This window comes from Bacillus sp. z14 (2026) (assembly GCF_058313575.1).
This window is the reverse complement of the sequence record NZ_JBZFQK010000002.1, coordinates 576223-633893: the sequence shown is the minus strand read 5'-3', so window position 1 is coordinate 633893 and position 57671 is coordinate 576223. Positions and strand designations below refer to the sequence as shown.

The window sequence follows — 57671 nt, the reverse complement described above, 5'->3', positions numbered from 1 at the left end:
TGTGTCAGCACAAGCTCCTTGTATCCACTCACGTTAAACACGTAATTATCGGATTTCTTTAATACGTGCTGCTTTACCGCGTAGGTTACGCAAGTAATAAAGCTTAGCACGACGTACTTTACCGCGACGGATAACTTCCAATTTAGCGATACGTGGTGTGTGCAATGGGAATGCACGTTCAACACCTACACCATAGGAAATTTTGCGGACTGTGAAAGTTTCACTGATTCCGCCTCCACGACGCTTGATTACTACGCCTTCGTATACCTGAATACGTTCACGAGTTCCCTCAACAACCTTAACGTGTACTCTTACAGTATCACCGGAACGGAAAGTAGGAAGATCAGTTCTTAATTGATCCTTCGTGATTTCTTCGATTAATTTATGCATCGTATTCAACTCCTTCCACCCAATGCTCTTGCCACCCCTTCTCGAGATAATGACAGCGGAACATTGTTATAAAAGCAAGGCTTTACAGCCTAACTCACAAAATGTATCTTATCATATAAAACACCTAAAGCGCAACTATCTATCTTCATTTTTTATTTCTTCGAGCCATTTTTTTTCTTCTTTGGTCAGATCATAATGATTCAATAAATCCGGACGCCTTTGCCAGGTTCTGCGCAAAGATTCTTTCTTTCTCCATTCCTCAATATATTTATGGTTTCCCGAAATGAGAACATCCGGGACCTTCATCCCGCGAAAATCAGCCGGACGCGTATAATGAGGGTGTTCCAAAAGACCTGAACTAAATGAATCCAGTACAGGTGAATCCTCATTCCCCAGCACCCCTGGCAATAGCCGCACTACACTATCGATGATCACCATTGCTCCAAGCTCTCCACCCGTTAATACGAAATCACCAATTGATATTTCGTCTGTTACCGCATGTTCGCGTATCCTTTCGTCATACCCTTCGTAATGCCCGCACACGAAAATAAGCTGATCTTCCTTTGCCAGTTCCTCTGCTTTAGCTTGGTTATAGCGTTCCCCCTGTGGACATAAAAGGATGACCCGAGGCTTTTTCTTCTGCTCTTTTGGAGTGATTTGCTCCAAGCAATCAAAAATCGGCTGAGGTTTCAGTACCATTCCTGCCCCACCGCCATATGGGTAATCATCAACAGATTGATGCTTGTTATCTGAATACTCCCGGAAATTATGGGTATGGTATTCAACTGCCTGTTTTTCAGCAGCCTTCTTAAGGATGGAGGATCCAAACACTCCGCTGAACATTTCAGGAAATAAGGTTAGGATATCGATTCTCATTAATCAAGCAGTCCTTCCATCGGATCAATCGAGATCATTTTTGCATCTACATCAATTTCTTTAACAACATCATCAATATAAGGAATCAATACTTCTTTACCGTTTTTCCCGCTGATGACCCATACATCATTTGCTCCAGGTGAAAGGATTTCTTTTACCACACCCAATTCGGCACCATCTGCAGTACGTACTGTGCATCCGATGATTTCATGGTAATAATATTCCCCTTCATCAAGGCTGCCCATTTGTTCCTCTGATATCTTTAATACGCCTTCTTTATAAGACTCCACTGATTCTATCGTGCCATGCCCTTCAAACGTCAATAAATAAAAGTTTTTGTGTTGTCTTGAAGATTGAACAGTGACTTCAATAGGCTCATTTGAGCTCTTTTTAAAGATATATAAAGTGCTCCCATTTTTATATCGTTCTTCCGGGAAATCAGTGCTTGAAATAACCCTGACCTCGCCTTTTATTCCGTGGGTATTAACAATTTTGCCAACTTTAAACCATTTTTGCATTTCTTTCTGTTCACCTCTATTTAAATTCATCAATGATTCCATCTTTAATAATGATGGTTTTAGTTTGTACAACTTCTTCCCAATTTTGCCCGACTTCAACATCAATTATTGCCTGAACTTCTCGTTCCTTTAATTCACTCCCATAGGGGAGAATATCAAGCTGTTGAATTTGAAAGTCCAGCAGCTTCACTTTTTCCTTACGCATATCGATTTCTTTCTCAAAATGCGTTTTTAAGCTTGCGGGTTGAAATTTCTTTGTTTTTTCCAGCTTCTTTAATTCAAAGCGCAATTGATCACATTCTTTATTCAAAACGCTTTTTTTATATTCAAACTGCTCCAACAGCTGTATTTTACTCTTCTCAGTTAATACCTGTTTCACTATAACATTTTGAAGTATTTTCATTATGGCACCTCTTTCATACATACCAATCCACCAATTGTATTACGGTACTGAAGAAATCCTGAAACTTATCAACTCATCATCATTATAGCTACTTTCAAATAACGGTACTATGTATGGATTATACACTTCACACTTTAACCAACCCAAAACCCTCATAATTCATAACTTAATACTATCCCGAACCACAATAAATGACAACCAAAAGCTGAGGCGACTGTTCAGACCCGACAAGCATAAGAGGAGGCACGTAGGGAGGCGTCCTTTCCTCCCGCAGTGGCTACACTTATGTCTCGAGGGTCTAGGAGCCGAAGCTAGATGACAACCAAAAGCTGAGACGGCTCGCCCAGAAGCGAGGAGCATAAGACAGGGGTTCGGAGGGAGGCGCTCTCCCCTCCCGAAGAGACCATGCTTATGTCCTGAGCTTCTAGCCGTCGAAGCTAGATGACAACCAAAAGCTGAAAGAGCTCGCCCAGGAGTGAGGAGCATAAGACAGAGGCTCGGAAGGGGGGGTAAGGTACAAAGACTAAGAACGCCACATCGTGTCGCAACGTCTTTGTGTCCAACATCCTGTTGCCCTCCTGTAGAGGCTATGCTTATGTCCCGAGCTCCTAGCTCATGAAGCTGGATGACAACCAAAAGCTGAAGGGCCTAATTCAAGGAACGAAGACTAAAAACGCCACATCCTGTGGCAACATCTTCGTTACCTCATCTCCTTGCCCTCTTGCTCAGCCCTTAGTGAGTATGCATGAATATATAAGAAAAAGGAGGGATTGCTCCCTCCTTTTTTCAATCGCGTATTTCCAGATAGACTTTTTTGTCATTCTTGGATGCAGCAGTATACACTACTGTTCGAATAGCTTTAGCTACACGCCCCTGTTTGCCGATTACCTTCCCCATGTCTTTCTTATTGACCGACAGGGTAAAAACAATCTTATTGGCTTGTTCATCCATTGCTACGGTCACGTCATCCGGATGATCGACAAGAGGCTTTACGATTGTTTCAATCAATTCTATCATAACGGACCTTTATATTACTTGCTTTGCTTCGCGTTGTGGAATTTTTCCATGATGCCTTCTTTTGACAACAAGTTACGAACTGTGTCAGATGGTTTAGCACCATTTTGAAGCCATTGTAAAGTAAGTTCCTCGTCAATTTTCACTTCAGCTGGGTTTGCAACTGGGTTGTAAGTTCCAACTGTCTCAATGAAACGACCGTCACGAGGAGAACGAGAATCTGCTACTACAATACGATAGAAAGGAGTCTTTTTAGCTCCCATACGTTTTAAACGAATTTTTACTGCCATTTTATACTTGCACCTCCGAATAGTATCACACAAGATAGTATATTACCAAATCAATATACCCTTGTAAAGTGTTTTTTCTTAACACCCATATTTTTTTACATAAAAGGTAGCTTAAAGCCGCCTTTTTTCTTACCTTTTTGCTGCATGCCAGTCATTTGCTTCATCAACTTCTTCATGTCTTCAAATTGCTTTAGAAGTCGGTTTACTTCCTGAATCGGTCTTCCGCTTCCTTTAGCAATCCGTTTACGTCTGCTGGCATTAATAATTTCAGGCTGATCCTTCTCTTTCTTCGTCATTGATTGAATGATTGCCTCAACATGAGCAATTTGCTTATCATCAATGGAAAGATTGTTCATCCCTTTAATTTTGTTTGCACCTGGAAGCATTTTTAAAATGTCATCCAGCGGTCCCATTTTTTTGACCTGTGCTAGCTGTTCGAGGAAATCATCAAATGTGAAAGAGTTTGTACGCATCTTCTTCTCGAGTTCGCGTGCTTTCTCCTCATCAACATCAGTTTGGGCCTTCTCAATCAGCGTGAGAACATCGCCCATCCCTAGAATCCTTGAAGCCATTCGTTCCGGGTGGAATGGCTCTAATGCATCCATCTTTTCACCCATACCGACAAACTTAATCGGTTTTTCAGCTACTGAACGAATTGATAATGCTGCACCACCACGTGTATCTCCATCCAATTTGGTTAAAATAACACCGGTGATTTCGAGTTGGTCGTTAAAGCTTTTAGCTACATTGACCGCATCCTGTCCTGTCATGGCATCTACAACTAAGAAAATCTCATCTGGTTTTACAGCTTCTTTAATTTCAGCCAATTCGCCCATCAGATTTTCATCAATATGCAAACGCCCTGCTGTATCGACTAAAACATAATCGCAATGCTCTTCTTTAGCTTTGGCAACCCCTTGCTTGGCAATTTCTACAGGACTCACTTGATCTCCCAAAGAAAAGACAGGCATAGAGAGCTGACCGCCTAAAGTTTCAAGCTGCTTAATTGCTGCGGGACGGTAAATATCGGCTGCAACTAGCATTGGTTTACGATTATATTTCTTGCGGAGCAGATTAGCCAGTTTACCTGTGGTTGTTGTTTTACCGGCACCCTGTAAACCAACCATAAGGATAACAGTTGGAGGACGATTTGAAACAGCAATCTTGCTTTGTTCGCCACCCATTAATTCCGTCAATTCTTCCTTAACGACCTTGATTACCTGTTGACCAGGTGTCAAGCTCTTTAAAACTTCTTGACCAATAGCCCTTTCATTGACACGTTTGATAAAATCCTTAACTACTTTAAAGTTAACGTCTGCTTCAAGAAGTGCGAGCTTTACTTCTCTCATCATTTCTTTTACATCAGCTTCCGTCACTTTACCCTTGCCTCGGATTCTTTGCAAAGTGCCCTGCAGTCGGTCGGCTAAACCTTCAAATGCCATTATGCCGCCTCCTAATCTAACTTTTCAAGAGATGCTATAATCTCAATCAGTTGTTCTTTAACATCATTTTCATTCATCTGTTCTGTTAAACTTCCTAACTTATTGAGCAAAAGGCTGCGTTCCTGTGATTTATAAAACAGTAAAAGCTTAGCCTCGTATTCTTCAAGCATCGCTTCTGTTCGCTTAATATTATCATAAACGGCCTGGCGGCTCACCTCATATTCATCGGCAATTTCACCCAGGGAATAATCGTCCAGATAATAAAGAGACATATAACTTTTTTGCTTTGGTGTCAGCAATGATTGATAGAAGTCATATAGGTAATTCATCCGCATTGTTTTCTCGAGCATTACTGACCCTCCAACTCTGTTAAGTGAAATACCTTTACAATATACAAGTTTAATCGGAAAATCAAAGAATGTCAAGAACCCTTTCCTGAAGAGGCAAGGCTTGTATTACCAATGCTTTACTGTCATATTTCAGTTTTAAAAACACATGCAAAAGAGCGCAGTTTTTATTTAAATAAATAGATTCTAAGGTGACACCAATGGTAAATCTCTTCTATCCTTGCTCCTTTCGAACCAACTGCCTTTTCCCGAATGATTATCCCTGTCTAAAAATCCTCTAAAATTACGACATAGACTCCATAAAAGAGAAAAGAGCCCGTATAAACACAGGCTCTCCCTTCAAAATAATGGTTTACTCTTCTGCTTCATCTACTAACTCGGCAAATAATCCATATACAAATTGTTCTGCATCGAATTCCTGCAAATCATCCATTTGCTCACCCAGGCCAGCGAATTTAACTGGAATGCCGAGCTCATTGCGAATGGCAATGACAATTCCGCCTTTCGCTGTTCCATCTAGCTTTGTTAATACAATCCCGGAAACATCTGTGGCTTCCTTAAATGTTTTGGTTTGAATTAACGCATTCTGTCCAGTGGTGGCATCGAGAACCAACAACACTTCATGCGGCGCACCCGGTACTTCCCGTTCAATAACCTTCTTAACCTTTTCAAGCTCTTTCATAAGGTTAACCTTGTTTTGAAGTCTTCCTGCTGTGTCACATAGAAGGATATCCGCTTTACGTGATTTAGCAGCCTGCACAGCATCAAACATAACAGCAGCTGGATCTGAACCTGCTCCCTGCTTAATGACCTCTACACCAACCCGATTGCCCCATACTTCTAATTGTTCAATCGCACCGGCACGGAAAGTATCTCCCGCTGCCAAAAGGACCTTCTTACCCTCACTCTTATATTTATGAGCAAGTTTTCCAATCGTTGTCGTTTTACCCACACCATTCACACCTACAAACAGAATAACTGTCAGTTGATCTTCCTGAATGTTTACAGCAGTGGATTTCTCCTCACCAGCCTGATAAATTTCAACAAGCTTCTCAGATATAACACTTCGTACATCTTTTGTATCTTTTATATTGCGGCGTTTCACTTCAAATTTCAGCTTATCAATCAATTCCATTACGGTTTCAACACCGATATCCGCCTGAATCATGACATCTTCAAGCTCTTCAAAAAAGTCTTCATCCACCTCTCTGTAGCGGGCAACTAAATCATTGACCTTTTCGGAAAATGAATTTCTTGTTTTAGTCAATCCCTGTTTAAACTTTTCAGATGTACTAGTTGTTTGTTCACTAAATTTTTCTTTTAGCTTCTTAAAAAAACTCATGTATTTACCACCTTTAAGTTGATTCAATTAATTCCTTTGATTCCTCTAACCTGACAGAAACAAGCTTCGAAACTCCTGATTCCTGCATGGTAACACCATACAGGACGTCCGCTTCTTCCATTGTTCCTTTGCGGTGCGTGATTACGATAAATTGCGTTTCTTTACTGAATTGCTTTAAGTATTGGCTGAAACGGTACACGTTCGCTTCATCAAGCGCTGCTTCCACTTCATCCAATATACAAAACGGAACAGGTCTTACGCGTAAAATAGCGAACAAAAGAGCGATGGCTGTCAGCGCACGTTCCCCGCCTGATAATAAACTGAGATTTTGCAGCTTTTTACCAGGAGGCTGTGCAATGATATCCACACCGGTATTTAGTATGTCCTCTGGATCTGTCAACTTGAGCTCTGCTCGACCTCCGCCAAACAGTGAAGGGAACACCAAATTGAATTCTTTCTTAATTGCATTGAAGGTAATCTCGAAACGGCGCTTCATTTCTTCATCCATTTCATCAATCACATCAAACAATGTATCTTTTGCTTCCTGCAAATCATCTCTTTGAGCTGTTAAAAATTCATATCGCTCTGAAACGCGATCATATTCTTCAATCGCTCCAATATTCACTGTACCAAGCTCTTCGATAGAAAGCTTAATTAATTTCACTTTCCGTTTTGCTTCTTCAGGTTCAACCGTAAGTGGATATTGTTCTTTAGCTGCTTCAAAGGTAAGTGCATATTCCTCCCGAAGCGTATCCAAACGGGTGTCCATTTCCACATCTAAACGATTGAGTTTAATCTCTTCGTCTTTTAATGTTTCTGATAGTCCTCTATGCTGGCGTTTCCACTCTTTTAGTTCCATTTCATTTTCTTCAACAAGCTCTAATAGTTCCTGTCGCTTTGCTCGTGAAGCTTCAATTTCACGAACCGCTTGTTCCTTTTGTTCCAGCTTCTCTGCTGCAGTTTGTTCCAGATTAGTTTCACCTGTGGAGCTTGATGACATTTCACCATTTAACAGAGAAAGGTCTTCTTCATTTTCACGAATGTTTTGTTTTACCTCATTTAATTCTGATGTCAACCGCTCTACTTCATTTTGCTGATGCTGAAGCTGTTCGGTTTTTGATGCTAATTGAATCTTTAATTCATTCAATTCCTCTACAAGGGAATCCTTGCTCGATTGATCCATCTGCTTTTGCTCGGTATACCTGCTAATATCAGCATCCATTTGTTTAATGGATTGTTCATAGGAGGAGAGACTGTTTACCAATTCCTTTATACGACTTTCTTTCATATGGCGTTCTTCATCAAGTGACGATTTTTCCATATCATAAATCGTTAATCGTTCATTGACATTGCGTTCTTCAAGCTGCAGCTCTCTTATTTGCCCTTTAATAGATTCTTCATTCAAACGAAGCGTTTCACCAGCTTCACGAAGACGGGTGACTTGTTTCTCAGAATCAGCCAAATCTGCTTTGATTTTCTTTACATGAGCTTCCAGCTTGGCTGTCTGCTCGTCCATTTGCGCGATTTTCTCGACAAGTTCCTCTTTTTCTCCCTTACGTGAAAGAATAGATGAACCCGACTGTCTGTTCGCTCCACCTGTCATTGCTCCACCTGGACTGACAATATCCCCTTCCAGGGTAACAATTCTATACCGATATCCTGTAAGCTTTGCAATTTCATTAGCTCCGATCAAATCCTGAACAATGAAAACATTGCCCAAAAGACTCGTCATAACTTCTTTATACTTCTCATCATACTGAACAAGATCAGCAGCAAGCCCAATAAAAGCTTGATGAGACCCAGCAGTCTGTAAAACCTGAGAAGGGACAGACTTACCTTTTATTGTGGATAAAGGCAAGAACGTAGCTCTTCCAAGTCGATTTCGTTTTAAGAAAGCAATCGCTGTACGTGCATGATGTTCTTCTTCCACTACAATATTTTGCAGGGCTCCACCCAGAGCAGTCTCAATGGCAACCGCATAATCCTTCGGCACATTAAGTAATTCAGCAATAGCGCCTTCAATTCCATGTAATTTTTTATTCTTTTCTTTAAGAATTTCTTTTACACCCTGGAAAAATCCGGAGTAATCCTCTTCCATTTCTTCAAGCATTTCTTTTCGTGATTTCGCTTTTTGCAAATATTGATATGCCTGATAAAGAGTTTTTTCCTGTTTTTCATATTGGGTTTTTAAATTTTCATGCGAATGCTGTAATTCACGATAACGATAAATTTGGTTCTCTAGATCCTGCTGAACGGCATGGAGTCGGATTTCCGTTTCTTTCAAGCGAGCCGTCACCTGTTCCCTAGAAGACAATAATTTGCCATTATCAAGGTCTAATTTTGCATGCTTACTTTGCTGTTGACTTAATTGCTGTTCTAAATAGGTCAGCTCATGTTTCGCCGCAGCCTGTTGGTTTAACTGTTCAATATACTCACTTTTCAGAGCATCAATTTTAGCTTCCAGGTCTCCCGCAAAGTTACTAAGCAAATTTTGTTTTTCCTGTAATTTTTGTTTAAAGTTTTTCGTTTCTGCCTGAAGAAGATGCAATGTACCCACTTTTTCATCTCGGATACGTGAGACCTGAATCAATTTATCTCGCCAGTTTTGCAGACTTTTTTCAAGATGCTGCTTGTTTTGGCTTGCATTCTTCATTCTTTCAATTAAAACTTGTTTACGGCCTTCTACCTTTTCAAGTTCTTCACTGACAGATAACAAAGTAGACTGTAAAGACTGAATACGATTATCTAGCTCAGTCAACTGCAAGCGAGTCGCTTCTACTGCGGATTCCTTTTTCTGAATTAATAAACTGAATTCAGAATCCTTTATTTGATGCTCTTCAAGCTGCTTTGATAATGAAGTCCATTTTTCGTGAAGGACTTCAATTTCATATACAAGCAAGGCAGCTTCAAATTCCTCAAGTTCCTCTTTTTGCTGAAGATAATCGCGGGCAATGGATGCCTGTATCTTGAGTGGCTCCACCTGTCCCTCCAGTTCATGTAAAATATCATGAACACGGTTCAGGTTAGCCCTTGTTTCCTCAAGCTTAACCTCCGCTTTCTTCTTCCTTGTTTTATATTTTAATACACCAGCTGCTTCTTCAAATATAGTGCGGCGTTCCTCCGCTTTACTGCTTAAAATCTCTTCTACTTTCCCTTGGCTTATAATTGAAAAAGCTTCCTTCCCAAGTCCTGAATCCATGAATAAATCAACGATGTCTTTCAAACGACATGGTTTTTTATTAATGAAAAAGTCACTGTCACCAGAACGGGTCACCCTTCTTGTGACACTAACTTCATGGAAATCAATCGGAAGGAACTGACTTTCATTATTTAATGTAAGTGTAACCTCTGCAAAGTTAAGAGCCTTTCTGGAGTCACTTCCAGCAAAAATAATATCCTCCATTTTGGAGCCCCTCAACGATTTTGCAGATTGTTCACCCAACACCCAACGGATTGAATCTGTGATATTGCTTTTTCCGCTTCCATTCGGACCTACTACAGCAGTTACACCCGAAACAAATTCAACGGAAATGCGTTCAGCAAAAGATTTGAAACCTACTATATCCAATCGTTTCAAAAACAATTGTTTATCTTCTGACATGGTACCCAACTGCCTTTTAATCATTTATTTACTGCTTTTCTGCAAGTGCATCAATGCTTGCTGCGCAGCATGTTGTTCTGCTTCTTTTTTCGATTTGCCCTTACCTGCTCCAAATTCCTTCCCATTCAAGGATACTCTGGCGATAAATTCTCTGTTGTGTGCAGGACCTTTTTCATTAAGAATTTTGTATTCCAATGTACCAATTCCGTCTTTCTGAACCAATTCCTGTAACTGGCTCTTAAAATCCATCACATGAGAAAAAGCACCGTTATCTATTTTTGGATAGACTGATTTTTTGAGGAACTCAATTACGACATCTAACCCCTGGTCTAAATATAATGCCCCGATAAAAGCCTCAAAGACATCTGCCAGAAGAGCCGGACGTTCCCTTCCTCCAGTCATTTCTTCCCCTTTTCCAAGTAATATTAAAGGACCAAAGGAATATTCAGTGGCAAACTTAACAAGTGAAGGCTCACAAACGATAGCAGCTCTAAGCTTTGTTAATTCTCCTTCACTCATCGTATTGAATTTTTTGTATAAAAATTGTGATACAGTCAATTCCAATACCGCATCCCCCAAAAATTCCAATCGTTCGTTATCTTCATATGGCTTGCGACGATGCTCATTCACATAGGATGAATGTGTAAATGCTTGTTTTAATAAATTGATGTTTTCAAATGAAACACCAAGCCGATCCTGAAATGCGATAAAATCTGCATCATTGTTTATCTTTCTTTTACTCTTCTGCATATTGACCCCCTGCTAAATCTGACTAAAAAGTTTCTCACATTTTAGTATATATAAATCCAAAGAATTGGAAAAGGTACAAATTGATAACGAAATTCTTTGATATATACAGACTTTTATTATAATAGCATGAAAAGCCCCGTATTTATACGGAGCTTTTCATAAGAACTAATTAGTTTTGGCTTTTTATGTAGTTCACAGCATCGCCAACTGTTGAAATTTTTTCAGCATCATCATCTGAAATTTCCATACCGAATTCATCTTCAAGTTCCATAACCAATTCCACAACATCAAGGGAATCAGCACCAAGATCATCTTTAAAAGAAGCTTCAAGTGTTACTTCGGATTCATCTACACCAAGGCGATCTACGATTATTTTAGATACTTTCTCTAATACGTCTGACACAACTTCACCTCCCTTCAAGATTGCATCTAGTATATTGTACAAGGGTTAATCGACATATTCAATCTTTGAGTTATTACATAACCATTCCGCCATCGACATGAATCGTTTGGCCAGTAATATATCCGGAATCTTCCGCAGCCAGGAAAACAGCTGTTTTAGCCACGTCCTCCGGCTTACCAAATCGGCCCAATGGTATTTGCTTCAACATTTGCTCTCCAACATTCTCCGTTAATGCATTGGTCATATCTGTTTCAATAAATCCAGGGGCAATCGCATTTACAGTAATCCCACGTGTTGCCAATTCTTTAGCCGATGTTTTGGTTAACCCTATGACTCCTGATTTAGCAGCTACATAATTGGCCTGACCGGCATTTCCGCTCACACCCACCACAGACGAAATATTAATAATCCGTCCCTGCCTTTGCTTCATCATTTGCCTGGATACAGCTTTTGTACAAAGGAAAACACCTTTTAAGTTTGTATTGATGACAGAATCCCAATCATCTTCCTTCATACGGATCAACAAATTGTCACGTGTGATTCCTGCATTATTTATCAAAATATCAATCTTGCCAAATTTTTCAGTTACAATTTTCACCATATCAGTAACAGACTCAGCATTTGTCACATCCCCCTGGATGGATATTGCTTCTCTGCCAATCTCCGTTATTTCTTTAACAACATTTTCAGCTTTTTCGCTGTTCCCGGCATAATTAACAGCAACTGAAGCCCCTTCTTTTGCCAGAGCAATAGCAATGGCACGACCGATTCCTCTAGATGCGCCCGTCACAAGCGCAATTTTCCCATCCAATTTACCCATTTGCTTTAACCTCCGCATCAAGTGAACTGACCACATTTTTACATGATTCAATATCTTTGACTGAGTATACTTTAACACCGCGGTTGATTTTCTTAACTAGGCCTGAAAGAACAGTTCCAGGACCAAATTCGATAAAGGTTGTCACACCTTCATGAATCATATACTCAACAGATTGCTGCCATTTCACTGGAGAATACAGCTGTTTGACCAGACTGTCTTTTATTTCATCACCTGTTCCAGCTAGGGTTCCCGTATAGTTCGATATGATTGGATAATCAGGAGTCCTAATTTCTATTGTATTGAGTGTATCCGCAAGCTTACTCGCTGCGGGTTTCATCAACGAAGAGTGAAAAGGACCGCTGACTTCCAGGGGAAGCACTCTCTTTGCTCCTTTTTCCTTTGCAAGCTCTCCTGCCAATCTTACCCCATCCATTGTTCCAGAGATAATAATTTGGCCTGGGGAATTTAAGTTTGCTAATTGTACAGGTTCACCTTGATTCGTTATCGTTTTCGTTACTTCTTCTAGACTTGACTCATCCATACCAAGAATAGCACTCATCGTGCCTATCCCAGATGGAACAGCCTGCTCCATATATAAGCCTCGATTTCGTACGAGTTTTACCGCATCCTCGTATTGAATGGACCCAGCTGCAGCATAAGCCGTATATTCACCCAGGCTGTGGCCTGCCATATAATCAGGTTTTAAATCAGACATTTCACGAAATACGCTAAGAAGCGCTAAACTTGTAATTAACAGACTCGGCTGAGCATTGTATGTACGTGTCAATTTCTCTTGCGGTCCTTCGAAAATAAGCTTACTGAACTCTTCAGCCAAGCATTCATCTGCTTTTAAAAAGAGATTTTTCACATTTTGATAATTGTCGTAAGCATCTTTTCCCATACCTACAGTTTGTGAGCCCTGACCCGGAAAAATAAAAGCAAATTTAGTCATCATATCCCCCTTACTATTCGTCCCCTTACATTCGTTCCCTTTTCTTCGTTTATTTTATTGCCTCATGAATCGTTTCTGCAACATGATGTTCTACCATAATTTTCGCCTGACGAATGGCATTATAGAATGCATTTGCATCTGAGGAACCATGTGCTTTTATGACAGGAGCTTTTAATCCAAATAGACCTGCACCACCGTATTCAGAGTAATCCAGCTTATTTTTCAGTTCTTTAAACCCTGGCTTTAAAACAGCTGCGGCCAGTTTGCTCTTTAGATCGACCATCATCGCTTCTTTTAACATTTTAAATAAAGCAGAAGCCGTACCTTCAGTTGTTTTTAAAACCATGTTTCCGGTAAACCCGTCGGTTACGACAACATCAGCTACTCCATTTAACAAATCCCGAGCTTCCACATTACCGATAAAATTAAAGTTAGCATCCTTCAATAAAGCAAATGCCTGCTTGGTAAGCTCATTTCCTTTTTTATCCTCGGTACCAATATTCAATAAACCAACTCGCGGTTTTTCAATATTGCGGACCTTCTCAGCATAAACAGACCCCATCAAGCCATATTGGTAAAGATGCTCCGGCTTCGCATCAGCATTGGCTCCCACATCCAACAGAACAAATCCTTTTCCATCAATTGTCGGTAATGTTGGGCTAAGTGCAGGTCGATCAATTCCATCAATTCTTCCAACCACAAAGAGACCTGCGGCCATTAGAGCTCCCGTATTTCCTGCTGAGATGCACGCATCGGCCTGTCCATCTTTTACATACTGAGCAGCAAGTACCATAGAGGCATTTTTCTTTCTTCGCACTGCTCTTACCGGTTCATCATCACCAGTTATAACCTCATTCGTATGGATAATGGTTATCCGTTCATCTGAAGTTAAATGCTTTTTAATTTCAGCTTCATCGCCAATAAGCATAATTTCTAGTTCCGGGAAAGATTTAATCGCTTTTTCTGCGCCTTTCACAGACTCTTTTGGTCCGTGGTCTCCACCCATAGCATCTAATGCAATTTTCATTCTTGTTCATCCTTTTTCTCTGTAGTCGTTCGGTACATGGAAAACTCCCCTTTAAATACAAGCTCCTTACCTACATAGCTATGCACAGTAATCAGGGATCTTCCTTTATCGTTATCCACTTCAATAACCTTGGCTTTGGCAATCACACGATCGCCTTCATACACAGATTTTGTGAAGTGGATGGCAGCTTTTGCTGTTAACGCCAGTTCCTCATTAGTTACCGCAACGGCCAATGAATTGGCTTGTGCGAATAAATGATGCCCTCTGGCTATTTTATTTCTCTTAAATACATGTTCAGGTTTTATATCCAACAAGGAAATAGCACTGTTATCTAAATCAAGATCAATAATATCCCCGATTATTTCATCAACAGGTAAAGATTTAATCTCGTCTGTCATTCTTTTCTCGGCGACAGACTTTATTCTTTCTCTCAATTCCGGGATGGATAGTTCGAGGCGATCCAGACGAATCGTTTGGATACTAACCTTTAATTGTTCAGCCAATTCCTCATCGGTAATAAAAGGATTATCCTGTATCATATCCTTTAATATAGCTTGTCTATCCTTCTTGTTTCTTTTCAAAAACCTTCACCTTCCGAAGTATTATGACTAGGTACTAATAGTAGTATATAATTTAAAAAACCAGATTGCAAGAATTTTTCGGGTTATCATGCAATCTGTTAATCAATCTAATTTCTCTCCCTCTAGAACCCCAGAGCCAGCCAGATAATCTCTTAGATATTTATACTTTTCGTCAGTCCAGAATTCATTTCCGGAAATTAATTCTTCAGCATCCTTCCTGGCCGTTTCAAGCGCGCGGTAGTCATGCACCATGTCTGCTATCTTAAATTCAGGTACCCCACTCTGCTTTCTGCCAAAAAAGTCCCCTGGTCCTCTTAACTCTAAATCCTTCTCACTCAATGCGAAACCATCAGTTGTATCGCACATTGCATTCAACCGTTCAATTCCCACCTCTGTTTTTGGGTCTGCTATTAAGATACAATAGGATTGTTCTGCACCCCGTCCTACACGGCCTCTTAATTGATGAAGCTGCGACAAACCAAATCTTTCGGCATCATAAATCACCATCACAGTCGCATTAGGCACATTCACCCCCACTTCCACGACGGTCGTTGATACGAGGACTTGAATATCATTATTTCCGAAACCGCGCATGATTTCATCCTTTTCATCTGAATGGAGCTTACCATGCATAAGCCCAACAGAATATTTCGGGCTAAAATACTGTGTCATAGCCGTATGAACATCCAATACATTTTGCAAATCCAGCTTTTCTGATTCCTCAATCAGTGGACAAATCACATATGCCTGCCGTCCATTGTCCAATTCCTTGCTCATAAATGCCAGAATTCTGTCTAACATATTATGCTTGGCCCAATACGTTTCTATCTTTTTCCTTCCAGATGGCATTTGATCAATGATTGATACATCCATTTCACCAAACACCGTTATCGCAAGAGTTCTGGGAATAGGCGTAGCGGTCATGAATAATACATCGGGACTCTCCCCTTTTTCCCTCAATATACGACGTTGCTCCACACCAAACCGATGTTGTTCATCTGTAATGACAAGGCCGAGGTTTTTGAAATTAACATCCTTTTGTATTAAAGCATGTGTTCCTATTAATATATCGATTTCACCTTGTTCAAGCATCTCCATCATTTCTCTCCGGCGTTTTCCCTTCACACTCGATGTTAGCAGAGCTACATTTACACCAAAGGGCTGCAGAAGTTCAAACAGGGAATTGGCATGCTGCTCTGCCAAAATTTCAGTCGGTACCATTAAGGCGCCTTGATACCCGGCAGTCACTACAGCATAAAGAAGGATTGCTGCCACTACCGTTTTTCCAGAACCAACATCCCCCTGGAGCAGTCGATTCATACGATAAGGAGACCGTAAATCCTGCGCAATTTCATTTACGACTTTTTTTTGAGCATCTGTCAGCTCAAATGGTAAAGAAGCGATAAACTTCTTCAATTTCGTATTATCGTACATATGAGACTGTCCATTTGAATTTTCCCTTTTAACTTTCCTAAGGGCCTGCATTTTAATTTGAAACAATAAAAATTCCTCGTAGACAAATCTCCTGTGTGCATGCTTTACTTCAGCGGCGTTCTGAGGAAAATGCAAGTAACGTAAAGCAAGACCTCTTTCCGGTAATTTATATTGGGTAAGATAATGTTCAGGTAAAATTTCTACAAGATCTTCTCTATGAGCAAGATACGCATTTTTAATCCATTTGCGCAGTGATTTGACAGAGATATCACCTTTTGTATGATAAACTGGTTCAAATTCCTGTTCCCTCGCCTCTGAACCCAGTTTATATTCAGATGCCGTCAGGGTTAAACGGTTTTTATCCCATTTCCCTGTTACCGTTATCGTTTCATTCAGTTTTAATTTGTTTTTCATATAGGGTTGATTGAAGAATGTAACAGTAATAATGTGGCGTCCCGTTAAAAGTTTAACATTTAAGCGGGATTTTTTTCGTCCGAAATAGGTTAAATTTGGGGCTGATTGAATAACACCCTCAATCGTTAGACGTTCATCATGGGCTGCTTCCACGATATCTTTAATTCGAAAATCTTCATAGCGATACGGAAAATATTCAAGCAAATCCGCAACTGTATAAATGCCAAGATTATTAAGCTGCAGAGCGGATTCAGGTCCTATCCCCTTTACTGTATCTACTGATAAATCATTTAGTCTACTCATTTTATATCCTTTGAAATCCTAAGTATTTTTCATTTATTTCTTTGCCCGTTGGTGTAGCAGCTAATCCACCTTGAGCTGTTTCATGCAATGATATCGGCAACATTTGTATGATGTTAACCATTGCTTTAATTCTTTCATCACAGAGGATGCTAAACCGTATATGAGAACGAATGTCATCCCATCCTCTTTCGATAGCTTGTTCCAAAACGGCTAGAATTTGATTCATCTGCCTGATAAGCGTTTCCTTTGATATGACGATGCACTTCATTCCCTGCTGAATCATGTCAAATATCTTCTCACCTTTATTTTCAGCAAGTTTAACTAATTCGGCAACATTGCGAAACATACAGTAACCTCCTAATAAAGGGTAGTCTGCTTTTAATCTGAAACTTTTGTAACTTGTGTCACATGATTCAGCAATGAAATTTCCTCTACTATATCATCACCGATATTTTGATCGACCTCAATTGTCATTAGAGCCATTTTTCCTACATCTTTTCGCGATACTTCCATATGACCAATATTAATTTCATGCTTGGCTAGGACATTAGAAACACTTGCTATAGCTCCGAAACGATCGTCGTGTACAACTAAAATGGCCGGGTGATGGCCTGATAAACGTAATTCAAACCCATTCAGTTCAAGTATTTCTATTTTTCCACCGCCTATCGAAATGCCGACTAATTCCATTTCTCCGGTATCATCGCCCATTCTAATTCTGGCTGTATTTGGATGATCAGTTACAGCATCTTCTTCTACAAATGTGATTTCTATGTTCTGCTCTTTTGCTATGTCAAGAGATTGAATAAGACGTGTATCCGAAGTATCGAAATCTAATAACCCAGCCACAATGGCGACATCGGTTCCATGTCCCTTGTACGTTTTGGCAAATGATCCATAAAATGAAATAATCGCCCATTTAGGCTTTCTATTAAACAGGCTTCTCGCCACCCGTCCTATTCGTGCAGCCCCAGCCGTATGAGAACTGGAAGGACCAACCATTATTGGGCCGATTATATCAAATCCACTTTTATATTTCATTTCTTATCCTCTCCCAGTAAAATCAAAAAAAATCTTTACATACTGAAATAGAAGGGGTATCCCCCTTCTATTAATGTGATGATTTATATATGCTTTTTATTCAGCAGCAAAAATATAGGAGTACAACGGCTGTTTTCCGTTATGCACTTCAACTTCTACTTCTGGGTAGCTATCCGCACAGTATTGAACTAGACGGTCCACTTCATCCTGTGAGCTCTCTTCACCATAAAGAATCGTTAAGATTTCAGCATCATCCAGAATGTTTTCAAGCACCTGTTTAGCCGCTTCCACTCTATCCTTGTTTTTCACTTTTATCTTACCATCAATTAGGCCCATATAGTCGTTTTTCTCGATTTCAAGACCTTCAATGTTTGTGTCACGTACCGCAAACGTAACTTGTCCTGTTATAACACTCTCCAGCGCGTCTTTCATTATACCTTCATTCTCGCTTGCTGAAGCAGCAGGATTAAAGGACAACAAGGCAGTTAACCCTTGAGGTATCGTCTTACTTGGAATCACTGTAACAGCCTTTTCCATTACATCGGAAGCCTGTTCAGCTGCCATAATAATATTTTTATTATTTGGAAGGATGTATACATGATCTGCATTAACAGATTCAATTGCTTTTACGATATCTTCAGTTGAAGGGTTCATAGTTTGTCCGCCTTCAATCACCACATCTGCACCGATGCTTCTGAACAAATCAGCAATTCCTTCGCCCATAGCAATCGCTACTACACCAAAATCTTTCTTCTCTGTTTTTACAGGTGCAGTTTCTCGTAAGTCATTCGCAGTTTCATTTAAAATCGTTGAATGCTGTTCACGCATATTCTCGATTTTGATTTTAATCAAGCTGCCGTATTGTTGAGCGTAATTTAAACAGTTCCCAGGATTTTCTGCATGAACATGGACTTTTACGATATCATCATCTGCAATGACAAGCAGGGAATCACCGTACTGGCTCAAGTCATTTCTGAACTGCTCTTCATTGAAAGGATTCTCAGCAATCTTTTCAGGTTCAAAACGGACCATGAACTCTGTGCAATATCCAAATTCGATATCTTCTGTTTTCATATGTCCCTGAACATTGATATGATGCTCTGCTTTTACAAGCTCATCCATCTTAGGCATGGATTCAGGTGTTTCAGCAAGCTTTTCACCTTTTAATTCAGCCAGAAATCCTTCATAAACGAAAACTAATCCCTGACCACCACTATCTACTACGCCTACTTCTTTAAGCACTGGCAATAAATCTGGAGTACGTTTTAATGAAGCTTTAGCTTCTTTCAAAATAGCTTCCATAATTGCAATGATATTTGTTTCCGTTTCAGAAGCTGCAAGGCCTGCTTTTGATGCTTCTCTAGCAACCGTCAGGATCGTTCCTTCAACAGGTTTCATAACCGCTTTGTAGGCAGTTTCTACACCAGCTTCAAATGCCAAAGCAAATTCTTTACCATCAATGGTCGCTTTTGGCTCAATATTTTTTGCAAATCCCCTGAATAATTGGGATAAAATAACGCCTGAGTTTCCACGCGCTCCCATCAACAATCCTTTAGCTAAAGAAGAACCAACCTTACCAATATGGTCCTGTACATTATTTTTCACTTCTTTAGCACCTGATGTCATGGAAAGATTCATATTTGTTCCTGTATCACCATCAGGCACAGGAAATACGTTTAATGAATCAACTAATTTAGCGTTGGCAGACAGCCTGTTCGCACCCTGTATGACCATTTCGGCGAATCTTTTGCCGTCAATAGATGTTATAGCCACTCAAATTTCCTCCTTAAATTACGGATTCGTAACACGAACCCCTTGAACAAAGATATTAACGGATTCTACCGAAAGTCCAACAGTTTGGCTTAATGTATATTTAACCTTAGATTGAACATTATGAGCTATTTCGGAAATTTTTGTTCCGTAGCTTACAATGATATACATATCAATATGTAATTCATCTTCAACCTGTCTGACTACGACTCCTTTGGAAAAGTTCTCTTTACGCAGTATCTCACTGATTCCGTCTTTAATCTGATGTTTTGAAGCCATACCGACGATCCCGTAACAATCTACGGCTGCTCCACCAGCAATGATTGCTAATACATCATTAGAAATATCTATTTGTCCGTATTTTGTACTCATTTCAATGGACATGTTTGTTCCCCCTTTATAGTAACCATAGCTAGAATCCATTTTACTATAATCACTTTTGAATGGAAAGCCTTTATCCTTTTCCAATTAATCAAAGATAAAATAGTATGTCAAGGTTTTTTTCTTGAAAGACCATTTCAATTGTATTGCATTATAGCGATAGGTATGTTAAATTATTAAAGTATCTTTTGAAGAGACCGACTAAAAAAGAAATGATTAATATAGGCAGTAAGGAGGGAATTGGGCTATGTCACGCAAATGTGTTATTACCGGCAGAAAAACAACTTCCGGAAACCATCGTTCTCATGCCATGAACGCTAACAAACGTACATGGAAAGCTAACGTTCAAAAAGTTCGTATTCTTGTTAACGGAAAACCGAAAAGAGTATACGTTTCTACAAGAGCGTTAAAATCTGGTAAAGTTGAACGCGTATAATAAACGAAAACAAGCATCCTTTTAAAGGATGCTTGTTTATTTTTCCCATCATAACCCCTGTTTAGTCTTGTGTTCTTGAATATTTTTATGAAAATAAAACCACCGAAGGAAAATTTTTATAATTTCCAGGACTTAGCCTAAGACAAGAAATTTTATAAAGAATTAAATTAAACATAAGAAAAACACCCTTTTACAGGGTGCCATATATTTAATTATCCTTTCTTAAAAGCTCCCAACATCGCCTTGACGATTCCTCCCAAAAAGCGGGGCAATTTAATTGTATAAAATTTCATTGTGTCCCTCCTTAGCTCTGCCCGGTTCTCATTATACATTTTCATTTATATAGTAAAAATTCCAACACATAAATTAATCTCTGCTTCTTACCACCAATAATATGCCTTTCAAAAACGAAAAAGTACCAGTTTTAAAATTTAATTCATTGCTAACCGATAATGTCCGGCCACGGTAAAGAGTGACATTTGATAATGGATATTTAAAGTTTACAAGGGTGATTCCCTCTATTTCTTCTGTTATTGGTATAAACGATATGTATTTAAACTCAGTCTCATCCAATACATAGGAACCAGGTTTAAAAAGTCTGATCTCATTGTTACGATCCACTATTCTTGTAGGAATTCCTTCTTTCATATGCTTCTCATCTGCAAGCATCATGATATTGGCCAATGTATGGTCCATTCTGCCGCCCGTTGCCCCATAAATCGTGATTCTGTCCGGCACTTGCTTATAAGCCCATTCAAGAGCTAATTCCAGGTCGGTAGCATCTTTTTCAGGAGGATACTCATAAAAGTGTTCACTGTGCTCTCGTACACGGTTGAGCTCATCCTTAGAGATTGAATCGAAATCACCAAACACACTATGTAGATGAATACCCGCCTCTAAAATTTGTAGCGAGCCCCGATCAACACCAACCCAAATCATCTCTTTGCTATTTAACTTCCTTAAATCCGGAATATATATATCAGGACCGCCTGCGACGATATTTATTTCCATAAAGTCAGCTCCTTTACTTATTTTCACAAAAAAAGGGTTATCCTCTTTTAGCGAATGGACAACCCTTTACTTTTTTATTATATGATTCTTTACTAATTCAGATACCAGATCGGTTTCCCCCTGGTATACAAATCCTGCTCACTTCTTTTATACTTACAATGATCTGGCTAATAGACTTAGAATCATTTATAGACCACATAAACTGCTCTTCTAACTGAATTTATAACAGGGAAAAAACTCACACAAAATTATTCCCCACGAATGGCAGCGATTGCTTTCTTTCTATCATCCTTATTATATATAGCCGAACCTGCCACAAGAACTGTTGCACCTTTTTCAATGCACAACTTGGCAGTTTCCTCATTTACACCGCCATCAATCTCAATTTCGATAGACAAGCCTTTTTCTTTGATCATTTTATCCACCTGCTCGATTTTATCAAGGACACTTGGAATAAAGGCTTGTCCACCAAAGCCAGGATTGACCGACATTAAGAGGACCATATCAAGATCATCCAAAATATATTCCAAAACGGCAGGTGACGTCCCTGGATTTAATACTACCCCTGCCTTAACCCCATAGGATTTAATTAATTGGATCGTACGATGCAAGTGTGTACAGGCTTCCGCATGAACTGTTATATAGTCAGCACCGGCCTTTGCAAATGCTTCAATATATTGGTCAGGATTTTCAATCATGAGATGAACATCAAGCGTTAATTTAGTGATGGGGCGTACAGAATCAACAATAAGTGGACCAATCGTTATATTAGGAACAAAATGACCATCCATAACATCGATATGAATCCAATCTGCTCCCCCTCTTTCTACATCCCGTATTTCCTCTCCCAATTTCGAAAAATCAGCTGATAATATGGATGGAGCAATTTTAACCATCGTTAATACCTCGGCTTTCTATCTTTGATTTCCTCCAGAAACTGCAAATAATGCTCGTATCTATATTTCTGGATTTCCCCAATTTCAACACCATGCTTTACAGCACATTTTGGCTCTTTTACATGCAAGCAGCCTCTAAATTTGCATTCTGAGCTTCTTTCCCTGATTTCAGGGAAACAGCCTGGCAGCTCCTCTGCTTCAATTTCAGTAAATTCAAGCGAACTAAAACCAGGTGTGTCAGCTAATAACCCATCACCAAGGTCAATAAGCTCCACATGTCTTGTTGTATGCTTCCCCCTGCCCAAATGGGAGGAAATGATATTAGTTTTCAAATTAAGAGAAGGATCAAGCACATTCAACAAAGAAGACTTGCCTACTCCGGATTGTCCTGCAAATACTGAGATTTTCCCCCTCAAGAAAGGCATTAACTCTGATACTCCTGCTTCTTCCAAGGAAGACGTTAATATAACATCATAGCCAATTGCCCTGTACTGATCGGCATATTCATGAATCCTTTTTTCATCTTCAGTTTCCAGTAAATCCATTTTACTGATACAAATAATTGGAGCAATATTCTTCGATTCAACCAAAACTAAAAATCGATCCAATAAACTCGTACTGAAATCCGGTTCTGCAGCGGAAAATACGAGAATCGCTTGATCCACATTTGAAATAGGAGGACGTACCAATTCATTTTGGCGTTCTTTAATTTCCATTATATATCCATCTGTTGGATTTTCCGCTTGATAAATAACTGTATCTCCAACAAGCGGAGTTACCTTTTGTTTTCTGAAAACACCTCGGCCTCTGCATTGAATGATTTGACCTTCATCCGCTACATAATAAAAGCCGCTCAGTGCTTTAATAATTTTTCCTTCAGGCATATATTCCCTCCTTCAAAGTTAACTATCCGAATAACTAATAACGCCCTCATCATAAACACTGTTATCCTTTATAATCTTATACCCTGCTTTTCCATCATGCGGGATAGTAAATTGCAACTTTTTTTTGACAGTTGAAGTCATTTCAAACGTTTCAACAGGTTCTGTCATATTGTTATTTAAGTCCTCAATTAGGATGGTCACGGTTTGTGGCACACCGGCTAATTCTTCATCATACGTTATGGTAACCTCTTTACTCATAACCTTAGGAGGAATTTCTTCTTCTCCTTTTGAAACTGTTACTTTGACTTCCGACCCAATCTCAACAGCAGTGCCGGCAGCCGGTTCCTGGGAAATGACTTGTCCCTCTTTAATTTTCGAACTGTACTCCTCTTTTGCGATTGTAATCTTTAACCCGGTATCAGCCTCATAATCATCCAGTGCTCTCTGGTTGTAATCCGTTAAATCTTTCAGGGTGATTTTGGCTGGGCCGCTGCTTAGCGTTAATTTCAAAATGGTTTCCGATGGGATGACCTCATCCCCTTGCCTAGGATCCTGTTCAAGTACAGTCCCTACTTCTGAATCATCATTTACCCGCTCTATCTCAATATCTTTGAATCCGAAACCCTCAATGAGTGATTTAATATCTTCATAATTCCGATCCTCATAATCGAGAACTTCTACCTGCTCTTTGCCACTGCTGAAAAATACATTAATAACTGAACCTTCCTTAACGGTATCACCTGCTTCAGGATCAGTGTTTATAACATTTCCCGCGGCGATTTCTTCATCAGGCTTTTCAACCGTCTCACCGATTTCAAAACCTTGCTCAATTAGAGTCGACAGAGCGTTTTCCAATTGTTCATCCCTTACATCAGGTACTTTAACATCCTTTGCTGCGAGCATTCCCGGCAAAAACAAGACAGCCAGAACAGCAATCAAAATTAGACTGGCTAAAATAACCCCAATTATTTTAGGCCATTTTTTCTTTTTCTTAGGCTGTTGCTTTTGCTTTTTTGTTTTATCTTTCTTTTGCTTTTGTTTTTGCTTTTTGTTTTTTAACAATCCCTTTTTACCGCTTGATTGTTCCGCTGGTTCCATCATCACGGTATCTTCGTCCAGAGTCAGGATTTTCGTCTCATCATGATTTCCAAACATTTCATCGTTTGTAATAATCGGAATCGCTTTTGTCGCGTCATCATCACTTGGGATGATAAATTTGCTTTCATTTAATCTGTCTGGATTCAAGGCCGTTTCTATGTCTTGTTCCATTTCCTCCACACTCGAATATCGGTGAAATGAATCCTTTGCGGTTGCCTTTAGGATAATATTTTCCACACTTTGAGGTATAGCTGGATTCCATCGTCTTGGAGACGGTGTCTCTGATTGCAGATGCTTCAGGGCAATCGAAACAGCAGACTCACCGGAAAAAGGCAATCGGCCTGTAAGTAATTCAAACATCACTATCCCCAAAGAATAGATATCGGACTTTTTATTCGCCATACCGCCTCTTGCTTGTTCAGGAGACAAATAATGAACCGACCCAAGAACAGAGTTCGTTTGAGTTATGGACGTTGCACTAAGAGCCATTGCAATCCCAAAGTCAGTGATTTTCACATTGCCGTCATGATCAATTAATACATTATGCGGCTTAATGTCTCTATGTACAATATGGTTCTGATGGGCATGTGTGACCGCTGATGTAATTTGTTTCATAATATCCAAGGCTTTCTCAACCGGAATTGGCGAATAGGCTTGGATATATTGCTTTAAGGTCATACCATCGACAAATTCCATCACAATATAATATATATCGCCTTCTTCTCCAACATCATAAATACTAACAATGTTTGGGTGAGTCAAGCTTGTGGCTGATTGTGCCTCCCTATGAAAGCGCCTGATAAATTCCTCATCGTTGGAAAAGTCCATACGAAGAATTTTTAATGCTACATCACGATCAAGAATCATATCTCTTGCCAGATAAACATTAGCCATACCGCCTCCGCCAATCATACGGAGGATTTTATATCTATCGCTAATTCGTTTGCCGGTCAACATATAACTCACCCTCTTTCACTTTCAAAGCTGTGCAGAAGGATTACTAGAGTTATATTATCTTCTCCTCCGTTTTCATTAGCTTTTTGAATAAATGTATCTGCAATATGGTCTAAAGAATCATTGCCTGTAATAATGGTTTCTATTTCAGTTTCAGATAGTTTATCAGAGAGGCCGTCTGAGCATAATAACAGACGGTCCCCTTCCTCAAAACTGATTGTTTTAATATCTACATCCACACTATTTTCTGTTCCAAGAGCGCGAAGGATGACATTTTTTCTAGGATGATGTGCGGCGTCTTCTTTAGATATTTGACCGGAACGGACAAGCTCATTAACCAGGGAATGGTCTTCAGTTACTTGTTTAAACCCACTATCATTCAGCAGATAACATCTCGAATCTCCAACATTCACAATGGTGGCTGATTTGTCTGTACAAACTACGCCAACTATTGTTGTCCCCATTCCTTCACATTCCTCGTGTGCCATGGAGTGCTCAAAAATTTCATGGTTAACCCTTTTAACCTGCTCCTCCAAAAACAATTCGATTGAACTTGGTGAATCAGACTGCAACTCGGTTTCCCATGCTTCTTTTAGTTTGGAAACAGCCATTTCACTTGCTACATCACCAGCTTTGTGACCACCCATTCCATCGGCAATGACAGCAAAAACCATTTGAGAATTTTCCTTGTAAAATATACCGCCCTGATCCTCATTATGGATTCTCACCTTGCCCCGGTCTGTCCTAAAAACTGCCTTCATCCCATCACCTCGTCTCTTCTTTCCTCTCTTTTGCTCTTAGTTGTCCGCAAGCCGCATCAATATCATGCCCTTGCTCTCTTCTCGTAGTAACATTAATGCCTTGATCCTTCAATGTTTTTTCAAACAGATCGATTTGCTCTCTTGGTGTCCGGACATAATCCCGTTCTGGAACATAGTTGACCGGTATTAAATTCACATGGCATTTTATATCCTTGATAAGTGCCGCAAGTTCAAGCGCATGCTCTACTTGGTCATTTTCACCACCAAAGAGACCATATTCAAATGTAATCCTTCTGCCCGTTTTTTCAACATAATACTTAACAGCTTCCATTAACTGCGGAAGCTTGTAGGCTCTGTTAATAGGCATAAGCTTACTGCGAAGCTCAGTGTTTGACGCATGTAGGGAAATCGCAAAATTAATTTGTAATTTTTCATCTGCAAATTTATATATTTTAGGAATGATTCCGCTAGTTGAAACCGTTATATGACGCGCTCCGATATTTAACCCTTTATCATGGTTAATGATTCGTAAGAATCCCATCATATTATCATAGTTATCGAATGGTTCCCCGATACCCATGATTACTACGGAACTAACACGCTCATTAGTTTCATCAAGGGCCTGCTGCACTTTTACAACCTGTGCAACAATTTCACCTGCTTCAAGATTTCGCTTTAACCCGCCCAGAGTGGATGCACAGAATGTACAGCCTATTCTGCAGCCAACCTGTGTGGTTACACAGACTGAGTTTCCATAATCATGGCGCATTAATACGGTCTCGATTGAATAACCATCCTTCAATTCAAATAAGAATTTAATCGTGCCGTCTTTTGATGTTTGCTTGATTAGTGTATTTAAAGTGGTTAATGTAAATGATTCTTCCAATTTTGTACGTAAATTTTTGGAAAGGTTCGTCATATCTTCATAAGTAGAAACCCTTTTTTCATATAACCATTCAAAAATTTGTGTTGCCCGGAATGCTTTTTCTCCGTTTTCTTCAAGCCATTCTTTCAGTTGATCTAATTGTAAGGAATATATAGATGGGAGTTGCTCCTGTTTCTTTACTTCCTTAGCTGTTGTTTGTTCCATTCCTTATGCCTTCTTTCGAATAGAAGCAATAAAAAATCCGTCGCTTCCAAAATATTGAGGTAGTACTTGCAAACTATTATCCATTATATAAGGTCTTACCGGTTCCGGCATTCTTTCCTTTAGGGTAAGATCCTTTTCAAACTCAGGATGCGCCTGTATAAACGCATCAATCACATCATTATTTTCATCATTGCCAACAGTACAAGTACTATAAACTATTGTACCGCCTTTTTTTACCAATTGGGATACTTGATGTAAAATATCAAATTGAATTTTCGCAAGCGCGCTCAAATCGTTCTCGCTTTTTGTATACTTGGCATCCGGTTTACGCTTTAACACTCCTAGTCCTGAACAAGGAGCATCCACAAGGACTTTATCAAACATCTCTGTTTCAAAAAATTCTTGAGTTTTTCTGGCATCCATTTGTTTGGTTACAATATTCGATAAACCAAGACGTTTTGCCTGCATATCAATTAATTTAGTTTTATGTGCATGAAGGTCAAGTGCGTAAATTTGCCCGGTATCGTTCATCTTTTCTGCCATATGCATGGTTTTCCCGCCTGGAGCCGCACAGCTATCAAGAATCGTATCATTTTCTTTCGGTGCTAAAGCATAAGCCACAAGCATGGAGCTCTCATCCTGAATACTAAAAAGCCCTTCTTTAAAGCTTGCTGACAAAGCCATATTACCTTTGAGGCAGCGAATTCCTTCTTCTATTAAAAGACTTGGTTCAACCATGTATCCTTCGCTTTTCAGCTTTTCCATCAATTCTTCCCTGCTGATTTTCGTCAGGTTTACTCTGCCGGTTTGAACAGGAGCGTGCAAGTTCTCCTCACACATTTCCTTGGTTTTAGCCACTCCAAATTCCTCTGCCCACTTTCTTACAAGCCATAATGGATGGCTTGTTGAGACTGAGATTTTTTCCAGGGGATCTTTTATGTCATCCAATGATGGAACTCCTTCACGTTGGATAGACCTCAGTACACCATTAACCAATGAGGCAATTCCGCGATGGCCGCGTTTTTTTGCAATTTCCACTGCTTCATGGATAGCAGCCCGATCAGGAACCCGATCAAGATAAAACATTTGAAAAACTGTCATTTCAATGAGCAATAACACCCAGGATTGAAGCTTTTTAGGGTTTTTGATAAACGGTTTAACATAGTATTCCAATGTCATTTTCCGTTGTATCGTTCCATACGTCAGCTCGGTCAACAACCCTACATCCTGTGGGGAGAGTTCATTTTCTTTTATGGCATGGTTTAATGATAGATTACTGTATGCCTGGCTTTTTTCGACAGACACCAGAATATCAAGCGCAACTTCTCTTACATTCTTTTTTTGTGGCATTCTTTATTCTCCCAATTTCATTCCTGTTGATATGATTGCAGTACCTCGGAGCATCTGTTCAGCAGTCATTCTCTTTTTACCAGCTAGTTGTAAATCAGTAATTTTGATTGCTGTATCATTTCCTGTCTTCACAACGAAACCATCTTTTTCGATATCAAGCACTTCACCGGCACTACCTTGCTTGGCGGTCTTCACTTTTTCGCCCCACCAAACCTTTAAAACTGTTCCATTTAACAAAGTATAGGCTACAGGCCATGGATGTAAACCGCGGATATGGTTATAAACCTCTTCTCCGCCTTGTGCCCAATCGATTAATTCCTGTTCTCTTTTAATATTGAAAGCGAAGGTAGCATCTTCCTCATTTTGTTTAATTGGAGTGATTTCTCCATTCAATAATTTTGGAATGGTCTCAGAAACCAGTTGTGCACCAGCTTTACTCAATTTATCATGTAAACTGCCTGTATGGTCAGTTTCCTCAATTGGAACTTCTACTTTTGACAGCATGTCACCTGCATCCAGCTTTTCCACCATGTACATAATGGTTACACCTGTTTTTTCTTTCCCTTGCATGATTGCATAGTGAATAGGTGCACCACCACGTAATTCAGGCAGTAAGGAGGCATGAACGTTTATACAACCATACTTTGGAGCCTCTAATAAACGATTCGGCAGGATTTGTCCAAATGCCGCGGTAACAATTAAGTCTGGATTTAAAGCAAGTACCTTGTCAACTTCTGAATCCACACGAATTTTTTCTGGCTGGAGAACTGGAATACCATGTTTCTCGGCTGTCACCTTTACAGGAGGTGGTGTCAAAATGCGTTTCCGTCCAACCGGACGGTCAGGCTGGGTTACGACACCAACGATTTCATATCCATCATTTATTAAACGTTCTAATACACCGACAGAAAAATCAGGTGTTCCCATAAATATTATTCTAGTCATTCTACTTCATACCCTTCTAACTCTTCTTCACTTATATAACGCACAACTTTTGAAGTAAATAAGATTCCTTCCAAATGATCCATTTCATGTTGAATAGCTCTGGCCAAGTAATCCTCAGCTTCTAAAATATACGTTCGTCCCTGACGATCCTGTGCTTGTATCTTAACATATGCAGGTCGTTCAACCTCTCCATACAAATTGGGAAAACTTAAACAGCCCTCCACATCACGATCCTTACCCTTCGTGGAAAGAATTGTCGGATTAATTAATTCAAATGTTCCAGACTCATCATCTACATCAACAATCGCTACTCTAATATTTTTGCCGATTTGCGGCGCAGCCAATCCCACGCCATCCGCGTCTATCATTGTGTCGTACATATCATCAAGTAACTTCGCTAATTTACGATCAAAAACTTCAACCTTTTTACAGGGAGTTTCAAGAATTTTATCCGGATGTTTTACTATAGGTAATACTGCCACTTATTCTTTTCCGCCTTTCTATTTACATCATAATGAACGGATTGACATCAATCGATAATTGTAACCCTGATTGGGTGGCATTACGTCCATATGTTTCATTCAATTTTTTTAAAATTGTACTTAGATTAGGTTCCCGCTTGTATTTTATCAGACATTGGTACCTATATCTATTGTTGATTCGAGACATTGGGGAAGCAGATGGTCCAAATACAACCGTTTCCGGCCCTACCTGCCGCTTAATAAATGCTGCTATTTTCTCGGCTGCTTCCACCGTTTTCATCACATCTTCATGAGAAATTGTTAAAAGCGCGATATAATAATAGGGAGGATAGTCATTTTGTTTCCGTAAGAACATCTCTCTCATAAAGAAACCGTCATAATCCTGCTCTGATGCCAGTTGAATGCTGTAATGTTCAGGAGTATAGGTTTGAATTACCACTTCGCCTGGCAATTCATGTCTTCCGGCACGCCCACTGACCTGCGTTAGTAGCTGAAAGGTACGTTCTGATGAGCGGAAGTCAGGTAAGTGCAGCATTGTATCTGCAGTAAGAACCCCTACCAAAGTCACTCTTGGAAAGTCGAGGCCTTTGGCAATCATCTGCGTACCAAGAAGAATATCTGCTTGTCCATCTTCGAATTTTTTCAGCAACGCTTCATGTGCTCCTTTGCGTCTGGTTGTATCCACATCCATTCGAATGACTCTGGCATGCGGCAGCAATTTCCCCAGCTCTTCCTCAACCTTTTGAGTTCCTGTACCAAAAAAACGGATATGGTCACTGCCGCAGTCAGGACAAACCTCTGGAACCCGTTCTTCAAGACCGCAATAATGGCATTTCATAAGCGCTTGAACACGATGATATGTCATTGATATATCACAATTTGGACATGTAACTACTAGTCCGCAGTTTCGGCACATCACAAAGGATGAATGTCCTCTTTTATTTAACAAGAGAACAGTCTGTTCCCCTTTGTCTACACGATCCTTCAGCTTTTCAAATAATAGGCCGGAGAACATCGAGCGGTTTCCCCCTCTCATTTCATCCCTCATATCAACGACTGAAACAGCTGGTAAAGCCTGATCGTTTACTCTGCTATTTAATGTTAACAACGTATATACACCTTTTTTCGCTCTTGCAAAACTCTCCAGAGACGGTGTAGCACTGCCGAGGACAACCGGACAATTGTGATAGGCCGCCCGTTTAAGTGCTACATCGCGTGCATGATAACGAGGTGTTTCTTCCTGTTTATAACTACCCTCATGCTCCTCATCAATAATAATCAGACCTAAATTAGTAAACGGTGCAAATACAGCGGAACGGGCACCAACTACAACCTTAACTTCTCCGCGTTGTATTTTGCGCCATTCATCATATTTTTCACCATGAGACAGGCCGCTATGTAATACGGCTACCAAATCTCCAAATCGTCGCTTAAATCTAGTCACCATCATGGGTGTTAAAGAAATTTCGGGCACCAAAACAATGGCTTCCTTCCCTTTATCTACGATTTGCTTGATGGATTGTAAATAGATTTCCGTTTTGCCGCTTCCCGTTACACCATACAATAGGAAATTTTCATTTCGATTTTCCTTTATAGCTAACTTAATCGGATTAATAGCTGCCTGTTGGTTATCTGTTAACTTCAGGCATTGATCCTTTGTAAATTGGCCTTCCGCATATGGATTACGATATTCCTCTTTCTCAGTAATCTGAACGATTCCTTTTGAAACAAGAGGTTTGATGGCAGAGGAACTGTTAATATTCGTTTCTTCCAGCACTTTTGCCAGCAATTGCTCTCCAGGATGTTCTACAAGATAGGATACTAGTTTTTTCTGATTGCTGGCATTCGCATTTAAGTGGTCTAATTGTTCAAGCAACTCGTTCCTTGTTAGCAATGACGCTATATATTTTTGCTTTTTTATTTTTGTTTTATCAGAAACCTGAACGGTAATTTCAAGATTTCCATTGTCAATTTCAGTCTTTATACAGGACAAAAGCTCTTCATTTTGAATCTTAATCCAGCTGACGGCTTCCGCTTTACTGAACAAATACTGGATTTGTATTGGGAGATCATTTGTCTGCTTACCTGGAGCAAGCCGGATTTGTTTTTCATACTTTGCTTTCAATGCTGCTGGAAGCATTGCCTGGAATGCTGATATTTTAAAACACATCGTCTCATCCGCGAGCCAATGTCCTACATCCAATAATTCGTTATTTAGCGCTGGTTCAATATCTAATAAACTGCTGATTGATTTTAAGCCCTTTACTTCTGTATGCTCCTTTATTCTTACGACGAAGCCAAGCAACTTCCTTGGGCCAAAAGGAACTGTCACTCGCATTCCCTCACGAATAATGCCGGCCCATTTTTCCGGGATTTTATAATCGAATGGACGGTCCGTTTGCTGGGCCGGTACATCTACGATTACTTCTGCTATCATAAAGAGTGATCCTCATTTACTTGCAGTGATTCTATTTCTTTCAATATTTCTTTGGCAACTTCAGCTTTACTTAGTAAAGGAAGTTCTCTGAAACTGCCATCCTTTTTATATAAGGTAACAATATTGGTATCCGTTCCGAACCCGGCACCTTCATGGGTCACATTATTAGCGACAATCATATCAGCATTTTTCTTAACCAGCTTTTTCTTTGCATACTCATCCAAATCATTCGTTTCAGCTGCAAAACCTATCAAGATTTGGTTTGTTTTTCTCTTACCAACCTCTCGGAGAATATCCTTTGTACGAGTCAGTTCAAGCGTACTGTCGCCTGCTTGTTTCTTCACCTTTTGATTCTCATAAACAGCTGGTTTATAATCAGCTACAGCAGCTGTACCAATAATAATATGCTGCTCATCCATTACATCCATTACCGCTTCATACATTTCGGAAGCACTTTCTACTTTAATTACTTTGACACCTGCAGGAGCGTCCAATGACACCGGGCCTGACACCAATGTAACCTCAGCTCCCATGCTTCTTGCCACCTCCGCTAAAGCATATCCCATTTTACCGCTCGAAAAATTGGATATATAACGTACCGGGTCGATTCGTTCACGGGTTGGACCAGCTGTAATCAGGACTTTTCTGCCACTTAATGATTTCTTTTCTTCAGCAAAAAAATCTTCTAAATTAGCAACAATTGTTTCGGGTTCTTCCAGCCTTCCCTTACCAACATACCCACAGGCTAAATAGCCTTCTGAAGGCTCCATAAATAAATAGTCATCTTCCCGTAGCTGCGCCATATTTCGCTGTACAGCTTTATGGTGATACATATGGACATTCATAGCCGGGGCAATCATAACAGGCGCCGTTGCTGCCAGCAAGGTAGTTGAAATCATATCATCGGCAATTCCATTTGCCAATTTCCCTATAATATTGGCTGTAGCAGGTGCAACCAGAATGACATCCGCCCAGTCAGCGAGCTCAATATGTGCGATTTTACCAGGGATTTTCTCGTCGAATGTATCTATATAAACATCGTTTTTGGATAAAGCCTGAAAAGTTAACGGCATCACGAATTTAGTTGCTGATTCACTCATTATTACCTTTACTTGCGCACCGGCCTGAACAAGTTTACTTGTTAAGGCGGCCGATTTGTATACAGCAATACCTCCTGTTACACAAACAAGTATCTTCTTATTATCAAGCATCTAATCACTCCATAACTGGTATTCTTGAGAATTCCTTTATATACATCTTTTATATCATATATTATCTATTAAATTTGCACTAATATGTTTTACTATAATTCGAAAACATATCATCAGCCAGCAAAAAAAAACAACCTTATTATCAATCGTAAGGTTGTTTTTTCGAAAGCATTGCCTATTAAAAGTCTTGACGACCTTCAGTTACCACTCGATACGTTAAGTCACCAGAATGGATTTCCTCAAGCGCTTTTCCAACATATTTATGAGATACCGGCTTTGCAATTTTTGTGCTTTCTCCAGATTCCTGCATATAACGTGCACGTTTAGCTGCAACGGATACCAAAGAATATTTAGAATCAATTTTTGTCAATAGTGAGTCAATAGATGGGTATAACATATTATTTATCATCCTCCAATAATTTTTTGTATCTTTTTTCTACTCGTTCACGGCGTAGATGTTCAGCCACCACGATTGCATTGATGCGCTCGCACGCATGCTCTACACGATCATTTTCAACTACATAATCGTAAAGATTCATCATTTCGATTTCTTCCCGAGCCGCTTTCATTCGGTTACGGATTAACTCATCTGTTTCCGTGCCTCTTGTTACGATTCGATTTTCAAGCTCCTTAAGGCTTGGCGGAGCAAGGAAAATAAATAAACCGTCAGGAAACTTCTCACGAACCTGACGCGCTCCTTGTACTTCTATTTCAAGAAATACATCCTTGCCTTCATTTAACGTTTGGCGAACGTATTCAATTGGTGTGCCATAATAATTTCCCACATATTCAGCATGCTCCAAAAGTTCATCATTGGCAATCATATCTTCAAATTGTTCCTTTGATTTAAAGAAATAATCCACCCCATCAACTTCTCCCTCACGAGGTTTTCTGGAAGTTGCTGAAATTGAATATTGAAAATCAACATCCGGCTGAGAAAAAATCGCCTTTCTGACTGTACCTTTCCCCACTCCAGATGGACCTGATAAAACTATTAATAACCCTTTTTCCTCCAAAACAATCACCTATCCTTCCAACACGCTCTCATCACGGTCATGTAACCTCGCAGCCACGGTCTCCGGCTGTACCGCTGAAAGAACCACATGGTCACTATCGGTTATAATCACTGCGCGTGTTCTTCTTCCATATGTAGCATCTATAAGCGAACCCTTGTCCCTGGCATCCTGAATAATCCTTTTAATAGGTGCAGATTCAGGACTTACAATGGTAACAATGCGATTAGCAGAAACTATATTCCCAAATCCAATATTAATCAACTTTATGGACATTGAAGCAGCCTCCATCCCTCTTACCTAGTGTATGCTTGTATGTACTGTCATAAACTGTATTATTCTACATTTTGAACCTGTTCCTTCATTTTCTCAAGAATTGTTTTCATCTCGACAACTTTTCTTGCAATTATTGCATCGTTTGCTTTAGAGCCGATTGTATTTGTTTCCCGATTCATCTCCTGGATGAGAAAATCAAGCTTTCTTCCAATCGGACCGCTTGCCTCCAATGATTCTAGAAATTGTGCAATATGGCTTTTCAACCTTGAAACTTCTTCATGTATGTCTGCTTTATCTGTAAATAAAGCTACTTCTGTTAACAGCCTGTTTGGATCAAAGATATCTCCAACTGCTTCTTCAAGCTTTTGTTTGAGACGGCTGCTATATTGCTTAACAACTTCCGGTGCACGCTCCCTGACATCCTCAACCTCTGCATCAAATTTTTTAATATGCTCAGTTAAATCGCTCTTTAGGAACTCACCTTCTGTTTCCCGCATATTTGACAAGCGAGAAGCAGCTTTTTCTACCGTACCAAGCAGCATTTTCTCAAGATCGGCATTAACTTCTTCCTTCTCATCAATAGAGATAATATGTTCGAGATGAAGCAAATCAGTCATCTCCGGTTCTGCAAACGCACTGTACTTATTATTGAATTCAGTAGATATATTCATGAATTGGTCAATTAAATCCCAATTAGGTGTCATCGTTCTTTTAACGGTTCCTTCACCCTGAAGGCTGATAAATACTTCTATTCTACCTCTATGCAGCTTTTGCTGAATAATCTTTTTAATCCTGTCTTCATACATGAGCAGTTGACGAGGTGATCGGATACTGCATTCAAAAAAACGATGATTCACACTTTTCATCTCAATGGTTATGGATAAAGAATCGTTTTCTGTCTTCGCTCTTCCATACCCTGTCATGCTTAAAATCATCCGGCCCCAGCTCCAATCAGTAACATTATACACGCTAATATAAAATAAAAAGGTAATAGAGCTCACTCTACTACCTTAAAAATTATATCACAATTTATTTAGATTTACTTACATAAAATGTACCCGCCAATAAAAAAGTTGGAATAGACGCCATTCCGACAATTAATAGCCAATCACGAGGGGCAATCGGCACCGTATGGAAAACGGTTTGTAAAGGTGGATAGTACAAGGCAATCAGCATAAGAATTAAAGAAGAAACGACTGCCCATACAAGATACATATTGCCAAATGGGTTTCTTGAAAAGATTGATTTTTCACTTCTGCAGTCAAATACATGGATTAATTGTGCAAGAACCAAAGTTACAAAGGCTACGGTCTGAGCATATTGTAAATTATCAGGGTTTGATTTATATACAGTTATAAACGCGAGCAATGTGGCGATACCAATCAAGAATCCTCTTGATATGATTTTCCACCCCAATCCCCTAGCGAATACGCCTTCTTTTGGATGACGCGGACCCCGCTTCATCACATTTTCTTCAGGTTGATCGAGTCCCAGTGCCATAGCCGGCAATCCATCGGTAACCAGGTTTACCCATAAAATCTGGATTGGCAATAAAGGCAAGGGCAATCCTATGACCATCGCAAATAGCATAACTAAAATCTCTCCTACATTTGATGCTAATAAATAGCGTACGAATTTACGAATATTTTCGTAAATATTTCTGCCTTCTCTTATGGCCGATTTTATGGTTGCAAAATTATCGTCCAATAAAATTAAAGAAGATGTTTCTTTGGCCACATCTGTACCGGATATACCCATCGCTATTCCAATATCTGCAGCCTTTATAGCAGGTGCATCATTCACTCCGTCTCCTGTCATAGCCACTATATGTCCTACTCGTTGAAAGGCACTGACTATTTTTAATTTATGCTCTGGTGAAACACGGGCAAAAACAGTCGTCTCATCAACGATATTTTCCAAATCATCCACAGACATCGCATCTAAATCTTTACCGGTCAGCACACGGTCTCCTTCGCGGAATATCTCCAATTGTTTACCGATAGCCTTTGCTGTTATTAAGTGATCGCCGGTTATCATCACCGTTTTAATACCGGCATCGCGACATTCCAGCACCGCTTTCCTTACTTCTGGACGCGGTGGATCCATCATTCCTTCAAGGCCAAGGAATATCAATTCATTTTCAGCATCCGTTTGGTCAAGAATTGCTTGATTGGCTGGTACACTTTTGTAGGCAACCGCAATTGTCCTTAATGCTTGTTCAGCCATATGTTCAGTTGTATTCCCTATGGACTCACGAAGTTGCTCGTCCATATGCTGCACTCTTCCATTGGACATAACCGTTGTACATTTCCCAAGTAAAACATCAGGTGCCCCTTTAGTAATGACAAATTGCCTTCCGTTATGATCCTTTACCAATACACTCATTAATTTACGTTCTGATTCAAAAGGAAACTCCTTTAAAATCTTATACTTTTCGAATAAAAGCTGGCGGTCAATTCCCTTCTTCATAGCGGCAACAAGCATAGCTCCTTCAGTCGGATCCCCATCTATATAATACTTTTTCTTTTTAAGCTTAAGCTCAGAGTTGTTACAGAGGATACCATAGGTTAGCAATTGCTTCAGCTCTGTATCATCCTGATGACCGCTCACACATTCAAACTTACCGGTTGGATCAAACCCCTTCCCAGACACTGACCACTGCTGCCCTGAAACCCAAACCTTAGTCACCATCATCTTATTCTCAGTCATCGTCCCTGTTTTATCAGAACAAATGACTGATGCACAGCCCAATGTTTCTACAGCAGGCAGTTTCCTTACGATTGCTTTCTGTCGAATCATTCGCTGGACTCCCAGGGATAAGGCTACCGTAACAATAGCCGGTAAACCTTCCGGAATAGCAGCTACGGCTAAAGATACTCCCGCAAGAACCATGGTGTATAAGTTATTTCCTTGTAAAACACCAATTCCTACAACCAATAAAGTCAGCAGTAATGCAACAACAATGAGTATCTTTCCCAGTTGTTCCAGGCGAAGCTGCAAAGGTGTCTGTTGCGTATTGGCATTTTGCAGCAGATCTGCGATTTGGCCCATTGCCGTTTTCATTCCTGTCGCAACAACTATACCCTCACCTGACCCACGTGTTACCATCGTTCCCATAAATGCCATATTAACCTGATCGCCGATTCCGTCTTGCCCATCTCTTTTTGGTTCTTCCGTTTTAGCAACAGGGAGCGATTCACCTGTCAATGCAGATTCTTCTATTTCAAGATTATACTGCTGGAAAATCCTCATATCTGCACCAATACGGTCGCCACTTGAAAACTTTACTATATCTCCCGGAACACATTCTTTAGCCGGAATTTTCGACCATAACCCATCACGTAATACAATCATTTGAGGTGCAGCCATTTCCTTTAAAGCCGACAGCGATTTTTCTGCTTTCCTTTCCTGAAAGAACCCTAATAAACCATTAATCAATACGATCATGATAATGGCAATTGCATCAATATACTCTCCCAGCAAACCTGAAACGAGAGTAGCCGCAAGCAGGATAAGGACCATAAAATCTTTAAACTGCTGAAAAAACAGAATTAAAGCAGATTGCTTTTCTCCTTCTGCTAATTCATTTTCTCCGTATTGGTTTAACCTTTTTTTTGCTTCCTGATGACTTAACCCTTTTTTTGTATGTACTCCAAAAGCGGATTGTAGCTTTTCTTTGTCCATTTCTGCAAGTTTCATGTGACGGATACAACCTCCTTAACAATCCGAATAACTTTCTTTGGTACATGTTTATTCAGAGTTGTCCTAAAAAATGCTATACTTGTTTGAATGGAGATTTATAATTCGAATACTTACTAAAGAAGGTGTCACATATATGTCCTTTGACGGTTTTTTTACAAGAGCAATGACCGAAGAATTATCAGAGACGTTAACTGGTGGACGAATAACAAAAATTCATCAGCCCTATAAAAATGAATTACTACTAGTCATTCGCGCAGGCAGAACCAATCATAAGCTTCTGTTGTCTGCACATCCCAGCTATGCTCGTGTACAACTAACAGAAGAAAACACGGATAACCCTTCAGAAGCACCCATGTTTTGCATGCTGCTTCGTAAACATTTGGAAGGCTATTTTATAGAGAAAATCGAACAGCCTGAATTGGAAAGAATCATTAAATTTGAGATTAGAGGGCGCAATGAAATCGGCGACATAACTCAAAAATTATTAATCATAGAGATAATGGGCAAACACAGCAATATTATTCTTGTTGATAAAGAAAGAAATATGATCATAGACTGTATCAAGCATGTACCGCCTGCTTTAAACAGCTACAGGACATTATTGCCAGGTCATTCCTACGTTTTGCCGCCAGCTCAGAATAAAATCAATCCGCTATCAGATATAGATAAAGGCTTGACACATATTGATTATTTTGCTGGCAAAATTGATAAACAATTGGTCACACAGTTTGCTGGTATCTCTCCTCTTCTTGCGAAAGAAATAACATACAGGGCTGGACTCGTAAACAGGGAGACCGTTCCAGAGAGCTTCAATATAATAATGGAGCAATTAAAATCACATAATTATCAGCCAACATTGGTTACAGGTGATAAGGAAGCTTTTTACCTCATCCCCCTTCAGCATTTGAAAGGTGATAAGAAGGAATTCCCTTCGCTAAGCTTATTGTTAGATCGCTTTTATTATCAAAAAGCGGATCGGGATCGCGTCAAGCAGCAAGCGCATGACCTGGAGAGAATTCTCTCAAATGAAAAAGAAAAAAATGAAAAGAAACTAATAAAATTAGAAGAGACTCTGCAGGATTCAGAGAAGGCAGAAATATTCAAGAAATACGGGGAACTGATAACCGGTCATATTTACGCTTTGAACAAAGGAATGAAGAGTGCTGAAGTAATTGATTATTATGATGAAAATCAACCTACTCTTTTGATTGAGCTCGATGTCCGAAAAACCCCTTCTGAAAATGCTCAATGGTATTTTTCTAAATACCAAAAGGCAAAGAACGCCAAATCCTTTGTAATCGATCAAATCGAAAAAACAAATGAGGAAATTCAATATCTCGATAATTTAATCCACCAAATGAACACTGCCTCACCAAGAGATTTGCAGGAAATCCGTGAAGAGCTTGAAGAAGGCGGATATGTGAAAAAAAGATATACCAAAAAGCAAGGTAAGAAAAAAGATTTAAAACCTGTCCTTGATTCCTATTTGTCCAGTGATGGCATTGAAATTTTGGTAGGTAAAAACAATAAGCAGAATGAATATTTAACCAATCGCCTAGCGGCTAAAAATCAGCTTTGGTTCCATACAAAGGATATTCCGGGATCCCATGTTGTCATCCGCGATGCAAACCCTACCGAACAAACGATAAAAGAAGCCGCCATTCTGGCTGCCTATTTCAGTAAAGCCAGGCAGTCGAGCCAAGTTCCGGTAGACTCTACACTAATCAGGCATGTCAAAAAACCAGCTGGAGCAAAACCGGGCTTTGTAACCTATGATAATCAAACAACCTACTATGTTACCCCGGATGAAGAAGTGGTTTTATCCTTAAAAGCATAGAAAAAACGCAGCGGACTAAATCTTCCGCTGCGTTTTCATTATATCATTCTTTTGTTATTGCTCTAAATAGAAAATATGAATAGCCTGTTGGCACAATCACTATAATGGCAGTTACACCCATGATCATATAATACTCCCAATCTGCAGGCATGAAAATCGTAAGGAAAATGAGTAGGCCCCCACCCATAAATAACTTGCCGCCTAAACGATGCGTCTTTCTCCAAACTTCATCATTGCTGAGTGTCCAGGGCGTTCGTATACCAACAAAAAAATTAGTTCTTGCTTGCTGAATATAATTTCCAAGAATCATAAATAGCAGACCTACAATAGGCCCAGCCAAACGTTCCATTGGGATATCAATTCCCAGACATATGAGTAATGTAATCATATTGATAACAAAAAACAATGTAATAAGTGCATAATTAATGATCAGATAACCTTTTGAAAAATAATTAAAATTTTTCTTTTTCGGATCAATTTTAGGAATTACCATCATGAGAACATAAGTAAAAATCATAATGGAATGCAAGGTAAAAAAAGCAGCTCCCTTCGATTGAAATCCATCTGCTCCATCTTTACCCCAATGAATCGGCACCTCTGCAGGTAAGGATGGGAAAAAGGCCAGCCAGCTAATGATTGATATGGCAATTAAAGTAATTGGAAAAATATTCCTTTTCATAATTTTCCCCTCTTTCTTTATCTGTTTTAATCTTTTTGGGGCTGAGTAATCCCATATGCCCAACTGATCAGATCCTGCAGAACAGTTGTATTTAAAGAATAATACACATATTGCCCCTTTTTGATATGATGGACTAAGCCTGCGCTTTTCAAGATTTTTAAATGCTGAGATATGCTTGGCTTGGACATATCAAAATGTTCATGTATCTCCCCGGCTGTTAAATCACCATCTTTTAATAAATCAAGAATTTTTCTGCGTGTGGGGTCCGATAAAGCTTTAAAAGTCTCATTCATTTTCAATAACCCCCATAAATATTTGATGATGTATAAGTAATTAAGTAATTACTTAAATAATAAACGGTAAAGATAGCCTTGTAAATAGGTAGCAACCTAAGAATTAAAAAATTTAATTATGAACAGGATCAAAGTATATCCACAGTTATATTAACCTGTTTTGTTATCTTCTTAAATTTCCTCCTTATACACACTTGCTAAAGTGGGGGGAGAAAAAGACTGCCAATAAAAAATATCAGGGATCTTCCCTGATATTTTTTTGAGCCTCTGAAGACGGCCAGTCGGTTGATTTTCACCTGTCCCCGATTGAGCTATCTAGCTAATAGTCCCCCATCCACGACATATTCCGCTCCCGTTATATAGGAGGCGTCGTCCGAGGCTAAAAACAAGACTGGTTTAGAGATTTCTTGTGGGTCTGATAATCGCCCTATCGGAGATGTAGCATACATATCCAGTTGTTCTTGCGTATAGGTTTCTTTTAGCAGTGGGGTTAATACACCCCCTGGACATATCACATTGATTCGAATATTCTTGTCGGCGTATTCTACGGCTGCTGCTTTCGTCAAACCGTTAACCGCATGTTTGGCTGCCGTATACGCCACATTGGGGGTTCCATTGACATGTCTTAATCCTGCGGTAGATGAAATATTCACAATTGAGCCTCCCCCCGCCTCAATCATATGCGGAATTAACGCTTTCATCCCATAGAAGGTTCCATGTTGGTCTATACTTATGATTTTGAGGTAGTCTTCATCTGCCAAATCGGTCAGCGAAGACACAGGGCCAGCATATCCAGCATTATTCACCAAAACCGTAACAGGGCCAAAGGCTTCAACCGCTTGGTTTATGACATGTTTCCAATCGTCTGGATTGGTAACATCGTGTTTCACAAATAGTGTGTTCTCCCCGAGCTCTTTCGATAACGTCCTTCCTTCCGCTTCGAGTATATCCGTAATCACTACTTTAGCTCCTTCTTTGACAAACTCTCTAACGTGTTCAGAACCCATTCCTCGTGATGCACCCGTGATAATTGCCACTTTTCCATCCAGTCTCCCCATGATCTTTCCTCCTTTTTATTCACATTCACACTCACACCTTTACCCAATTTTGGTATTTCCAAGCATTTTCAAGTGGGATTGTCTAACTAAAACGGATGTTCCCTGGATGAATACGATCAAGAAAAAGACAGAATATTTCATTCCGTCTTTGATAACCTCTGACACGCAGGGCAAATGTATGAAGTGGTGCTCCCTGTTTTGATTGATTGAATGGTCTCCCCGCATCTAGGGCAAGGTTCCCCTTTTTTATACGCAATTTGAAAATCACTCGTCAAGTACTCACCGTTATGTCCGTAAAAATCCTTTTCAAGAGAAAAACTCCCCTTGGATAAAGAATGATGCAATTGTTTATGCATATTGTTATAGAGGTTTTTGACCTCTTCTTCCGATAGGTCGGATACTTTCTTCTGAGGATGGATTCCGCTTTCAAACAAGATATCGTGAATATACATATTGCCGATTCCGCCGACGTTTTTTTGATTCAACAAGAAGGATTTAATTCCCGCTTTTTTTCCCGTTAACCAACTGTCTGAAATAGTCATAGGTAAATTCCTTATCGAATGGGGTGAAAGCAATAGCTTTAATTATTTTTTCTTCTTTGATTTCTTGATCATTGGCGATATACACTTTTCCAAACCACCAAAATCGGATGGAAAACCCTGTCCCATCTTGAAATTGGATGAGGAATTGATATTTTTCCTGAACGGGATTGGATGAAATAGGTTCAAAATAAAGCAAATCCCCTCCCATCCCGAGCGAAATTAACATGTTTTCTCCATTCGATAGGGAAACGATGATCCATTTCCCTTTATTTTGAACCGCTTTAACCGTTGATCCTATTACTCGTGATGAAAATACCAACCCCGAAACATTGCAGCACTTTTCCTGCTTTATTTCCACCCGTTCGATTTGTTTGCCCGAGAGAGAGTCATTCATCTGGGTACTTAATTGATAGATTTCGGGTAACTCTGCCATTCTCCATTCCCCCTTTTATGCAAATTTACCTCATCGGAGACTATTCCGAAGAACCGAACGAACAAAAAGGCTGAATATAACCACTCAGTCTTTTTCATTATGATATTTCTTGTTGGCAGCTTGCTGCATACTCTTTCTCTAATTCTAGCAATCGGTCAATCAGATTATATATTTATCAACATCTAAGTTTAACAGACACAAATAAAAAGAGATAAAATCCAACTATTTCAGATTTTATCCCACTGATTCTTTATGTTTTTAGTTAACCCAGCTCTCATCATAAGGGTTTTGCTTCCATTTGCGGAGCTTATTCAGCTCCTCCTTTGTCACGTACTGATGTTCTTCCGCAACTTCGATAAGAGTTGAATAATCGCTTAAGGAGTAGTATGGAACCTCGCTATCAGCAAATGCAATTCTTGCTTTATCCATTTCATATGTAAAGATTGATACAACCCCTAGTACATCACAACCGACTTCACGTAATGCCTTGGCACATGTGATCGAACTTCCTCCTGTTGAAATCAAATCCTCCACGATGACTACTTTATCATTCTTTTCCGCTTTCCCTTCAATTTGATTTCCTTTTCCATGCCCTTTTGAACTGGAACGAACATAAATCATCGGCAAATCTAGCTGTTCACTTACCCAGGCAGCATGCGGAATGCCTGCTGTAGCTGTTCCTGCAATAATCTCAGCTTCAGGAAATTTTTCTTTTATTAATTGAGCTAGGCCTCTCGCTACATCCCGCCGTACCTCCGGGTAAGACATCGTTAATCGATTATCACAATAAATCGGGGATTTGATACCTGATGACCAAGTAAATGGATTGCTTGGCTGTAAGGCTACAGCTTGAATAGATAATAAATGCTCTGCTATTTTTCTTTTCATATCGGTCTCTCCCATTCTTCAACTATCTTATAATAGGCCTCTATTGGATTCTCTGCCGTTGTAATACTTCTTCCCACAACGATAAAATCACTGCCCTGCCTACTAGCCATAAACGGTGTAGCCACCCTTTGTTGGTCTCCTGCTGCATCACTGGCCAGACGAATTCCCGGAGTAACTGTTACGAAATTTCGACCAACCTGATTTTTAATTTGCTGTACTTCATGTACGGAGCAAACTACTCCATCAAGACCTGATTCTTTTGCTAATTGACTATAATGAATGACACTTTCAGCCAGGGTTGTCTGAATGAATTGCTCTCTTTGCATCTGCTCTTCACTTGTGCTTGTCAATTGCGTAACCGCTATACATAGCGGTCTTTTTTCTCCAGGAGGGGTACCCTTTTCAAGACCATCAAGCGCATATTCCATCATCTTTCTTCCGCCTGCTGCATGAACATTAACCATATCGACTCCCAGTCTTGCCACTGTCTCCATTGCTTTTCCAACCGTATTAGGAATATCGTGCAATTTCAAGTCCAAAAAAATGTCATGTCCCAATCCTTTAATTGCAGTGATGATAGAAGGACCTTCTCCGTAATAAAGCTCCATACCTACTTTAACAGCCAATTTTTCCTCATTAAATTTATGTAAAAATCGCAAGGTTAGCTCTCTATTAGGAAAATCAAGTGCGATGACCGGTGTATTCCGCATTCCTATTCCAGCTCCTTCCAACACATTCTGATATATGATCAAACCCGAGTGATAAAATTAGGTCTGGCAGAGCGTCAATAATCTCAGGCATAACAAACGGATTAATAAAATTGGCTGTTCCAACCGCAACCGCACTCGCACCTGCATAAAGGAATTCAATAACATCCTCTGCTGTTTCAATGCCGCCCATGCCAATGATAGGAATCGAAACCTGCGAGCTAACATCATGAATCATTCGAATCGCAACCGGTTTAATGGCCGGCCCTGATAAACCGCCTGTCCGATTAGCTAAAATCGGCTGGGCTGTTTTGAGATCAATACGCATTCCTATTAGTGTATTAATCATCGTCAGTCCATCAGCACCACCATCTTCAACTGCCTTCGCAATGGATACTATATCGCTGACATTCGGAGACAATTTAACATAGACTGGCACTGAAGATACTTCTTTTACCGCTTTAGTTAATTCTTTAGCCACAGACGGATCGGTACCAAATTGAATACCTCCGCATTTTACATTCGGACAGGAAATATTCAGTTCAAGAGCATGCACATTCGGAGCTGTACTGATCCGTTTCGCCGTCTCCACGTAATCCTCCATCATGGTTCCTGCCACATTAGCAATAATCGGTACATCGTACGTATCAAGCCATGGAAGCTCCTCATTCATCACATGCTCCAAGCCAGGGTTTTGAAGTCCAATGGCATTTAGCATCCCTGCATTTGTTTCCGCAACCCTTGGGGTCGGATTTCCAATACGCGGTTCAAGTGTCGTTGATTTAATGATGACGGCACCCAGCTTATCGAGATCATAAAACTGACTGTATTCCATGCCAAAGCCGAAACAACCAGACGCCGGCATAATCGGATTTTTCAACGCTAATCCAGGCAGCTGCATGCTTAATGGATTATTCATATGACGACCTCCTCTGAACGAAATACCGGGCCATCGATACATATCTTCCGGTATCCATTTCCCGGGGTACGGCACACACAGGCAAAGCACGCACCTATTCCGCAGCCCATTCTCTCTTCAAGCGAAATAAACACCTTTTTCCCTTTATATTTATCCTTAACGGCCTTTAGCATTGGTGTTGGCCCACATGTATAGACCACATCAATGTCCATTGGAACTGAAGCATTTGTTACATAGCCTTTTATTCCGTAAGTCCCGTCTTCAGTTGTGATAATGGTCTCCCCAAGCTCAGCAAATTCGTTTTCATAAAAAATATCTGCTGCGGTACGGAGGCCCAAAATATGAATCACAGATACACCTTTAGCCGTTAAATCTCTTGATAGCTGCAATAAAGGTGGTATTCCAATTCCTCCGCCTATCAAAAGCGCTTTTCCTCCCGGGTTCACATCCTCAACCGTAAACCCGTTGCCAAGCGGCCCAAGCACATCGACTTTTTCCCCTGTTTTTTTTTCAGAAAGAATCCTGGTTCCTTTCCCTTCCGCTCTGTAAACGATTGTAAAACGAGATTGCTCAGGGTCAATTTTACATATACTGATTGGCCTGCGCAGCAAAGGATCTATTCCGTTCGATACTTTGATATGTACAAATTGCCCAGGCATTGCCATGGAGGAGACAAGTGTCCCCTCCATAGTCATTTCAAATATATTCGGTGCAATCATTCGATGGCTGACGACGGTCATCATCTCTTTTTGAATCATAAACTGATTGCCTCCTTGGCCGTTTGCATATGGTTCATTTTAGTTGTCGAAAACGTTAGCGATTCCAGTACTGTTAAAATTGCATTGGCCGTATCCAAGGAAGTCATACAAGGAATCCCATTTTCAACCGATTCACGGCGAATTCTAAAACCATCACGTTCAGGCTGTTTTCCTTTGGTTAACGTATTAATCACCAGCTGTGCTTTTCCATTATGAATCATATCCAATAAATTCGGCTCTTCACTGCCAATTTTGCCAACAATTTGGCATGGAATATTCGCTTGATCTAACGCTTGAGCCGTACCCTCGGTAGCGATGATTTGATAACCAATTTCATTGAAACGTTCTGCAAGTAAAACGGCTTCTTCTTTGTCCTTATCCGCAACAGTCAAGAGGACAGTTCCATATTGCTTAATTTGAATTCCTGAAGCAATCAACCCTTTATACAAAGCCTTTTGCAATGTATCGTCTTTTCCCAGTACTTCACCCGTTGATTTCATTTCTGGTCCGAGCGTAATTTCAACCTGGCGAAGCTTTGCAAATGAAAATACTGGTACTTTTACGAACACACCCGCCTTTTCAGGGACAAGGCCATTTTCAAGACCATAATCCTTAAGCTTTTGTCCCAAAATGACCTTAGTGGCCAAATTCGCCATTGGAACATTAGTGATTTTGCTTAAGAACGGTACCGTCCTGCTTGAACGGGGATTAACTTCAATTACAAACACTTCATTATTAGAGACTACATATTGGATATTAAACAGACCAATTATATTCAAACCCTTTGCTAGTTTAATCGTATAATCTATAATTTTTTCTTTCGTATTTTCTGACAGATTCTGTGGAGGGTAGACTGCTATAGAATCACCAGAATGGACTCCAGCACGTTCAATATGCTCCATGATACCCGGAATAACAACTGTTTCACCATCAGAAATTGCATCTACTTCAATTTCTTTCCCTGTTAAATAACGATCGATTAATACAGGATGCTTCGGATTTATCTTCACGGCATTTTTCATATAATGAAGCAAATCCTCCTGATCATCCACGATCTCCATTGCCCTTCCACCAAGAACATAGGACGGTCTTACCAAAATAGGGTATCCAATCTCATCAGCCACTTCGACTGCTTCCTCCACTGACAAGGCTGTTTTCCCTTTAGGCTGCGGGATATTCAGTTCTGTTAAGGCTTGCTCAAACATATCGCGATTTTCAGATCGATCCACATCCTCTAAAGACGTACCCAGTATCTTAACTCCTCTTTCTACAAGGGCTGAGGCAAGATTAATGGCTGTCTGACCGCCAAATTGTACAATAACCCCTTCTGGTTTTTCTAAATCAATGACATTCATCACATCTTCAATCGTTAAGGGCTCAAAATATAGTTTGTCTGAAATGCTAAAATCTGTTGAGACCGTTTCCGGATTGCTGTTTATAATAATCGCTTCATAGCCGGCTTCTTTAATCGCCCAGACAGAATGAACAGTTGCGTAATCAAACTCAACTCCCTGCCCGATTCGAATGGGTCCGGAACCAAGTACAACGACACTCCTCTTTGGCGTTACGATTGATTCATTCTCATCCTCATAAGTGGAGTAAAAATATGGTGTTTCAGATTCAAACTCCGCAGCACAGGTATCGACCATTTTAAATACCGGTTTGATTTGATTGTCCATGCGCCACTGATACACTTCCAATTCAGAGCTTTTCCAAAGCTTTGCTAAGATATAATCAGAGAAACCAAGTTTTTTGGCTATTAATGTATATCTCGGATGGAAGGGGGCTTCTAACAGTTTAGCTTCCATCTCAACAATCTTTGCAAATTTATGCAGAAAGAATAAATCAATCCGAGACCATTCATGGATTAACTGAATCGTTAATCCGCGCTTTAACCCTTCAGCAATATAAAATAGTCGTTCGTCTGTTGCTATTTTAATTTGTTTTTCTATCTCTTCATCTGTGATCATCTCAGCCTTAGGCAGTTCAAAGTGCAAGATTCCAACCTCTAGGGAGCGAATTGCTTTTAATAGAGATTCCTCGAACGTTCTGCCGATTGCCATAACCTCACCAGTTGCTTTCATTTGCGTTCCGAGGGTTCTGTTCCCTTCCTCAAATTTATCAAAAGGCCAGCGTGGTATTTTGGTTACGACATAATCAAGTGCCGGTTCAAAGCTCGCATAAGTTTTTCCGGTTACGGGATTGATCATCTCATCGAGTGTCAAACCAACTGCAATTTTAGCTGCAAGCTTTGCGATAGGATAACCGGTTGCTTTAGAAGCAAGGGCAGACGAACGGCTCACCCTTGGGTTAACCTCGATAATGTAGTAATTGAAGCTATCTGGATCAAGAGCAAGCTGAACATTGCAGCCTCCTTCTATTTTTAAAGAACGTATAATTTTCAACGACGCATTGCGCAATAATTGGTATTCCCGGTCACTCAATGTTTGGCTCGGTGCCACTACAATCGAATCTCCCGTATGTATTCCGACAGGATCGATATTTTCCATGTTACAAACTACGATTGCATTATCATTCGAATCTCTCATGACCTCATATTCAATTTCCTTGAACCCTGCAATGCTTTTTTCCAGCAAGCATTGGGTGACAGGACTGCTCTTGAGACCACCGGCTACAATCTCGCGTAATTCCTCTTCGTTTGAACAGATTCCGCCGCCTGTCCCTCCAAGTGTATAAGCCGGTCGTACAATTACAGGGTATCCTACAGTCTGAATAAAAGCCTCGGCTTCTTCCAGATTATGAATGATCGCACTGTCAGGAACCGGTTCACTCAATTCGTTCATTAAGCTTCGGAATAGATCACGGTCCTCAGCCTGCTCAATTGCCGATAGCTTTGTTCCCAGAATTTCAACACCGCATTCCTTGAGCACTCCAGATTTGGACAGTTCTACAGCCAGATTTAATCCAGTCTGCCCTCCAAGAGTCGGCAATAGAGCATCAGGGCGTTCTTTACGGATAATTTTACTGACAAACTCTAACGTTAATGGCTCAATATAAACCGCATCTGCAATTTCCGTGTCTGTCATAATTGTAGCCGGGTTGGAATTAACCAAGACAACACGATACCCTTCTTCTTTTAATGCCAGACAAGCTTGTGTACCCGCATAATCAAATTCTGCTGCCTGGCCGATTACAATCGGTCCGGATCCAATAACCAGGATGGATTTAATATCTGTACGTTTACTCATTTTACTGCCTCCTTCAGTTTGGATCTCTCAATCATGCTAATGAATTGATCAAATAAATAATTTGCGTCCTCCGGGCCAGGCGATGATTCCGGGTGATATTGGACGGTGAAAGCATCGTAGTATTTATGTCTTAATCCCTCAATCGTTCCGTCATTTAATGCAATATGCGTAACTTCCAAGTCTGTTTGTTCAATAGAGTCATATTTCACTGTGTATCCATGGTTTTGCGAGGTCAGTGCAATTTTGCCTGTTTTTAAATCTTTAACTGGGTGATTGGAACCGCGATGCCCAAATTTCATTTTTTCAGTTTCTGCATTACATGCTAGAGCAAACAACTGGTGCCCAAGACAAATGCCGAACATTGGCACTTTTCCGATAATTTTTCTTATCATTTCAATCGCTTCCGGTACATTTTCAGGGTCTCCCGGTCCATTTGTCAGCATGATACCATCTGGACGAAGTGTCATAATTTCTTCAAAGGTAGTATTATAAGGCACAACGATTACATCACAGCCTCGATTGTTTAATTCTCTTAATATTCCATGCTTCATTCCAAAATCTACTACAACTACCCGATAACCGCGTCCTGGACTCGGATATGCTTTTTTTGTAGATACCTTTTGAACCTGATTACGAGGCAGCACAGTTGCTTTCACTTGATGGAGCATCGTTTCAGCATCTTTAGTTATTGAACAAATCACACCTTTTACTGTACCTCTTTCACGAATCATTCTTGTCAACTTCCGAGTATCAATCCCTGCAATGCCAGGGATATTCTTTATTTTCATATATTCATCAAGAGAAAAATCACTTCTCCAATTCGAAGGAAAATCAGCCACTTCTTTTACAATTAGGCCACTTAGGCTCGGAGCGATTGACTCAAAATCATCCCTATTGATTCCATAGTTACCGATTAAAGGATAAGTCATCGTAATAATTTGACCGCAATAAGAAGGGTCAGATAAAATCTCCTGATAACCGGTCATCCCCGTATTAAATACAACCTCACCAATTTTATCGCTTTCTCCTCCAAATGCTTCGCCAATAAAAATTGTTCCATCTTCTAAAATCAATTGTCTCTTCATTCAGTTAGACTTCCTTTCTGCCAAACTACTTTTCCTTCCACAATCGTCATGACCGGCCATCCTTGACAGCTCAGGCCAGCAAATGGCGTGTTTTTTCCTTTGGAAAGGAAGGTATCAGGATTAATCACTTGTTCTTCTTCTAAATCAAGCAGGACGAGATCCGCAGGCATCCCTATTTCTATTTTTCCGTAGTTAAGTTCAAATGCTTGCGCTGGTTTAATCGTCAAGAAATCAATTAATTGTTTCAGGGTCATCGCTCCCTTTTTTACCAAATATGTATACAACAGCGGAAAGGCTGTTTCTAATCCAACTATGCCAAACGGCGCAAGTCTGATATTTTGTGATTTTTCCTCTACTGAATGGGGAGCATGATCTGTAGCGATAAAATCAATCGTCCCGTCTAACAGGCCTTCTAGCAATGCTTTTTTGTCATCCTCACCTCTTAAAGGCGGATTCATTTTAAAATTAGTATCCAGCTCCTTAATGTCCATTTCGGACAGTAACAAATGATGGGGGGTTACCTCTGCTGTTACATGAATGCGTGCTTTCTTGGCATCACGAACCGTTCTTACAGACTCCTTCGTGCTGATATGACAAACATGATAATGGCAACCTGCTGTCTCAGCCAGTAATACATCCCTAGCAATATGGACCGCTTCACATACTGAAGGGATACCAGGTAATTCATGTTTTCTCGAATAGATTCCTTCATGCACACATCCACTTTGAATTAATGTATTATCCTCACAGTGAGCGACAATGGCCATATTCAGTTTTGCAGCTTTTTTCATAGCTTCAAGCATCATACCAGCTGACTGGATGCCGACGCCGTCATCTGTAAAGGCAAATGCTCCGGATTTTTTCAGAGATTCAAAATCAGTTAATTCCTTTCCAAGCTCCCTGATAGTAATTGAGGCATAGGGCAATACCCTTGTGCTCGCCTTTTCTCTAATTCTATTATTTAACGAACGTAATTGTTCGGCAGTATCCGGAACAGGTCGTGTATTTGGCATAGCAGCTACAGTAGTAAATCCACCTTTTGCAGCAGCCTGTGTCCCTGTTTCAATCGTTTCTTTATGCTCGCCGCCAGGCTCTCTTAAGTGAACATGCAAATCTATAAAACCAGGCGCCAGCAAAAATCCTTTAGCATGAATGATGTTTGCCTGCTGATTGGGCAATTCATCTTGGATATCGGAGATTACTCCGCTCTGAATTAAGATATCTTTGGTGGCCAGTGTTCCATCATCAGTTAAAAATTGCGCACTTTTTATAATTGTATTCATGATTTGCCGCTCCTCCCCTTTGCTCGATACTATTTTTTAAAGCAGCCATTCTCACATATACTCCGTTGGCCATTTGTTTAAATATTCGCGAACGAGCGCATTCAACTAATGAATCATCAATTTCCACACCTCTATTTACTGGCGCAGGATGCATAATTATACAATTACTCCTAAGACGTCTCTCCCTTTCAATCGTCAATCCATAACTGTTCAAATATTCCATTTTTCTCATTGGCATTTCCACTGAATGACGTTCATGCTGGATTCGAAGCAACATAACTACATCTGCGTTTTCGATGGCGTCATCAATTGGTTCATAGGCCACATTGCTTCCTGAGAGATTCGCCCAAGCTTGTGGGCCAGAGAATACAACCTTTGCACCTAATCTGGTCAGTGTTTCCGCATTTGATCGCGCTACGCGGCTATGCCTGATATCTCCTATGATTGCCACTTTTAAACCTCGAAACGTTTGAAATTCCTGTTTAATGGTCATCAAGTCCAATAAACATTGCGTAGGATGATGCCCGCATCCATCACCAGCATTCATTATGGATAAATATACACCACTTTGTATTAAATTTGCAAAATAATTATCTTCTGTATGACGAATTACTACGGTTTCCACTCCAATCGCTTCTAATGTCTTCACTGTATCGGATAGGGTTTCACCTTTTAATACACTTGATGCTTGCACTTCAAAAGGGATTACATCCAACCCAAGCTTTCGCTGTGCCATTTCAAAGCTGATTTTAGTTCGCGTGCTCGCTTCAAAAAATAAATTTGCTACAAAGTGTCTTTTTGCAGGCATCCAGGTTTCCCCATTGGCAAATGCCTCAGCATCTGATAGCAAGCCTGTAATTTCCTCAATCGATAAATCTGTCATCGTAAGCAAATGTTTCACGATCAATCAGCCTCCCATATTCTAAAAAAAACCCTAATTCGTTTTTTACGAATCAGGGTTTTAGTTTATTTAGTCGATTCATCCCAATATCGCATACTGGAATTATCGCACTTAATCTAACCCCTGTATTTTACTTGTTGGATCTACTTTCAACCCTGACTTTCACTGGTTTCCTTACCGGGAAGTACAAGATTTAAGATGACACCTACAATGGCGGCCAATGCCATTCCAGAAATGGAGGCATGATCGGTAATTTTGAGCATTGCACCACCAACACCAATGATTAAAATAACAGAGGATATGACTAAGTTTCTATTTTTAGATAAATCGATTTTGCTGTCGATCAACATCCGTAAACCGCTTGAAGCTATGATGCCGAACAGAAGAATGGACACCCCACCCATCACAGCTGATGGAATGGATTGAATAAGGGCTGAAATTTTTCCAATAAATCCGAACAAGATTGCGAATACCGCTGCTCCGCCTATTACATAAACACTGAATACTCTTGTAAGACCCATAACACCAATATTTTCTCCATAGGTTGTATTCGGAGGACCACCCAGGCAAGATGCAATCATAATGGAAACTCCATCGCCAAATAACGAACGATGTAGACCCGGTTTCTCAACAAAATTGCGTCCAGCAAGTTTACCAAGAACTAATTGATCGCCAATATGTTCTGATATTGGAACGATGGCAATTGGAATCATGATCAGAATAATTTCCCATGTTAAAGCCGGTGTATAGTCTACAAATGGCATCGTGAAGTTTGGAAGCTGGAACCAGGCTGCTTCTTTTACCGGAGTGAAATCTACAATTCCAAAGAAGAGGGCTGTAATATAACCACCAATAATACCGATTAATACTGGAATCAGTGAAAAAAAGTTTTTTAAGACTACACTGCATATGATCGTGATGGCAAGTGTAATTAAGGCAACCGTAATATGTTTTGTGCTGTAAACAAGCACTTCTGCATTCGGATTTTCATACATGGCCATATTGACTGCTGTTGAGGCAAGACCAAGACCAATTACCATAATGACAGGACCAACTACTACAGGCGGTAAAAAATTTAGGATTGTTTTAGTGCCTAGTTTTTTAACTAATAAAGCAACGAGTGCATAAACAAGTCCAATCAAAAAGCCGCCTACTAAAGCAGAGCCAACACCGCTGCTTTCATTTAGTAAAGTAATCGGATAGATAAAGGCAAAGGATGAACCGAGATAGGCTGGTATTTGCCCTTTGGTGATCAGGATGTAAACCAGTGTACCAATACCGCTTGTCAATAGGGCAATTCCCGGATCAAGGCCTGTTAGAATCGGCACAAGAATGGTTGAACCAAACATCGCAAATAAATGCTGCAGGCTTAATATAAACCATTGCTTCGGAGTTGGTTTTTCATTGACATCGTACCTTATATGAGGATTGTTTGCTATTTCTGTAGAAGTCATAATTATTGCCTCCCTGATGAAAGAATTGGTTTCGAAGGGAGATGATTATTTGCATAAGCAAATATCACTTGCTCCCCTTTTCAGCCTCACAGGACTGAATTAAAAAGGTTTATTTATTCAAAAATGGAGACTTGTTCACCGTCATCCATTTCTTTTAATTTGACGACAATCTTTTCATTTTTTGCAGTAGGTATATTCTTGCCTACATAATCAGCTCGGATTGGAAGCTCTCTGTGCCCTCTGTCGATCAGGACAGCTAATTGGATTTGAGCCGGTCTGCCGATATCTATAAGGGCATCCAGAGCCGCTCTCACTGTTCTTCCGGTATATAAAACATCATCAACCAGAATGACTTTTTTATCTTTCAAGCTAAATGGTATATCTGATCCATTTACCTGTGGATCCCCACTTTTTGTCTTTGTGCTTAAATCATCCCGGTACAAGGTAATATCCAGTTCACCAACAGGAATTTCCGCTCCTTCAATTTCATGAATTCTTTGTCCCAGACGTTTGGCTAGAAATATACCACGGGTACGAATACCGATCAACACACAATCACTAATACCCTTATTTTTCTCGATAATTTCATGAGAAATCCTTGTTAACGCTCTTGAGATTGCTTTTTCATCAAGCAATGTTGCTTTCTCTAACATATCATCGACCCTTTCCTAAAAATGAAAAAATCCTTTTGCCGCGTGGGCAAAAGGATATAATAAACCATAGAAAAAAGACATACTTCTTCCATTAGTTTTCACGTACCTTTTCAGCCTCACGGGACTGTATTTAAAGGACCCTATTCAGTTGTATCTATATTACTTTAGGATTGTTATCCTTGTCAACAGTCAATTCTTAAAGTTTCCAAATAATCGACAAAATATGCTGGCAATGGCGCTTCAAATTCCAAATATTCCTCTGTTCTTGGATGGATAAATCCCAGAACTGCTGCATGTAAAGCCTGTCCATTTAAATCAGGAGTTTTTCTTGGTCCATACTTAGGATCACCGGCAAGAGGATAACCAATATATTTCATATGGACACGAATTTGATGAGTACGTCCTGTTTCAAGCTGACATTCAATAAATGTAAAGTCCTTAAATCTTTCCAGTACATGAAAATGTGTAACTGCATGCCTAGAATTTTCGTCCGTTACTGTCATGCTTTGACGATCTCGTTTATCACGGCCTATCGGCGCATCTACCGTTCCTGCATCATGCGGAATGATACCGTGGACAAGTGCCTTATACTTCCGGGTAACTGTTTTTTCAGTTAATTGCTTTACAAGTCTCTCATGCGCATAATCATTTTTAGCGACCATGAGCAATCCTGAAGTATCCTTGTCGATACGGTGGACGATCCCTGGACGCATCACACCATTGATTCCTGATAAATCCTTGCAATGGTACATTAAAGCATTTACAAGTGTACCTGATCCATGTCCTGCTGCCGGATGTACAACCATGCCTTTAGGTTTATTCACAACAATAACATCCGCATCCTCATAATAAATATCAAGAGGAATGTTCTCAGCTACAACATCAAGTTCCTCTGGCTCTGATGGTGTGATTTCAATAGAGTCACCAAGCTGACATTTATAATTTGCCTTTACCTGCTTGTCATTAACCAGAATATTTCCTTCTTTAATCCACTGCTGGACTTGAGAACGTGACCATTCTTCATTTAAAACGGAAAGGACCTTATCAAGCCTTTCACCTTTATGTTCTTCTGTTACGATCAGTCTTTGACTATCCATTCTTTAGCTCCTTAGCTCTTTTTTCCTCCAAAAACATAGCAATCACCAATAATCCAACTCCTATACAAAGAGCAGAATCTGCCACATTAAAGACAGGAAAACTGTATGAGAATATATACGTATGCACAAAATCAACCACTTCATTGCGGAAAATCCGATCAATAAAATTACCAATCGCTCCTCCAAGAATAAGTCCAAGGGATATCCCCGTCAACTTATCGGTACTGAATTTTCTTATGTAAAAGACAATTCCAATAATAACCACGGTTGTTACGATATAAAAAAACCACATTTGTCCCTGAAGAATTCCCCAGGCTGCCCCTCGGTTTCTGTGAGAGGTAATGTATAGAAAGTTATCAATGATTGGTATACTTTCCCCTAAGGTCATATACTTAACGACCAACCATTTCGTAAATTGGTCAATCATGATAATGAGCAACGCAATCAAATAATACATATATAACATAAGCTTGCCCCCTGCCTGCTTAAAATGTACATACTGCCTAACAAATTGTAGCATATCTATCTAACAAATGTTTTAAAACTTTAACAAAAATACAGGCCCTTTCGAATAGATGAAAGGGCCTATAGAAGGAATAGCATCCCAGTATTTTGGAGCAGGTCGGTCTATCACCTCTACTGCCCACACATAAAAGCTCTTCAAATGAGAGTGTACCTCACTTTTCACTGATTGCATAAGCACTCAGGAAATCGGCTCTCTATCATTTTAAAATACTCGATTATCCGAGTTCTGGATATTCGTTAACTACCACTGTGGAGCAGCGTTCACATAAAGTTGGGTGTTTTTCAATTGTACCAACCTCTTCACTGATATTCCAGCAACGTTCACAAGTTTCTCCATCTGCTTTTGTGACTAAAATTGCCGCATGCTCTAACTTAATAGCTTCTTCCGGTGCATCGTAAATGTATCCGGCAACTTCCACTGAAGAAACGATAAATAATTGTTCAAGGCTTTCTTCAATGCTTTCAAGCAAATCTTTTGTTTCTTCACTTACATACAATGCTACTTTCGCATTTAATGATTTACCAATTACTTTTGAATTTCTTGCTTCTTCAAGCGCTTTAAGGACATCATCACGTAAATTCATGAACAAATCCCATTTCGCTTTAACAGCTGTACTATTTGGATAATTTTCAACCGACGGCATATCTGTTAATTGTACGCTCTCTGCATCAGCATCATCGATAAAAGTCCAAACTTCATCAGCT

The 57671-nt window shown here is 39.9% G+C and carries 58 protein-coding genes (1 of these 58 running past the window's edge); 2 read left to right on the top strand and 56 right to left on the bottom strand.

All coding sequences use genetic code 11. From position 1 onward, the window contains the following. Window positions 1-45: 45 nt before the first annotated feature. The 21 genes from rplS to AC4G3O_RS09040 all read right to left on the bottom strand — a co-directional run bounded on the left by rplS (window position 46) and on the right by AC4G3O_RS09040 (window position 20102). A complete protein-coding gene (gene rplS, locus AC4G3O_RS09140) occupies window positions 46-390 on the bottom strand; it encodes a 50S ribosomal protein L19 (RefSeq protein WP_066100509.1) in 345 nt (114 codons plus the stop codon). A gap of 135 nt (window positions 391-525) precedes the next feature. Then, a complete protein-coding gene (gene trmD / locus AC4G3O_RS09135; RefSeq protein WP_066100512.1) occupies window positions 526-1266 on the bottom strand; it encodes a tRNA (guanosine(37)-N1)-methyltransferase TrmD in 741 nt (246 codons plus the stop codon). Further along, complete coding sequence (gene rimM, locus AC4G3O_RS09130) at window positions 1266-1784, bottom strand: ribosome maturation factor RimM (RefSeq protein WP_066102282.1); 519 nt, start codon at window positions 1782-1784, stop codon at window positions 1266-1268. The genes trmD and rimM overlap by 1 nt, the downstream gene beginning before the upstream one ends. 16 nt (window positions 1785-1800) lie before the next feature. Next, window positions 1801-2187, bottom strand: a complete 387-nt coding sequence (locus AC4G3O_RS09125; RefSeq protein ID WP_066102285.1) for a YlqD family protein — start codon at window positions 2185-2187, stop codon at window positions 1801-1803. A gap of 786 nt (window positions 2188-2973) precedes the next feature. After that, window positions 2974-3204 (bottom strand): KH domain-containing protein, encoded by a 231-nt coding sequence (locus tag AC4G3O_RS09120; protein WP_066100515.1) that lies wholly within the window; start codon window positions 3202-3204, stop codon window positions 2974-2976. A 14-nt stretch (window positions 3205-3218) separates the two neighbouring features. Continuing rightward, a complete protein-coding gene (gene rpsP / locus AC4G3O_RS09115; protein ID WP_066100518.1) occupies window positions 3219-3491 on the bottom strand; it encodes a 30S ribosomal protein S16 in 273 nt (90 codons plus the stop codon). Between the two features lie 95 nt (window positions 3492-3586). Next, window positions 3587-4933: a signal recognition particle protein gene (gene ffh / locus AC4G3O_RS09110; protein WP_066100520.1), complete on the bottom strand. Its 1347-nt coding sequence runs from the start codon at window positions 4931-4933 to the stop codon at window positions 3587-3589. A gap of 11 nt (window positions 4934-4944) precedes the next feature. Further along, the gene (locus AC4G3O_RS09105) at window positions 4945-5283 is read right to left on the bottom strand and encodes a putative DNA-binding protein (protein ID WP_066100523.1); all 339 of its coding nucleotides are present in this window, start codon (window positions 5281-5283) and stop codon (window positions 4945-4947) included. Window positions 5284-5632: 349 nt separating this feature from the next. After that, entirely contained in the window at window positions 5633-6622 is a 990-nt protein-coding gene (ftsY, locus tag AC4G3O_RS09100; RefSeq protein WP_490558248.1) for a signal recognition particle-docking protein FtsY, read from the bottom strand. A gap of 13 nt (window positions 6623-6635) precedes the next feature. After that, window positions 6636-10205 carry a chromosome segregation protein SMC gene (gene smc / locus AC4G3O_RS09095; RefSeq protein ID WP_490558369.1) on the bottom strand — a complete coding sequence of 1190 codons (3570 nt, stop codon included), beginning with the start codon at window positions 10203-10205 and terminating at the stop codon, window positions 6636-6638. A gap of 42 nt (window positions 10206-10247) precedes the next feature. After that, the gene (gene rnc, locus AC4G3O_RS09090; RefSeq protein ID WP_066100529.1) at window positions 10248-10973 is read right to left on the bottom strand and encodes a ribonuclease III; all 726 of its coding nucleotides are present in this window, start codon (window positions 10971-10973) and stop codon (window positions 10248-10250) included. Between the two features lie 169 nt (window positions 10974-11142). Then, a complete protein-coding gene (locus tag AC4G3O_RS09085) occupies window positions 11143-11376 on the bottom strand; it encodes an acyl carrier protein (RefSeq protein ID WP_066100531.1) in 234 nt (77 codons plus the stop codon). A gap of 73 nt (window positions 11377-11449) precedes the next feature. After that, window positions 11450-12196 (bottom strand): 3-oxoacyl-[acyl-carrier-protein] reductase, encoded by a 747-nt coding sequence (gene fabG, locus AC4G3O_RS09080; RefSeq protein WP_066100536.1) that lies wholly within the window; start codon window positions 12194-12196, stop codon window positions 11450-11452. Continuing rightward, window positions 12189-13148 carry an ACP S-malonyltransferase gene (gene fabD / locus AC4G3O_RS09075; RefSeq protein ID WP_139891561.1) on the bottom strand — a complete coding sequence of 320 codons (960 nt, stop codon included), beginning with the start codon at window positions 13146-13148 and terminating at the stop codon, window positions 12189-12191. Before fabD ends, fabG begins: the two co-directional genes overlap by 8 nt. 49 nt (window positions 13149-13197) lie before the next feature. After that, window positions 13198-14175, bottom strand: coding sequence for a phosphate acyltransferase PlsX (gene plsX, locus AC4G3O_RS09070; protein WP_491136082.1), 978 nt, complete (start codon window positions 14173-14175; stop codon window positions 13198-13200). After that, the gene (gene fapR / locus AC4G3O_RS09065; protein ID WP_066100552.1) at window positions 14172-14756 is read right to left on the bottom strand and encodes a transcription factor FapR; all 585 of its coding nucleotides are present in this window, start codon (window positions 14754-14756) and stop codon (window positions 14172-14174) included. Before fapR ends, plsX begins: the two co-directional genes overlap by 4 nt. Before the next feature lie 102 nt (window positions 14757-14858). Then, entirely contained in the window at window positions 14859-16907 is a 2049-nt protein-coding gene (gene recG, locus AC4G3O_RS09060; RefSeq protein WP_139891266.1) for an ATP-dependent DNA helicase RecG, read from the bottom strand. Window position 16908: 1 nt separating this feature from the next. Next, the gene (locus AC4G3O_RS09055) at window positions 16909-17253 is read right to left on the bottom strand and encodes a hypothetical protein (RefSeq protein WP_066100558.1); all 345 of its coding nucleotides are present in this window, start codon (window positions 17251-17253) and stop codon (window positions 16909-16911) included. Window positions 17254-17285: 32 nt separating this feature from the next. Next, a complete protein-coding gene (sdaAB, locus tag AC4G3O_RS09050; protein WP_066100561.1) occupies window positions 17286-17948 on the bottom strand; it encodes an L-serine ammonia-lyase, iron-sulfur-dependent subunit beta in 663 nt (220 codons plus the stop codon). Window positions 17949-18044: 96 nt separating this feature from the next. Then, on the bottom strand, window positions 18045-19721 hold the full coding sequence (locus AC4G3O_RS09045; RefSeq protein WP_066100564.1) for a DAK2 domain-containing protein: 1677 nt from the start codon (window positions 19719-19721) through the stop codon (window positions 18045-18047). Window positions 19722-19739: 18 nt separating this feature from the next. Then, window positions 19740-20102, bottom strand: a complete 363-nt coding sequence (locus AC4G3O_RS09040) for an Asp23/Gls24 family envelope stress response protein (protein ID WP_066100567.1) — start codon at window positions 20100-20102, stop codon at window positions 19740-19742. Between the two features lie 244 nt (window positions 20103-20346). On the opposite strand from AC4G3O_RS09040, the gene rpmB reads away from it, so the two are divergent. Beyond that, window positions 20347-20535 (top strand): 50S ribosomal protein L28, encoded by a 189-nt coding sequence (gene rpmB / locus AC4G3O_RS09035; protein ID WP_066100570.1) that lies wholly within the window; start codon window positions 20347-20349, stop codon window positions 20533-20535. A 212-nt stretch (window positions 20536-20747) separates the two neighbouring features. On the opposite strand, the gene spoVM is transcribed toward rpmB, so the two are convergent. From spoVM to AC4G3O_RS08950, 17 genes are all read right to left on the bottom strand, one after another. Beyond that, the gene (gene spoVM, locus AC4G3O_RS09030) at window positions 20748-20828 is read right to left on the bottom strand and encodes a stage V sporulation protein SpoVM (protein WP_049671465.1); all 81 of its coding nucleotides are present in this window, start codon (window positions 20826-20828) and stop codon (window positions 20748-20750) included. Between the two features lie 73 nt (window positions 20829-20901). Continuing rightward, complete coding sequence (locus tag AC4G3O_RS09025) at window positions 20902-21546, bottom strand: thiamine diphosphokinase (protein WP_139891268.1); 645 nt, start codon at window positions 21544-21546, stop codon at window positions 20902-20904. 248 nt (window positions 21547-21794) lie between these two features. Next, entirely contained in the window at window positions 21795-22442 is a 648-nt protein-coding gene (gene rpe, locus AC4G3O_RS09020; RefSeq protein WP_139891269.1) for a ribulose-phosphate 3-epimerase, read from the bottom strand. 2 nt (window positions 22443-22444) lie between these two features. Next, a complete protein-coding gene (rsgA, locus tag AC4G3O_RS09015) occupies window positions 22445-23326 on the bottom strand; it encodes a ribosome small subunit-dependent GTPase A (protein ID WP_491136081.1) in 882 nt (293 codons plus the stop codon). A gap of 18 nt (window positions 23327-23344) precedes the next feature. Continuing rightward, window positions 23345-25381 carry a Stk1 family PASTA domain-containing Ser/Thr kinase gene (gene pknB, locus AC4G3O_RS09010; RefSeq protein ID WP_491136080.1) on the bottom strand — a complete coding sequence of 679 codons (2037 nt, stop codon included), beginning with the start codon at window positions 25379-25381 and terminating at the stop codon, window positions 23345-23347. Between the two features lie 5 nt (window positions 25382-25386). Beyond that, window positions 25387-26139 (bottom strand): Stp1/IreP family PP2C-type Ser/Thr phosphatase, encoded by a 753-nt coding sequence (locus AC4G3O_RS09005; protein WP_066100586.1) that lies wholly within the window; start codon window positions 26137-26139, stop codon window positions 25387-25389. A 4-nt stretch (window positions 26140-26143) separates the two neighbouring features. Next, complete coding sequence (rlmN, locus tag AC4G3O_RS09000; protein WP_491136079.1) at window positions 26144-27229, bottom strand: dual-specificity RNA methyltransferase RlmN; 1086 nt, start codon at window positions 27227-27229, stop codon at window positions 26144-26146. A 3-nt stretch (window positions 27230-27232) separates the two neighbouring features. Continuing rightward, complete coding sequence (rsmB, locus tag AC4G3O_RS08995; protein WP_148629556.1) at window positions 27233-28579, bottom strand: 16S rRNA (cytosine(967)-C(5))-methyltransferase RsmB; 1347 nt, start codon at window positions 28577-28579, stop codon at window positions 27233-27235. 3 nt (window positions 28580-28582) lie between these two features. Further along, window positions 28583-29524: a methionyl-tRNA formyltransferase gene (gene fmt, locus AC4G3O_RS08990; protein WP_066100596.1), complete on the bottom strand. Its 942-nt coding sequence runs from the start codon at window positions 29522-29524 to the stop codon at window positions 28583-28585. Next, the gene (gene def / locus AC4G3O_RS08985; protein ID WP_066100599.1) at window positions 29521-30006 is read right to left on the bottom strand and encodes a peptide deformylase; all 486 of its coding nucleotides are present in this window, start codon (window positions 30004-30006) and stop codon (window positions 29521-29523) included. Before def ends, fmt begins: the two co-directional genes overlap by 4 nt. A 22-nt stretch (window positions 30007-30028) precedes the next feature. Then, a complete protein-coding gene (gene priA / locus AC4G3O_RS08980; RefSeq protein ID WP_491136078.1) occupies window positions 30029-32443 on the bottom strand; it encodes a primosomal protein N' in 2415 nt (804 codons plus the stop codon). Beyond that, window positions 32440-33654, bottom strand: a complete 1215-nt coding sequence (gene coaBC / locus AC4G3O_RS08975; RefSeq protein ID WP_066100603.1) for a bifunctional phosphopantothenoylcysteine decarboxylase/phosphopantothenate--cysteine ligase CoaBC — start codon at window positions 33652-33654, stop codon at window positions 32440-32442. The genes priA and coaBC overlap by 4 nt, the downstream gene beginning before the upstream one ends. 178 nt (window positions 33655-33832) lie before the next feature. Then, window positions 33833-34051: a DNA-directed RNA polymerase subunit omega gene (gene rpoZ / locus AC4G3O_RS08970; protein ID WP_066100606.1), complete on the bottom strand. Its 219-nt coding sequence runs from the start codon at window positions 34049-34051 to the stop codon at window positions 33833-33835. Between the two features lies 1 nt (window position 34052). Beyond that, the gene (gene gmk / locus AC4G3O_RS08965) at window positions 34053-34670 is read right to left on the bottom strand and encodes a guanylate kinase (RefSeq protein ID WP_066102291.1); all 618 of its coding nucleotides are present in this window, start codon (window positions 34668-34670) and stop codon (window positions 34053-34055) included. Window positions 34671-34679: 9 nt separating this feature from the next. Then, window positions 34680-34943, bottom strand: a complete 264-nt coding sequence (gene remA, locus AC4G3O_RS08960) for an extracellular matrix/biofilm regulator RemA (protein ID WP_066100607.1) — start codon at window positions 34941-34943, stop codon at window positions 34680-34682. Between the two features lie 59 nt (window positions 34944-35002). Next, on the bottom strand, window positions 35003-35878 hold the full coding sequence (locus AC4G3O_RS08955; protein ID WP_066100608.1) for a YicC/YloC family endoribonuclease: 876 nt from the start codon (window positions 35876-35878) through the stop codon (window positions 35003-35005). 94 nt (window positions 35879-35972) lie between these two features. Beyond that, the gene (locus AC4G3O_RS08950) at window positions 35973-38642 is read right to left on the bottom strand and encodes a calcium-translocating P-type ATPase, SERCA-type (RefSeq protein WP_066100611.1); all 2670 of its coding nucleotides are present in this window, start codon (window positions 38640-38642) and stop codon (window positions 35973-35975) included. A 136-nt stretch (window positions 38643-38778) separates the two neighbouring features. On the opposite strand from AC4G3O_RS08950, the gene AC4G3O_RS08945 reads away from it, so the two are divergent. Continuing rightward, complete coding sequence (locus tag AC4G3O_RS08945; protein WP_066100614.1) at window positions 38779-40482, top strand: Rqc2 family fibronectin-binding protein; 1704 nt, start codon at window positions 38779-38781, stop codon at window positions 40480-40482. Between the two features lie 43 nt (window positions 40483-40525). Here AC4G3O_RS08945 and AC4G3O_RS08940 read toward each other — a convergent pair whose 3' ends face one another. From AC4G3O_RS08940 to ileS, 18 genes are all read right to left on the bottom strand, one after another. After that, complete coding sequence (locus AC4G3O_RS08940) at window positions 40526-41161, bottom strand: SdpI family protein (protein WP_066100617.1); 636 nt, start codon at window positions 41159-41161, stop codon at window positions 40526-40528. 26 nt (window positions 41162-41187) lie between these two features. Then, complete coding sequence (locus tag AC4G3O_RS08935; RefSeq protein ID WP_066100620.1) at window positions 41188-41454, bottom strand: autorepressor SdpR family transcription factor; 267 nt, start codon at window positions 41452-41454, stop codon at window positions 41188-41190. Window positions 41455-41765: 311 nt separating this feature from the next. Beyond that, the gene (locus AC4G3O_RS08930; RefSeq protein ID WP_066100623.1) at window positions 41766-42512 is read right to left on the bottom strand and encodes an SDR family NAD(P)-dependent oxidoreductase; all 747 of its coding nucleotides are present in this window, start codon (window positions 42510-42512) and stop codon (window positions 41766-41768) included. Window positions 42513-42649: 137 nt separating this feature from the next. Beyond that, a complete protein-coding gene (locus tag AC4G3O_RS08925) occupies window positions 42650-43000 on the bottom strand; it encodes a zinc finger domain-containing protein (RefSeq protein ID WP_175354213.1) in 351 nt (116 codons plus the stop codon). Window positions 43001-43007: 7 nt separating this feature from the next. After that, window positions 43008-43487 carry a DNA-formamidopyrimidine glycosylase family protein gene (locus AC4G3O_RS08920; RefSeq protein ID WP_491136077.1) on the bottom strand — a complete coding sequence of 160 codons (480 nt, stop codon included), beginning with the start codon at window positions 43485-43487 and terminating at the stop codon, window positions 43008-43010. Between the two features lie 258 nt (window positions 43488-43745). Then, entirely contained in the window at window positions 43746-44375 is a 630-nt protein-coding gene (gene pyrE / locus AC4G3O_RS08915; protein ID WP_139891279.1) for an orotate phosphoribosyltransferase, read from the bottom strand. Then, window positions 44372-45085 (bottom strand): orotidine-5'-phosphate decarboxylase, encoded by a 714-nt coding sequence (gene pyrF / locus AC4G3O_RS08910; protein WP_139891280.1) that lies wholly within the window; start codon window positions 45083-45085, stop codon window positions 44372-44374. Before pyrF ends, pyrE begins: the two co-directional genes overlap by 4 nt. Beyond that, window positions 45057-46001: a dihydroorotate dehydrogenase gene (locus AC4G3O_RS08905; protein WP_139891281.1), complete on the bottom strand. Its 945-nt coding sequence runs from the start codon at window positions 45999-46001 to the stop codon at window positions 45057-45059. Before AC4G3O_RS08905 ends, pyrF begins: the two co-directional genes overlap by 29 nt. Continuing rightward, window positions 45998-46759 carry a dihydroorotate dehydrogenase electron transfer subunit gene (locus AC4G3O_RS08900; protein ID WP_139891282.1) on the bottom strand — a complete coding sequence of 254 codons (762 nt, stop codon included), beginning with the start codon at window positions 46757-46759 and terminating at the stop codon, window positions 45998-46000. Before AC4G3O_RS08900 ends, AC4G3O_RS08905 begins: the two co-directional genes overlap by 4 nt. Then, window positions 46756-49968, bottom strand: coding sequence for a carbamoyl-phosphate synthase large subunit (gene carB, locus AC4G3O_RS08895; RefSeq protein WP_491136076.1), 3213 nt, complete (start codon window positions 49966-49968; stop codon window positions 46756-46758). The genes AC4G3O_RS08900 and carB overlap by 4 nt, the downstream gene beginning before the upstream one ends. Further along, window positions 49965-51053, bottom strand: coding sequence for a carbamoyl phosphate synthase small subunit (locus AC4G3O_RS08890; protein ID WP_139891284.1), 1089 nt, complete (start codon window positions 51051-51053; stop codon window positions 49965-49967). The genes carB and AC4G3O_RS08890 overlap by 4 nt, the downstream gene beginning before the upstream one ends. After that, entirely contained in the window at window positions 51050-52336 is a 1287-nt protein-coding gene (pyrC, locus tag AC4G3O_RS08885; RefSeq protein WP_491136075.1) for a dihydroorotase, read from the bottom strand. The genes AC4G3O_RS08890 and pyrC overlap by 4 nt, the downstream gene beginning before the upstream one ends. Further along, window positions 52299-53237 carry an aspartate carbamoyltransferase catalytic subunit gene (locus tag AC4G3O_RS08880; RefSeq protein WP_139891286.1) on the bottom strand — a complete coding sequence of 313 codons (939 nt, stop codon included), beginning with the start codon at window positions 53235-53237 and terminating at the stop codon, window positions 52299-52301. The genes pyrC and AC4G3O_RS08880 overlap by 38 nt, the downstream gene beginning before the upstream one ends. A 149-nt stretch (window positions 53238-53386) precedes the next feature. Then, entirely contained in the window at window positions 53387-54691 is a 1305-nt protein-coding gene (uraA, locus tag AC4G3O_RS08875) for a uracil permease (protein ID WP_491136074.1), read from the bottom strand. A gap of 113 nt (window positions 54692-54804) precedes the next feature. Further along, window positions 54805-55344, bottom strand: a complete 540-nt coding sequence (pyrR, locus tag AC4G3O_RS08870) for a bifunctional pyr operon transcriptional regulator/uracil phosphoribosyltransferase PyrR (RefSeq protein WP_140461240.1) — start codon at window positions 55342-55344, stop codon at window positions 54805-54807. Between the two features lie 182 nt (window positions 55345-55526). Beyond that, a complete protein-coding gene (locus AC4G3O_RS08865; protein ID WP_490551838.1) occupies window positions 55527-56441 on the bottom strand; it encodes an RluA family pseudouridine synthase in 915 nt (304 codons plus the stop codon). Next, window positions 56434-56907: a signal peptidase II gene (gene lspA, locus AC4G3O_RS08860; protein WP_490551839.1), complete on the bottom strand. Its 474-nt coding sequence runs from the start codon at window positions 56905-56907 to the stop codon at window positions 56434-56436. Before lspA ends, AC4G3O_RS08865 begins: the two co-directional genes overlap by 8 nt. 274 nt (window positions 56908-57181) lie before the next feature. Continuing rightward, window positions 57182-57671, bottom strand: the 3' end of a protein-coding gene (gene ileS / locus AC4G3O_RS08855) for an isoleucine--tRNA ligase (RefSeq protein WP_491136073.1). The gene runs 2285 nt beyond the window's last position; the window shows 490 of its 2775 coding nt (coding positions 2286-2775); the start codon falls outside the window, past its right edge; its stop codon occupies window positions 57182-57184.

What these genes read in the sequence shown, in the direction of transcription:
- rpoZ (WP_066100606.1), bottom strand. Translation starts at nt 34,051, where the DNA reads ATGTTATACCCATCTATTGACTCACTATTGACAAAAATTGATTCTAAA.
- rpmB (WP_066100570.1), top strand. Translation starts at nt 20,347, where the DNA reads ATGTCACGCAAATGTGTTATTACCGGCAGAAAAACAACTTCCGGAAAC.
- sdaAB (WP_066100561.1), bottom strand. Translation starts at nt 17,948, where the DNA reads ATGAAATATAAAAGTGGATTTGATATAATCGGCCCAATAATGGTTGGT.
- rpe (WP_139891269.1), bottom strand. Translation starts at nt 22,442, where the DNA reads ATGGTTAAAATTGCTCCATCCATATTATCAGCTGATTTTTCGAAATTG.
- AC4G3O_RS08890 (WP_139891284.1), bottom strand. Translation starts at nt 51,053, where the DNA reads ATGAAGAGACAATTGATTTTAGAAGATGGAACAATTTTTATTGGCGAA.
- AC4G3O_RS08865 (WP_490551838.1), bottom strand. Translation starts at nt 56,441, where the DNA reads ATGGATAGTCAAAGACTGATCGTAACAGAAGAACATAAAGGTGAAAGG.
- trmD (WP_066100512.1), bottom strand. Translation starts at nt 1,266, where the DNA reads ATGAGAATCGATATCCTAACCTTATTTCCTGAAATGTTCAGCGGAGTG.
- rsgA (WP_491136081.1), bottom strand. Translation starts at nt 23,326, where the DNA reads ATGCCTGAAGGAAAAATTATTAAAGCACTGAGCGGCTTTTATTATGTA.
- plsX (WP_491136082.1), bottom strand. Translation starts at nt 14,175, where the DNA reads ATGAAAATTGCATTAGATGCTATGGGTGGAGACCACGGACCAAAAGAG.
- fabD (WP_139891561.1), bottom strand. Translation starts at nt 13,148, where the DNA reads ATGACTAAATTTGCTTTTATTTTTCCGGGTCAGGGCTCACAAACTGTA.
- priA (WP_491136078.1), bottom strand. Translation starts at nt 32,443, where the DNA reads ATGATAGCAGAAGTAATCGTAGATGTACCGGCCCAGCAAACGGACCGT.
- AC4G3O_RS08955 (WP_066100608.1), bottom strand. Translation starts at nt 35,878, where the DNA reads ATGATTTTAAGCATGACAGGGTATGGAAGAGCGAAGACAGAAAACGAT.
- lspA (WP_490551839.1), bottom strand. Translation starts at nt 56,907, where the DNA reads ATGTTATATATGTATTATTTGATTGCGTTGCTCATTATCATGATTGAC.
- uraA (WP_491136074.1), bottom strand. Translation starts at nt 54,691, where the DNA reads ATGACTTCTACAGAAATAGCAAACAATCCTCATATAAGGTACGATGTC.
- pyrF (WP_139891280.1), bottom strand. Translation starts at nt 45,085, where the DNA reads ATGCGGAATACACCGGTCATCGCACTTGATTTTCCTAATAGAGAGCTA.
- rpsP (WP_066100518.1), bottom strand. Translation starts at nt 3,491, where the DNA reads ATGGCAGTAAAAATTCGTTTAAAACGTATGGGAGCTAAAAAGACTCCT.
- fmt (WP_066100596.1), bottom strand. Translation starts at nt 29,524, where the DNA reads ATGACTAGAATAATATTTATGGGAACACCTGATTTTTCTGTCGGTGTA.
- ffh (WP_066100520.1), bottom strand. Translation starts at nt 4,933, where the DNA reads ATGGCATTTGAAGGTTTAGCCGACCGACTGCAGGGCACTTTGCAAAGA.
- AC4G3O_RS08935 (WP_066100620.1), bottom strand. Translation starts at nt 41,454, where the DNA reads ATGAATGAGACTTTTAAAGCTTTATCGGACCCCACACGCAGAAAAATT.
- ftsY (WP_490558248.1), bottom strand. Translation starts at nt 6,622, where the DNA reads ATGAGTTTTTTTAAGAAGCTAAAAGAAAAATTTAGTGAACAAACAACT.
- AC4G3O_RS08950 (WP_066100611.1), bottom strand. Translation starts at nt 38,642, where the DNA reads ATGAAACTTGCAGAAATGGACAAAGAAAAGCTACAATCCGCTTTTGGA.
- AC4G3O_RS09005 (WP_066100586.1), bottom strand. Translation starts at nt 26,139, where the DNA reads ATGAAGGCAGTTTTTAGGACAGACCGGGGCAAGGTGAGAATCCATAAT.
- recG (WP_139891266.1), bottom strand. Translation starts at nt 16,907, where the DNA reads ATGAGTAGACTAAATGATTTATCAGTAGATACAGTAAAGGGGATAGGA.
- pyrR (WP_140461240.1), bottom strand. Translation starts at nt 55,344, where the DNA reads ATGTTAGAGAAAGCAACATTGCTTGATGAAAAAGCAATCTCAAGAGCG.
- AC4G3O_RS08945 (WP_066100614.1), top strand. Translation starts at nt 38,779, where the DNA reads ATGTCCTTTGACGGTTTTTTTACAAGAGCAATGACCGAAGAATTATCA.
- AC4G3O_RS08900 (WP_139891282.1), bottom strand. Translation starts at nt 46,759, where the DNA reads ATGATTCAAAAAGAGATGATGACCGTCGTCAGCCATCGAATGATTGCA.
- AC4G3O_RS08905 (WP_139891281.1), bottom strand. Translation starts at nt 46,001, where the DNA reads ATGAATAATCCATTAAGCATGCAGCTGCCTGGATTAGCGTTGAAAAAT.
- carB (WP_491136076.1), bottom strand. Translation starts at nt 49,968, where the DNA reads ATGAGTAAACGTACAGATATTAAATCCATCCTGGTTATTGGATCCGGA.
- rimM (WP_066102282.1), bottom strand. Translation starts at nt 1,784, where the DNA reads ATGCAAAAATGGTTTAAAGTTGGCAAAATTGTTAATACCCACGGAATA.
- AC4G3O_RS08940 (WP_066100617.1), bottom strand. Translation starts at nt 41,161, where the DNA reads ATGAAAAGGAATATTTTTCCAATTACTTTAATTGCCATATCAATCATT.
- pknB (WP_491136080.1), bottom strand. Translation starts at nt 25,381, where the DNA reads ATGTTGACCGGCAAACGAATTAGCGATAGATATAAAATCCTCCGTATG.
- AC4G3O_RS08930 (WP_066100623.1), bottom strand. Translation starts at nt 42,512, where the DNA reads ATGGGGAGACTGGATGGAAAAGTGGCAATTATCACGGGTGCATCACGA.
- AC4G3O_RS09040 (WP_066100567.1), bottom strand. Translation starts at nt 20,102, where the DNA reads ATGTCCATTGAAATGAGTACAAAATACGGACAAATAGATATTTCTAAT.
- AC4G3O_RS09025 (WP_139891268.1), bottom strand. Translation starts at nt 21,546, where the DNA reads ATGGAAATAAATATCGTCGCAGGCGGTCCTGATATATATATTCCGGAT.
- rplS (WP_066100509.1), bottom strand. Translation starts at nt 390, where the DNA reads ATGCATAAATTAATCGAAGAAATCACGAAGGATCAATTAAGAACTGAT.
- rlmN (WP_491136079.1), bottom strand. Translation starts at nt 27,229, where the DNA reads ATGGAACAAACAACAGCTAAGGAAGTAAAGAAACAGGAGCAACTCCCA.
- AC4G3O_RS09120 (WP_066100515.1), bottom strand. Translation starts at nt 3,204, where the DNA reads ATGATAGAATTGATTGAAACAATCGTAAAGCCTCTTGTCGATCATCCG.
- rnc (WP_066100529.1), bottom strand. Translation starts at nt 10,973, where the DNA reads ATGCAGAAGAGTAAAAGAAAGATAAACAATGATGCAGATTTTATCGCA.
- remA (WP_066100607.1), bottom strand. Translation starts at nt 34,943, where the DNA reads ATGTCCATAAAGTTGATTAATATTGGATTTGGGAATATAGTTTCTGCT.
- fabG (WP_066100536.1), bottom strand. Translation starts at nt 12,196, where the DNA reads ATGGGTAAATTGGATGGGAAAATTGCGCTTGTGACGGGCGCATCTAGA.
- AC4G3O_RS08920 (WP_491136077.1), bottom strand. Translation starts at nt 43,487, where the DNA reads ATGGCAGAGTTACCCGAAATCTATCAATTAAGTACCCAGATGAATGAC.
- coaBC (WP_066100603.1), bottom strand. Translation starts at nt 33,654, where the DNA reads ATGCTTGATAATAAGAAGATACTTGTTTGTGTAACAGGAGGTATTGCT.
- spoVM (WP_049671465.1), bottom strand. Translation starts at nt 20,828, where the DNA reads ATGAAATTTTATACAATTAAATTGCCCCGCTTTTTGGGAGGAATCGTC.
- AC4G3O_RS09125 (WP_066102285.1), bottom strand. Translation starts at nt 2,187, where the DNA reads ATGAAAATACTTCAAAATGTTATAGTGAAACAGGTATTAACTGAGAAG.
- AC4G3O_RS09055 (WP_066100558.1), bottom strand. Translation starts at nt 17,253, where the DNA reads ATGTTTCGCAATGTTGCCGAATTAGTTAAACTTGCTGAAAATAAAGGT.
- pyrE (WP_139891279.1), bottom strand. Translation starts at nt 44,375, where the DNA reads ATGAAAAGAAAAATAGCAGAGCATTTATTATCTATTCAAGCTGTAGCC.
- pyrC (WP_491136075.1), bottom strand. Translation starts at nt 52,336, where the DNA reads ATGAATACAATTATAAAAAGTGCGCAATTTTTAACTGATGATGGAACA.
- AC4G3O_RS09105 (WP_066100523.1), bottom strand. Translation starts at nt 5,283, where the DNA reads ATGCTCGAGAAAACAATGCGGATGAATTACCTATATGACTTCTATCAA.
- rsmB (WP_148629556.1), bottom strand. Translation starts at nt 28,579, where the DNA reads ATGCCACAAAAAAAGAATGTAAGAGAAGTTGCGCTTGATATTCTGGTG.